Origin of the sequence: Falsiroseomonas oryzae, assembly GCF_027856955.1 — a bacterium.
In the GTDB taxonomy this organism is placed as follows: Bacteria; Pseudomonadota; Alphaproteobacteria; order Acetobacterales; family Acetobacteraceae; genus Falsiroseomonas; species Falsiroseomonas oryzae.
The window spans coordinates 1-47,006 of the sequence record NZ_JAPSMD010000009.1 but is presented as its reverse complement, the minus strand read 5'-3'; the positions used below and the strand labels follow the sequence as shown (position 1 = coordinate 47,006).

Sequence of the window (47,006 nt, the reverse complement as noted above, 5' to 3'; positions counted from 1 at the left end):
CCCCTGGTCGAGGCCGCGCTGCGCCGCAGCCCGCGCGACCCCGCGCGACCCCGCGCGCGGTGAGATGCTCTGCGGCGCTCGCCGCGGCGCGGCTGGCGGGGCGCTGGCTTTCCACCAACCCCGACTACCAGGTCCGCGCGCACACCTTCCTGCGCGTTGCCGCGGGGTTGGCGCGGCCCGAGGCCGCTGACGCGCTGCGGTAGGGCGCGATTTAGTTTCCTTTAGCGCGTCGTGTTCCGCCGAGGCCCGGATAGGGGGGAGGCTTGCTCCAAGGGGGCTGAGCCGGCGATGCAGACATCCGAGACGAACGGACGGCTTTGGGGCGCGCGGGCGCGCAACTGGGCGGAGGAGCAGGAAGGGCAGTGCGCCGCTGCCTTCCGCACCGCGCTGGACCATGCCGGCGTTGGGCCCGGCACGCGGCATCTCGATGTCGGCTGCGGCGCGGGCATGGCGGCGGCGCTATCGGCCGCTCGCGGCGCCGTCGTCAGCGGCATCGATGCCGCCGAGGCGCTGCTGGCGATCGCGCGCGAGCGCACGCCGGCCGGCGACTTCCGCCAGGGCGACATCGAGGCGCTGCCCTTCCCCGATGACAGCTTCAATCTCGTCACCGGATTCAATGCGTTCCAGTACGCCGGCGATGCCGCGCAGGCGCTGCGCGAGGCGGGGCGCGTCGCCAAGCCGGGCGGCATGATCGTCATCATGACCTGGGGCGAGCCGGCGGGCATGGAGGCGTCCGCACTCGTCGGCGCGCTCAAGCCGCTGCTGCCGGCACCGCCGCCGGGTGCGCCCGGCCCCTTCGCGCTCTCCGACGAAGCCGCGCTGCGCGGCTTCGTCGCGGCCGGCGGGCTGATCCCCGGGGTGGTCTTCGACGTGCAGACACATTGGGCCTATCCGGACGAGGCGACGGCGCTGCGCGGGCTTGGCTCGGCCGGCGTCGCCGTCCGCGCCATCGAACATTCGGGCGAGGCAGCCTTCGTCACCGCACACTGCGCAGCGCTGGCGCCGTTCCGCCAGCCCGATGGGAGTTTTCGGGTCGCCGCGCGCTTCCGCTGCCTGGTGGCTGCGCCTTGACCGGCATCTGTGTGCTCCACCTGACCGAGGACGCCGAGGGCGTCTCGCGCTTCTCCGACGCGCCGGTGCCGCTCGGGCCTGGCGCCTTCGCGCCGCCCGCGCCGTCCATGCCGATCTCCACCACCGAAGCAGCGACCGGGCTGCTCTACCTGATCCTCCCGGTGGGCTGGGGCGGTGCGCAGCATCCCTCGCCCCGGCGGCAGGTGGCGTTCTGCCTCTCCGGCCGGCTGCGCGTGCAGGCCGGCGACGACGAAGTGCGCGAATTCGGCGCCGGCTCGATCTGGCGGATGGAGGATGTCGCGGGCTCCGGCCACACCACGACGGTACTGGGCGAGGAGGATGTGCGGCTTGCGATCGTGCAACTGCCGCCGCGGCCCGGCGATGCGACACACGCATGACCGCGCCCCGCAACCGTCAGGTGATCCTGGTGAGCCGCCCCGAGGGCATCCCGCAGGCGGCGAACTTCGCGCTGCGCGAGGCGCCGCTGCCGGCGCTGCAGGACGGCGAGATCCTGGTCCACAACCACCTGCTCTCGGTGGATCCGGCGATGCGCGGCTGGGTTTCGGCTGTGGCCAATTACGCGAAGCCGGTGGGCATCGGCGAGGTGATGCGCAGCTTCGCCCCCGGCGAGGTGCTGGAATCGCGCCATCCCGACTTCGCCGCCGGTGAGCGGGTGAGCGGCCTGTTCGGCTGGCAGGACTACGCCGCCGTCGCGCCCAGCGCGGTGACGCGCAAGGTAGTCGAGCAGAACTTGCCGCTCTCGGCCTCGCTCGGCGTGCTCGGGCTGAACGGTACCACCGCCTATTTCGCGCTGCTCGAAATCGGCCAGCCGAAGCCCGGCGAGACGGTGGTGGTCTCGACGGCCGCGGGCGCGGTGGGCTTCATCGTCGGGCAGATCGCGAAGCTGAAGGGCTGCCGCACTATCGGCATCACGGGCGGGCTGGAGAAGCGGCGCCAATGCCTGGAGGAATTCGGCTACGACGCGGCGCTCGACTATAAGGCGGGCCCGATCGATGCCGTACTGGCCGAGGCTGCGCCGGACGGCGTGGACATCTACTTCGACAATACCGCCGGCCCGATCAGCGATGCCGTGCTACGCCAGCTCGCCGTGCGCGCGCGGGTGGTGATCTGCGGCACCGCATCCCTCTCCAGCTGGGATCCCTGGCCGCAGGGACCGCGGGTGGAGCGGCACCTGCTGGTGAAGCGCACGCGGATGCAGGGCTTCCTTATCTTCGACCATGCCGAGCGCACGGAAGGAGCGGTGGCGCAGCTCGCGGATTGGGTCCGCGCCGGCAGCCTCGCTTACCGCGAGGACATCCTGGACGGCATAGCTGAGGCGCCCGGCGCGATCGCCCGTCTCTATCGTGGCGAGAACAGCGGGAAGCTGCTGATCCGCCTGCTGCACCAGGAGACACTCGCATGACCGCCATGACCCTGAAAGCCCGGCTGCGCGAGACGCGCGACGCGCTAACCATGCAGCTCTGCACAATCCCCTCGGCCGTGGTGACGCAGGCGCTGGCGGCGGCGGGATCGGACTGCGTCGTCGTGGACCTCGAGCACGGCGCGGTTGATCACGCCAGCGCGCATGCGATGATCGCGGCGACGGCCGGAACATCCTGCGCGCCGATGGCGCGCGTCACCGCGAACGACGCGACGATGGTAAAGCGCGCGCTCGACCTCGGCGCCGAAGGCATCATGTTTCCGCTGATCGAAAGTGCGCGGGATGCGCGCGATGCGGTCGCCTCGCTGCGTTATCCGCCCGATGGCACGCGCGGCTTCGGCCCCTTCATCGCGCAGTCGCGCTGGCGCGCGCAGATGTCGACCTACCGCAAGGCGGTAGAGGAGCACCTGGTCTGCTGCCTGCTGATCGAGACGCGCGGCGCGGTGGAGGATATCGAGGCGATCTGCGCCGTGCCGGGCGTGGACATCATCGTGCCCGCGCAGTTCGATCTTTCGACCGCGCTCGGCGTGTCGGGGCAGTTCGACCATCCCGATTTCGTCGCGGCGGTGGCACGGGTCGAGCGGGCGGCGACTGCGGCCGGCCTGCCGCTCTGCGGCGTGGCATTCTCGCGCGCGCAGGCCGAGGCGCTGTTCGCGCGCGGCTATCGCATGATCGCGGGCTTCGACGTGCTCTGGCTGCGCGCGCAGGCGGCCGAGATGCGGAGCTGGCTCGCCCGATGACCGTCACCGCCACCGTCCTCGGCGCCGGTTCGGTCGGCCTCGGCATCGCCGCTTCGCTGGCCATCGCAGGCCAGCGCGTAACCCTGCTGGCGCGCGCCGGGTCGGTCGCCGCGCTACGCGCCAGCGCGATCACCGTCAGCGGCCTGCATGGCGAGCACGCGCTTGCCGCCGGTGCCATCGCCATTGAGGAGGCTGCGGCGCCCTCCGCCACGGCGCGCAGCTGCGACATGCTGGTCGTGACCACCAAGGCGCATGACATCGCCGCCGCGCTCGCGCCCTTTGCGGGCGCAGAACCGGCACCGCGCGCGGTGCTCTCGCTGCACAACGGCATCGGCGCTTCGGAGGCGATCCGCGCTGCGTTAGGACCCGGAATCCCGATCTATGCCTCGGCGATGATGATCGGGCTGGAGCGGCAGGGCATCGCGCATGTCGTCAGCAAGGCGGCGTCGAGCCCGATCAATGCCGGCCCGCTGCTGGGCGATGCGACCGCGCCGCTGGAACGCTTCGTCGCCGCGGCGCAGGGCGGCTTTCTGCCGATGCGCGTCGATCCGACGATCCGCGAGACCGTGCTGTTCAAGCTGCTGTTCAATACATGCATGAACCCGACCGGAGCGCTCACCGGTCTGACCTATGGCGAATTGGTGACCCACCCCTCGACGCGCGGGCTGATCGAGCGCCTGGCCGAGGAGACGCTCGCGGTGCTCGCCGCCGCGCATGGCTATCGCCCAGCGGCGTCCGGCGAGGCGTATGCGCGGGACACGCTGACCCCGATCGTGATCCCACGCAGCGCCGGCCACCGGTCCTCGATGCTGCAGGACGTCGCCGCGGGGCGGCGGACCGAGATGGCGAGCCTCAACGGCGCCGTCGCGCGGCTCGGCAGGCTGCACGGCATCGCCACGCCAACGCACGACGCGCTGATCGACCTGATCGGCGCCCGGAGTCCCGGCGACCCGACGAAGGAGGTCCGATGAGCATTCCCGCAGCCGCACGTCGCCTGCTGTCGGCGGCGCTGCTCCTGGGGTTTGGCGCCGTCGGCGCCGTGGCACAGCCGGTCACGCTCGCGGCGAACCATCCCAACCTCGTGTCGCTCTGGCACGACGTCGCCACCCGCACGGTGCTCGCGCCCGCCACCGAAAGCAGGACGCCGGAAGAAGCGCGCCCGTCATTCGCGCATGATCCGGCGACGCTGCATCTGGCGATCTACGACGCCGTCGTCGCCATCGAGGGCCGCTACCGGCCCTTCGCGGTGCGGCCCACCGCGCCGGCCGCCGGCGCCTCCACCGACGCGGCCGTCAGCGCTGCCGCGCATGGCGTGCTGCGCGCGCTGTTTCCGGGCCGCGCCGCGATCTGGCAGCCGGCCTATGACCAGCGCCTCGCCGCCATACCCGACGGGTCAGCCAAGACGCTCGGTGTGGCGTTGGGCAGCGAGGTCGCCGCCGGCATCGTCCGGCTGCGCGCGAATGACGGGCGCAATATGGCGCTGCAGCCCTATGTCTCCGGTACCGCGCCGGGCGCGTTCCGGAGCGCCAGCCCTAACCCGATCTTCCGCCACTTCCCCGCGATGCGGCCCTTCGCGCTGAACAGCCTCGACCAGTTCCGGCCAGCGGCGCCGCCCGCACTGAACAGCGCCGCCTATGCCGCGGCGTTCGAGGAGGTGCGCGCGCTCGGCGGCACCGCCAGCAGCCTGCGCACGGCGGAGCAGCTGGAAGTCGCGCGCTTCCACACCGAGCCGCCGCCGCCCTTCGTGTCGCGCAACTTCGGCCGTCTCGCCGCCAGCACGCCGGATGTGGTGGACGCGGCGCGGATCATGGCGATGCTCTATGTCTCCTTCGCGGACGCCATCGGCGCCTGCTTCGAGGCGAAGTACCACTACGCCACCTGGCGCCCGTTCAGCGCCATCGCCATGGCCGACGATGACGGCAATGACGCGACGCGGGCCGATGCGGCCTGGATGCCGGCGCTGCCGACACCGAACCACCCCGAGTATCCCGCCGCACATTCCTGCACCTCCGGCGCGCTCGGCGAGGCGTTGCGTCACATCCACGGCACGCCGGACGTCACCTTCAGCCTGGACAGCGCGGTGACCCGCACCACGCGCACCTACGTCGGCGCCGAAGCCTTCAACCAGGAGAACCGGATCGCCCGCATCGCCGGCGGCATGCATTTCGGCTTCGCGACTGTGGCCGGCGAGGAGCTCGGCAAGCGCGTCGCCGAATGGGTTGCGACGCGGCATTTCCAGCGTCAGTGACAACCGACAAGGAGAGGCGAGTCCGATGAATAGGTTTCAACTGGAATCCACCGCCGGCGCGCGCAGGGGCACCCGAACCGCCATCATCTGCCTGAGCCTGCTCTTGCCGATCGCGGCGGCCGCGCAGTCGGGTCCGTCTGATTGTGCACGCGAAAGAGAATGGGTCGCCACCGAGGCCGGCACGCCGGGTATCCTCCTGCGCATGGCTCAGGAGGCGCTGGCCGCCTGCTTGGCACGGCTGGCGGCCGCGGGTGAGGGCGGGCAGAGGGTGCGGCGCTGAGCGCACAGCGGCCGTTTGACGTCCGCGGTATGCTTCGCTACGCCTCGCGATAGGCGAAGGCGGTTCACGCCCTGCTTGGCCCACATCGCGGGAACGCAGCCCATCAGTCCCGGCAGGCTATTCGATTCAGCTGTCGCCCATCGAGGATCGCATCCACGATGTCCGGCGCGAGCAGCGTCAGCCGCAGCACGCGCGAGACTTAGGACGAGTTGATCTTCTCCGCCGCTGCCAGGTCATTGATCGTGGCGAATTGGCCGGACTCCAGCATCCGCCGCCACCGGAAGGCACGCGCGACAGCCTTCATGAGCGTGATGTCCCGCCGGTGCTCCAGCGCTAGCACGCCGTGTGTCGCCATCGCCTTCCTCCCGCCACGCGGCTTCACCCGGAGCGGGATGACCACCGTGAGGGTCTGCGCAGCGTCGCTCATGCCGCAGCTTTCCCGGCCTCGACGGCTCGGGCGGCGAGGTCACGGACCAGGCTGCCGAGCCCGTCCAGCCGCGGACGCACCGCGGCGCCCTCAGCCTGGACGTCGACCCGATCCACCAGCAACCGCACGATGCGCGCCCGCTCGGCGGGGAAGAGCTCCTCCCACAGCGGCTCGATCCGCTCCAGTGCCAGCAGCACCTCCCGCTCGGTGACGTCCGGCGCTGTCGCCCGCGCCGCCCGCCAGGTGCCGACGACCATCTCGGGCTGCAGCAGCAGCGCGCGGACCTGCGCGATGACCGCCGCCTCGATCTCGCCGGCCGGCAGACGCGCGATGGCCGGCCGCTCCGTCGCGCCGCCCTTCAGCACCGCCTGGCTGACATAGTAGCGGTACATCTGCCCACCCCTGCCGCGGCTGTGGCTGGGCGACATGGCGCGGCCGTCGCTGTCGAAGATCAGCCCGAGCAGCAGGGGCGCGGTCGTGTTCTGCGTCCGGTTGACCCGCACCCGCGGGCTGACCTGCAGGATCGCGTGCACCGCGTCCCACTGCGCCTGGGTGACGATGGCGTCGTGCTCGCCGGTGACCTTCCCCCCTGAACGGGATCCGTCGGGGATGAGAGAGTTGGCCTCCTTGGAAGGAGGCAGGGCTACTGAAGAAGCGTAAGACGGCGGAGCAGATCATCGGGCTGTTGCGGCAGGCCGAGGTGGAGTTGGCGCAAGGTCGGACGGTGGGAGAGATCTGCCGCTGGCTTGGAGTTTCGGAGGCGAGCTCTTATCGATGGCGATCTGAATACGGTGGCCTGAAGGTGGACCAGGCGCGTCGGCTGAAAGCCCTCGAGCGCGAGAACGCGCGGCTGAAGAGCGCGGTGGCGGAACTGACGCTCGACAAGCAGATCCTGAAAGAAGCTGATGAGCGAAACTTCTAGGCCCTGAGCGCTGCCGGGCCGGGGTCCGGCATGTGCAGGCGGTGCTCGGGGTGTCCGAGCGCCGGGCATGCCGCTCGCTGGGCCAGTCGCGATCGACGCAGCGCAGGGTGCGGTCGGTGCGGTCCGACGAGACTGACCTGACCGATGCGGTGGTGTCGCTGGCAGCGGAGTATGGCCGCTACGGCTACCGCCGGATCACCGCGCTGCTGCGGGCCGAGGGCTGGCGGGTGAACGCCAAGCGTATGGAGCGCATCTGGCGGCGCGAGGGGCTGAAGGTGCCGCGGCGGCAGCCGAAGCGGGGGCGGCTGTGGCTGAACGACGGCTCCTGTGTTCGGCTGCGGCCGTGCTGGCCTGCTCGACGGCGCGCAACAAGGGCCCGACGGCCTGCACCAACCGGCTGACGGTGCGGCAGGACGTGCTTGAGCAGACCACGCTCGGTGCGTTGCGCGAGCGGCTGATGGATCCGGAGCTGTTCCGGGCGTTCGTCGCTGAGTTCACCGCGACCTGGAACCGGCTGCAGTCCGAGGCCTCGGCCGGGCAGAGCGCCAAGCGGACCGAGCTGGGAGCGGGTCCGCGGCCAGATCGAGCGGCTGGTGGACGCGATCGCGGATGGCACGCCGGCAGCGGCGCTGCGGGAGCGGATGGCAACGCTGGAGACGCGCCGTCTTGCCCTCGAGGCCGAGCTGGCAACCGCCGAGGCGCCTGCCCCGCTTCTGCACCCGAACCTGGCCGAGCTCTACCGGCAGCGCGTTGCCGAGCTCTCGCGCGTGCTCGATTCTGACGACGCGGCGGAGGCGCGGGAGGTCGTGTGTGGCCTGGTCGAGGCGATCCGGCTGGTGCCGGAGGGCGGCCAGTTGCGGATTGAGGTACGAGGCGAGTTGGGAGCGATCCTGCGCCTGGCGGAGGGGGCTCGGAAGCAGAAACGCCCCGGCGATCTTGCTGGGGCGTTCGTGGAGCAAATCAAGATGGATGCGGGGACACGCAACCGACGATGCCAGTACATCACGGTCCGCATCTGACCAGCATTCCAGGGCTCGGCCATCAACGAACGGCGTACTCCCAATTCGAATCCGTCTTGCTCCGCCAGTTCCCTAGCGCGTCCCGCTCTCCGACAGGCTAACCGCCGCGATGAGTGGCAGGTTTCCTGGGCGTTTGGCGGCTGACCTGTTGACCGGCCGGACGCGGAGACGGGCGAAAATCGCTCTCCGGAGGCCCTTTCTCTCCGCACCTCCTGACTTGGGCGATTTGGTACGGAACCAAAAAATCTAGGTAAAAGGCCGGATTCAGCGCGGTCGAGTCTTGCCGTGGTTCGAACCCCACTTGCCCGAAATCCGTACTTCGAGAGCGAACACTTCGGTACGGAACCCTCGGCGAGGCGGAGACCTGGCTTGTAGTGGTTCGACGGTCCACCCGATGAAACGCGCGATAATCTAGCCGAGATGGGAACCTCCTAAGATATCAAAGCCGGGGCGCGGCTTCGTGGCCTGGACGCCGCCGGCGTGGCCGAGATCGTCCAGGTCACCCGGTTCGGACCGGATGCGCTCAACCCCGTCTTCCGCGTGTCCGCTGTTGGTGCATGAGCAAATACTGCTTGGCGAGGGCCGAGATCGGCAGCTTTGCGCCCACCCCGGCCGTCAGCCGCGCACACCGGCTTTGCCGAAAGTGGCCGCGGCGTCTCCAGCCGCAACGACCGAGGGGTGCGGAAGGCGGTTTGCATGCCGAGCGCCCATCGGCTCAGACGACGCGTGCCTGCCAGTGGCGGCAAATCACAAGCCGACTGTAAAGTGCGTTCCTCCTGGCGGATGGGTCTGGGAAGGAGGAGCCTTCCGCGGTGCCGCAGGAACCTCCCATGCAAGACCCCGCTGTCAGCCTTGACCGCTTTCTGTCCGCACTTACCGCCACCCTCCCGAGCTACCCCTCGGATGGACGGCTCTACTTCCCGAACGATGCCGACGGATCCGCGCAGGTGTGGGAACGTCTGCCGCACGGGAGGGTGCGGCCGCGCACGGCGCATCGTGACGCCGTCTCCTTCGTCGCCGGCAGTCCAGTGGATGGCGGGGCTGTCTTCGGCCGGGATGCGGCTGGAGACGAGCGGGCCCACCACGCCGCCGAATACGGCGATCCCGCGCGGGACGCGGAACTGCTTGAGACCCTCTCCCCCTGCACAAAGCCGATGCCATTGCCTGCCCGCTCCTCATGGCGCAGGGGCTGACGGACCCCCGCGTGCCGCCGCACGAGAGCGAGCAGATCGTCCCGGCCCTGTTGCGGCGGGATATCCCCGTGGAGTATCTGACCTTCCGCAACAAAGGTCATGGTTTCCTCAAGCGCGACAACCGGCGGACGGCCCATCGCGCAGTCATGGCCTTCCTCGCGCGACACCTGCTGGAGCAGGCTTGAGCCAAGATACGAAGCATGCGCCGCCGGACCCTGATTGCCGCCACCGCCGCCCTGTCGGCCCTGGCTCGCCCCACCCTCGCGCAGAACCCGACCCGCGTGCTGCGCTTCGTGCCCGAGGGCAATCTCCACAACCCCGACCCGGTCTGGACGACGACGACCGTCGCCCGGAACCACGGGCTGATGATCTGGGACATGCTCTTCGCACTGGATGAGAGCTTCACGCCCAGGCCGCAGATGGTCGAAGCGCATGAGGTTTCGGAGGACCGCCTGACCTGGCGCTTCCGGCTGCGCGAGGGGCAGGTCTTCCATGACGGCGTGCCGGTGCGCGGCGCCGACTGCATCGCCAGTGTTCAGCGCTGGGGCCGCCGGCGTCCCATGGGCCAGACGCTGCTCGAGCGCACGGAGGAGATGAGCGCGCCCGACGACAGGAGCTTCGTCATCCGCCTCAAGCAGCCCTTCGGTCTGATGCTCGAGGCCTTCAGCGACTTCTGCTTCATGATGCCGGAGCGGGTGGCGAGGACCGACGCCTTCACGCAGATCAATGAATCGTCGGCTCCGGCCCCTACCGGTTTGTGCGGGACCAGTGGATCTCCGGGTCCCAGGCCATCTACCTTCGGAATGAGAATTACCGACCCCGCCCTGAGCCGCCAAGCTTCATTGCCGGCGGCAAGGTGGCGAATTTCGACCGCGTGGAATGGCGGATCATGCCGGACTCCGCGACGGCCGTCTCAGCCCTCGGCAACAATGAGGTGGATTGGGTGCAGCAGCCCCAGGTCGACCTGCTGCCGTTGATGCGCCGCAACCGCGGGATCCGCGTTGCTGTCAACGACCGGATCGGTGTGACCGGCATGATCGCGCTGAACCATACGCAGCCGCCCTTCAACAACCAAAAGCTCCGCCAGGCCCTCCTGCCTGCCCTGAGCCAAAAGGATTTCGTCACCGTGGCGCTGGGCAGCGAGCCCGATCTCTTCCGCGTGCCCGTCGGCACCTTCACCCCCGGGATGCACATGGCGAATGACGAGGCGATGGAGGTGCTAACCGGCCCGCGCGATCTGGCCCGAGCGCGCCAGATGGTCGCGGAGAGCGGCTACAATAACGAGCGCGTCGTACTGATGGCGCCGACGGATTATCCCGCGACCATGGCGCTCGCCCAGGTCGCGAACGCCCTTTTCAGGCGCCTCGGCCTGAACACCGAATTTGCCGCCATGGATTGGGGCACGCTGGTGCAGCGACGCACGAGCAAGGAGCCGGTGGACCGCGGCGGCTGGAGCGCCTTCTGCACGACCTTTGAAGGCCTGACCGTTGCCGATCCCTCCACCCACCTCCCGCTGCGCGGGAACGGGCCTGCGGGCTGGTTCGGCTGGCCTGTATCGCCGCGCCTCGAAGCGCTACGGAACGAGTGGCTGGACGCCCCGGACCTCAACGCCCGCAAGTCCATTGCACGTCAGATGCAACGGATCGCACTCGAGGAGGTGCCCTACATCCCGACGGGCCAGCACTTCAACCCGACGGCCCATCGCACCAGCGTGCAAGGCATCGTGCCGGCGTCTTTCCCGATCTTCTGGGGAGCGCGGAAGGTCTAGGCCGGTGCAGGTAGCTTACGGGCCGGGCACCTCAGCCGGATGAGCGCCGATAAGGCCGAAAACGACCGCGCGGCCGCCATCGCAACGTGATTGGGGCTGCCGTGTGTGCGGTAGCTCCGAGAGTACTACTTCCGTTCGCACGCGGCGCAGCAGCGAGACGTCCTGCGTCCATGCCCCTTCGAGAGTGAGTGGCGTCCCATCACCGGCGTTGCCGGTCAGCAAGACGGCCGGCATGGCATGCTCAATGGCCCGAACGCCACGGAAACCAGGGTGGATCACACACCACGCGCTCTGCCTGCTGCTATCTTGGCGCGAGCGCTGACAGAGCCCTCATTGCTATGGGCAGTCTCCGATGGTGCCTCGCCGAAGCGGCGGCGATACGCGGTGGCGAAGCGTGCTAGGTTGGTGAAGCCGTGGCGGCGCGCGACGGCCGCCGCGGATGTGCCGCTCCTACCGGTCCGCAACTCCTCGCTTACCGCGTCCAGCCGGATCGCGTGCAGCGCGGCGAGCGGCGTCATGCCGCGGAAACGCCGGAACACGCCGTGCAGATTGCGCACGCTGCACCCTGCTGCAACGGCGACATCAGCGATACGGATCGGATTGGTGCTGTTAGCGCGCATGAACTCCTCGGCGCGCCGCACATAGGCCGGCACCGCGCATGGTGCCCCGATGTCCAACTGGGCGGTGTAGTTGTGCGGCACGGCGCGCAGCAGCAGGGTCACCAGGAGGTCGGTCATGGCGGCGAGCGCGACGGGATTGTCGGCCACTCCGTCAAGACTCTGGAACTCGCCGAACACGGCATCTAACTGGCGCTTGAAGCTCACGGCCAAGCCGCAGGTCCAGTCCAGCCCCGGGGCGAACTCTAGCGGCCGGCGCAAGTCGCGGTCGAGTGCGTGTTGCAGCGCCGCTTCAACCTCCGCCACTTTGAAACAGAGATTGGCACGGGCGCCGGCGTCACTGAACACCACCCGGGCGCGCGGGCTCGGACGCATGACGAGACCACGGCCTTCGCTGGCGGTCGTCGCGGCGCCGTCCTGCAGTAGCGTCAGGGAGCCCTTGCAGGGCATTACGACGACAAAGTTGTTGCTTTCCCCGCCGCTGAGCGTGACCTCGGTACTGAAGCGATTTTCAGCGAAGCACGCGTCGATCGTGCCAGCACGGCGATCTGCCATGGCAAAGATCGACTCGTTGAAGCGCATGCGCCACAGCGCACGGTCCCGCAGCTGATAGGCGTAGTTGCAGCTCACCCCCGGAAGCCGGGTGCTGATGCGCGAACTGGCAGTGAACTCCGCCGGATCGACGCTGCTTGTGGTCTTGAACTTCGCGGCCACCGGAGGATCGAGGGAGCGTGCGCCCAAGAACATCGTTTTCACTCCCGTCATCGGGAGCCATGCGAAAGATATGATGGCCGACGGCTGATCGCGCAGCGGTCTGTGCTGGCCAGGCGCGTATCGGTCCCGAGACGGTGGGCGAGGCGGCCGGACAAGGCTGCGGTCGTCGGGTTGCCGCGCTGAACCAGCGTCATATGGCCCCGCAGAGGCATCGAAAAGCCGAAGACATCGCTCTCGTCGCTGCTCACCGAAACGTCGGTCGCCAAGCGGCTCTCGTCGTGACTTGCCAGTATGGGCCCTGCGCTGCAGATCGCGACGCTGAAAACCCGGCTGCCGAAGCGCATGCGCGATAGCGCGCGATCATGCAGACGGTCACGGTCCTCGCGGCTCGATCCCGGAAGGCGGTCGCTCACGCGCGAAGGTGCATCGAGCTCCGCGGTGTCGCTTGCGCGGCCGACCTTGAACGTCGTCCGCGCTGTGCTGTCGGTCGGAAGCGCAGGAATTCGCATGGCAACACCCCATCCTCAGCCGAGGCGCCCTGGCGCGCGAACTCCGGCCGCGAGGGCACGATAGACAAATCACGCAGCGTTTGGACAGATTTGGCAACGAACGACGCGCCCCGGCTCCTTCTGGCCTGGACCCTACGCCGAGGCGTGGAAGGGTGGGAGGAGGCTGGAGCCCCTCCCTAGATGCGAACAACCTTCCAGGATCCACTGTCGCGCCGGAGCGCGAAGTTGCCTCGCCGTTCGCGCCCGAACCCGCGGCGCCGCGCGGAACTGGCCGAGGTCGCGCGGTCGCGCCTGCGCGCGGCGGCGCTGCATGGCGATCCCTTGGCCGCGGAAGCAGCAAGCCGCGCCTACGCCGTAGCGGTCAACCTCGCGCTTCTCGACGAACTGGCGCGGGCGATCACCGCCCCGCCGGCCTCGCAGGGCGCCCTCGCGCCAACGGCAGGAGGCAAGCACCGCGCCCGCCCCGACGCCCTTGCGCTCCGTCACCGCCGTCAAGCTAGGCAGGGCACCAACACGCGCGGGCTAGGCGCATGAGCCCGTTCCGCACCGCGGCGGCGCCGCGCCCGACGTGGCGGCTCGCGCGTGCCGAGCACGCCCCCGCTGCGGCCGAGGCGGTGCGTCGCACGGCCGGTGGCAACCCGCAGGAGGTGGAGTCCGCGGTGCGCAGGCTGATCTTCGCCTGGCATCTCGACTGGGCGCGATTCGTGCTCCGCCGGCTCGGCCTGCTGTGCGGGGTGCTGTTCGTCGGCTCCTACGCCACAGCCGCGTCGTCGCTCGAGACGCGCCTGCTTCATGATGCTGAGGGCGCGGTAGGCCTGCTGACGATGCGGCAGTTTGCGGCGCCGGTGCCTGCCGTCATCCTCGTGTACGACAGCCCAGGCACGGACCGGCGCGCGGAACTGACCGTAAGGCAGCTTCTCGATGCTGGCATCGCCGCGCTTGAGGTAGAACTCTACCACGTCTCTGCGGACGGCGCAGACGGCCCCGTGTCCTTCAATCCGCAAGCGGAAGCTGATGTTCTTGATCGCGCCTGGCAGGTGCTCGCCGCGCAGCCGGGCATAGACGCGACGCGCCTCGCGGCACTGGGCTTCGGCCGGGGCGCCCATGCCGTCGCGGTGTGGCCCGGCGGAAAGGAGCGGGACTGGACGGCGCGCGTCCTTCTCTATCCTGACTGCGCCTCCCTCGCCGGCGCGCTGCCAGGGAGTTCGGGCGTCTCCCGCGCGCCGGTGCTAGTGCTGCATGGCGATACCGGCGCGGGCCTCCCGCCGCGCGACTGCCTCCACCTGGCCTCACACTTCGAGGATGCGGGCGTTCCCGTGCGCATCCTCCACTATCGAGGGGCGACGCATGGCTGGGATCTCCCGCCAGTCGGCGAGCATGTGGTCTCGTTCCAACCGGCGCCCGTCGGTCGAGGCATGCTCCGCACGGTCGCGTGGCCGGAATTGGCCGAGATGTCCGCCACCCAGGCGGTCGGCTTTCTCGCTGCGGCCATGCTTGAGCGGTGACACGCCAAGATGCTGACGGCTGCGTCCCGGAGGAGCGCACCGGAAGCATGAGTTGCGCCGTTCTCCGCCTCCGCGTCGGCAGCTTGCCGCGGCGCGGCCGGGATTGGGTGGTAGCGCCACCTGAGCACTTCGTCTCCCTGGAGGGGTGGGGCGCATGCTGACCGAGGCGCTTCCAGCCAGACTACAGGCGCGCCGCACCGCGCCGGATCTGCTGCCTCGCTCGCGGTCGTTGCACCACCGTCCACCACCGCGGTTCCGCGGATGGGCGGTGGTGGCCGGCGCCTTCCTCGTCACCATGGTGGGCTACGGCGCAATCTACTCTTACGCTGCCTTTGCGGAGGATATCGCCGCGACGTTCGGCTCTTCGCGCGCCTCGGTCTCGATCGTGTATGCGCTGAGCGGGGGCAGTTGCTTCTTCGTCAGCGCGCTGACCGGGCCGCTTGCCGATCGCATGGGCGCGCGTGTGCTGGCCGTCATGGGAATGCTGCTGGTCGCGCTCGGCTTCCTGATAGCCGCTGCCGCCTCAAGCCTGATTGAGGTTTATGTCGGCTACGGCTTGCTGATCGGCCTGGGCTGCGGCTTCGCCTATGTCCCGGCCATCGCCGCCGTGCAGCGCTGGTTCGACATCCATCGCGGCCTTGCCTCCGGCATTGCGGTGAGCGGTATCGGCATCGGCACGGCCCTCGTGCCACCAGGAGCCGACGCATTTTCCGCGCTTGGCGACTGGCGCGCGGCTTTCGTCGCATGTGGGTTGCTGGCCGCACTTATCGGCGTCGCGGGCGCGCTGCTCCTGGCGCCTGCCCCGCAAGAGCAGGAAGCGCCGGCGACGGCGCCGCGCCTGACGCCGCCGGCTGCCGTTCTGAGCCGTGATTCCGCCCTGCTCTATGCCGGTACACTGCTCGTCTCGCTGCCCTCCGTGCTGCCGCATGCGCTGCTTGTTGGCACTGCGCGCGACATGGGGCTAGCCCGGCATGACGCGGTCGCGCTGCTCGGGTTGATCGGAATCGGCACGATCATCGGGCGCTTCCTATTGGCGGCCCTCGGGGACGCAGTGGGTCGGCGCAAGGTATTCCTCGTCTGCTGCGCCGCCATGGCGGCCTCCATGCTGCTCTGGGCGGCAGCAGAGAACGAGCCCACGCTGCAGGTCTTCGCACTCGGCTTCGGCGCGCTGCAGGGCGGCTTCGTCGCGCTGTTGCCGGCCTTTGTCGCCGACAACTTCGGATCACGTTCGGTCGGCGGGGTGCTCGGCGTGCTCTACACCAGCCGCGGCATCGCGCTGCTCGCTGCACCGCCGATGCTGGCCTTCGGCATCGGGGCGATGGCGGGGCACATGATCCCGGTGATCGGAATGGCGGTGGCGGGCGCCGTGGGTAGCGCCTTGCTCGCCCGGGTCACGCGCCCCGCACAGCCTCCACACTCGTCGGCCGGCCCCGTCGCCCGACCAGCCTGCGTCTCGAACAGATCATGAGGCGACTACCAAGCGGACGCCAAGGCCGAGGGCCGGGCAGGACGATGGAGAGCGCCGTGGGCCGTGACAGAAGGGTCTCGATGATGCCGTCTCGTATTGGCGCAGCGGTGCTTGCCGCCAGCCTTGCCGTGCCGCCCGCCCTCGCCCGCGAGCAGACGACCTACCACTATCTCGAGACCGAACGGGACGCCTTGCAGCCGTGCCGCGCCGGCGTACTGCTCAACATGCCGGCAACCTGGCAGTCGGGAGACGGCGGCGTCGTTTTGTTGACGATGGAGCGTCGGCATGACGCGGCGCATGACGCGCTGGTCTCAGCGCTTCTGTTCGAGGAGCATGCAGCAGTGCTCGAGCTCGCGCCCACGCGCTGCGAGGAGGGGTCGGACGAACAGGACGGTGTTGTCGCGGGCGCGCTCGACGCACTCGATGTCATGACGCGCAGGATGGGCAGCGGTATGGCGGTAGCCATTGGCTACGGGCCAGGCTCCAGGGCGATCCTTGGCGTCGTCCACGCATCGGCGGCGCGCCTGCGTGACACCGGCGGGCCGGGCTTCGCCGCCGCAGTGGCGATTGGCGACGGGGCGCCTGCCTTCGCGCTCGGGGCGCCGCTTCCGGCCCAGGAAGGCGCACCCTTACGCTTGGCGGCGTTGTGCCGCGCGCTTGCCGCTGTGGTGGGTGGCATAAGTGCGGGGCTGGAAAGCGCGGCGCACGCCTCAGCTGCCGAAGCCTGCACGACGGCCATGGGCGCGGACGCCCTGCCTGTGGCGGCGCCGGTTCGTGCCACGGCCCACCGGTAGCCTTCCAGGCGGACCGGTACGTCAACTGATCCGCCGCGTGCCCCGGCGGCACCCTGCTCAGCTAACAGCGAATGCCTTTCGCTGCCGCTCCCACTCCACCGGGAGCGGCTCCATCAGTGACGGCAGCGTGGTCCCCTGCGGCTGCCGCCCGTCCAGGATCGCTTCCACGATGTCCGGAGCTAGCAGCGTCAGCCGCAGCACGCGCGAGACGTAGGACGAGTTGATCTTCTCGGCCGCGGCCAGCTCGTTGATTGTGCCGAACCGCCCGGTTTCCAGCATCCGCCGCCACCGGAACGCCCGCGCCACCGCCTTGATGAGCGTGATGTCCTGCCGGCGCTCCAGCGCCAGCACGCCGGGCATGACCATCGCCTTCCGCCCGCCGCGCGGCTTCATCCGGAGCGGGATGACCACCGTGAGGGTCTGCGCCGCCTCGCTCATGCCGCAGATCTCCCGGCCTCGGGCGCCTGGGCGGCGAGGTCGCGGACCAGGCTGCCGAGCCCGTCCAGCCGCAGCCGCACCGCGGCGCCCTCCGCCCGGACGTCGACCCGGTCCACCAGCAGCCGGACGATGCGCGCCCGCTCGGCGGGGAAGAGCTCGTCCCACAGCGGCTCGATCCGCTCCAGCGCCAGCAGAACCCCCTGCTCGGTCACGTCGGGCGCTGTCGTCCGCGCCGCCCGCCATGTGCCGACCACCATCTCGGGCTGGCGTAGCAGGGCGCGGACCTGGGCGACCACCGCCGCTTCGATCTCGCCGGCCGGGAGGCGTTCGATCGCTGGCCGCTCCGTCGCGCCGCCCTTCAGCACGGCTTGGCTGACATGGTAGTGGTACATTTGCCCTCCCCAGCCGCGGCTGTGGCTCGGCGAGTTAGTCCGTGTGCAAATCCCGTGCACTCGAGTGCACTAATCCTCCGGCCAAGGTCTCTCGCAGCAATCCATACAGCCCGCGCAGGCCAACTAGCCTCGAAGGCGATCCAGGCAGGCCCTGATCACCTCAAGCCAACCATTGGCATGATCAAGTAGATCGGCAACGCGCGGATATCGCCCATCCTTCAAGATCCTCTGGTTGGTCAGCGCGCCGTTGGCAGTGCCACCAGGGGCAATTTCGCCGCCGGCCAGTCTGGCTATGCCATCGAGGTAGAACTGCACAGCCTCCGGCCCGCCAGGGAGTGCAAGCACGGACGGCGTTGCCGGGTAGATCTGGACCTCACCGGCCGTGGAGATCGAGCAAAGGCTCAGAGACGCCTGGTCGCTGATTTCCCCTCGCAGCGTCAGGGTTCGAACGACGTCGGCGCGAACTCCGAGCGGCAGAAGGCGCTCGACGAACTTCCGAAGCCGTTCGCCCGCCCCTGCCTCTCGCGCCTCAAGCATCGCGTAGAACTCCGCCTCGAGCAGCGGAACCGGCCGGCGCTTCAGGGTCTGAGACGCCGATACCGGATCGACCTCACCACCGTCGACCACCCGAAAGACCGGCCGGTCGATGGCCCGGAGCACATGAACCAGCCGGGTCGTCACGAGAACGTCGGCTGGCCGGTCCGGGTCGGCGTGACAGGCCGCTTCGAGCAGCCCGATCTCGAACGGCAGACCGGGCATGTTGCGCAGGTCCTCCACGAAACCGCGCAGTCCGGCGCCTGCGCGATCGAGCGCGAGGAGCAGCAGGAGTCGCCCGCGCCGGAGGTTCTCTTCCACTGCGGACGAGGAACTTGCCGACCCAGAGCCCGCCCGTGTAGCGCGGCGCGCCCAGCGTCGGCAGCGTGTGGTTCGTGCCGATGACCTTGTCGCCATAGCTCACATTGGTGCGCGGGCCAAGGAACAGCGCGCCGTAGTTGGTCATGTTCTTCAGGAAGAAATCGTCGTCGGAGGTCATGACCTGCACATGCTCGCTGGCAATGCGGTCGGCCTCCCTCAGCATCTCCGCCTTGTCGACGCAGAGGATCACCTCGCCGTAATCCGCCCAGGCCTTCGCGGCGATCGCGGCGGTTGGCAGGACGGTGAGCAGCCGCTCGACTTCCCTCATCGTCTCGCGGGCGAGCTTCTCAGAATCGGTCAGCCGGATCGCGGGGCTGGTGGGACCGTGCTCGGCCTGGCCGGGCAGGTTGGTCGCGCAGATCTCGCCGTCCACAGTCTCGTCGGCAATCACCAGCGTCTCGGTCGGCCCTGCGAAGAGATCAATCCCGACACGCCCGAAGAGCTGGCGCTTGGCCTTGGCGACATAGGCGTTGCCGGGCCCGACCAGCATGTCCACTGGCGCGATCGTCTCGGTGCCGAGCGCCATCGCGCCCACCGCCTGCACGCCGCCGAGCACGCGGATCTCGTCGGCGCCGGCCAGGTGCCGGGCGGCGACGATCGCGGGCGCCGGCCGGCCCTGGTAGGGCGGCGCACAGGTGATGATGCGCGGCACGCCCGCGACCTTCGCCGTCACGACCGACATGTGGGCAGAAGCCAGCAGCGGGTACTTGCCGCCCGGCACGTAGCAGCCGACCGAGTTCACCGGGATGTTGCGGTGGCCGAGGATCACGCCGGGCAGCGTCTCGACCTCGATGTCCTTCATCGACTCGTGCTGCGCCTGCGCGAAGTTCAGCACCTGCTCCTGCGCGAAGCGGATCTCGTCCAGTGCGCGGGCTGGCAGCTCGGACAGGCAGGCGCGGATCTCGGCATCGGCCAGCCGGAAATCGGCGCGGTCCCAGCCGTCGAACTGCGCCGACATCTCGCGCACGGCGGCATCGCCGCGCCGGGTGATGTCGGCAAGCAGCGCCTCCACCGTGGTCCGCACAGTGTCCTAGGCGGCCGCCTTCACGGCAGCCGCAATCGAGCGCTTCAGCCACAGCGCCATGAGATCATCCTACTCCCTCCGCCGGTGGAGCACGGCCGGCACGCCGCGCTTGCGAAGCCGCGGCGGATGGCCACATAATTATCAAAAGATAATTACAGGCGCCAGGATCACGGCGCGCCGCATATGGTGGAGGGATGTCATGGATCAGGTCACCGCGGCGGCGGATGCCGCGCGCTTCGGCATTGGCCAGCCCGTCCGGCGCCGGGAGGACGACAGGCTGCTGCGCGGCCAGGGCCGCTTCACGGCCGACGTCTCGCTCCCCGGGCAAGTCTTCGCCCATCTGCTCCGCTCGCCGCATCCGCATGCGCGGATAGTCGCAATGGACACCGCCGCAGCCCGCGCCGCACCCGGCGTTCACGCCGTGCTGACCGGGGAGGACGCCACTGCCGATGGGCTGGGATGCCCGCCTGGGCTCTCTGGCGCGGCGGCACCGGCCTATCCGAAGAACCGGGACGGCAGCGAGTTCATCGAGGTGCCCTACCTGCCGCTCGCCCGCGGGCGGGCGATGTATGTCGGGCACGAGGTCGCGCTGGTGGTCGCCGACACGCTCCAGCAGGCGCGCGATGCGGCGGAGCTCGTCGCCATCCAGTGGGAAATCCTGCCGCATGTGAGCGAGGCCGCGGACGCGCTCGCCCCCAGTGCGCCGCAGCTGCAGGAGCACGTCCCCGGCAATCGCGTGCTCGACTGGAGCTTCGGGGATCCCGCCGCCGTCCAGGCCGCGTTCGACCAGGCCGCCCATGTCGCCAGCCTGACGGTGGAGCAGACCCGCATCACCCAAGGCTTCATGGAGCCGCGCGCGGCGGTCGCCGACTACGACACCGCGACAGGGCGCTGGACCCTGCACACCTGCACCCAGGCGGCGAACCGCGCGAAGGACTACCTCGCCGACCACGTCTTCAAGGTGGCCCGCGAGCGGTTCCGCGTGGTCTCAGCCGATGTCGGCGGCGGCTTCGGCGGCAAGATCCACCTCTACAACGAGTACGCGCTGGCCTGCTGGGCGGCACAGCGGATCGGCCGGCCGGTGAAGTGGGTCGCCGACCGCACCGAGGGCTTCCTCTCGGACTGGATGACGCGCGACCAGCGCTGCCACGGCGAGCTGGCGCTGGATGCCGAAGGACGGATCCTGGCGCTCCGTATCCGCCAGATCGCGAACACCGGCGCCTTTGTCACGCCGCTCGCGGTGATCCCGCCGACCTGGAACTTCCTGCGCTCCACGCAGGTTCTGTACCGGACACCGCTCTGCCACGCGGAGGTGCAGGTCGCGATCACCAACACCTGCCCCGTCAACATCTACCGCGGCGCTGGGAGGCCTGAAGGCACCTACATCGTCGAGCGGCTTCTCGACCTTGCCGCGGCCGACATGGGGCTGGACCGCGCGGAGATCCGCCGGCGCAACCTCATCCCCGACGACGCCTTCCCTTTCAAGACGTTCATCGGCCTGAACTACGACAGCGGCCGCTTCGCCGACAGCCAGGCCATGGCGCTGCAGCTTGCGGATTGGGACGGCTTCCCGGCGCGCCGTGCGGCGGATGCGGCGCGCGGACGGCTGCGCGGCATCGGCATCTCCAACTACGTCGAGGTCGCCGGCGGCATGCCGCGCGAATTCGCCGAGGTGCGGGTGCTGGGCTCGACCGGCCGGGTCGAGGTGATGGCGGGCTCAGGCCCGATGGGCCAGGGCTGCGAGACGGCCTATGCGCAGCTCGCCGTGGAGCTGCTCGGCGTGCATCCTGCCCTCGTGGACGTGGTGATGGGCGACACGGACCGCGTGAAATGGGGCGACGGATCCTACGCCACGCGATCCATGCGCGTCGCGGGCACGGCCATCCACCTGGCGGGGACGAAGGTGATCGAGATGGGCCGCGCCGCCGCCGCACATATGCTGGAGGCCGCGCCTGGCGACATCGTGCTGGAAGGCGGGCGCTTCCTGGTCGGCGGGACCGATCGCGGCGTGTCGATCTTCGAGGTCGCGCGCGCGATGGAGAGCGGCGCGCTGGCGGCCGAGCTCGGCAACGCGCTGGCGGCGGAGATGGACCACACGGCCGACGGTCCCTCCTTCCCCAATGGCTGCCATGTCTGCGAGGTCTCCGTCTGCCGCGAGACCGGCGCGGTGACCGTCGAGAACTATGTCGCGGTGGACGATGTAGGACGCGTGATCAACCCGATGATCGTGCACGGCCAGATCCAGGGCGGCATCGCGCAGGGAATCGGCCAGACCCTGCTGGAGCGCATCGTGCACGATGCGGCCAGCGGCCAGCTGCTGACGGCGAGCTTCATGGACTACACGATGCCGCGCGCCGACGACCTGCCGAACCTGGTCACCGCGATGAACGAGGTGCCGAGCCCGAAGAACCCGCTCGGCGTGAAGGGCGCGGGAGAGGGCGGCATCACCGGCGCGCTGGCCGCGGTAGTGGGCGCGGTGTCCGACGCCCTGTCGGTGCATGGCGTGCGCCATATCGACATGCCGGCGACGCCGGAGAAGGTGCTGCGCGCGATCGGGCGCCTCTGAACGCGCCCCCGCTGACGCGAACGGCCCGGGCGGCGAACCGCCCGGGCCGTCCTGGTCACGCCCGCCTCAGGCCGTCGGGTAGGCGATCGGCAGCCGGAAGTCGTTGGCCGTGAGCCGCTCCATGTAGGTCCGCAGGATCTGCGAGCCGGGCATGCCGCGACGATCGGCTTCCCGCGCCTGCTCGAGCGGCAGGCCAGCGAGCGCCTGCGCCCAGGCGAGGCGCGTCTCCTCGCTCATGTAGCTGACGGTCGTGTTGGGGAAGGTGCGCCACTGGTCCACGGCAGTGGCGTAGAGACGGTCGTTCTCCTCCGCCGTCTTGAACTGCCACTCGGTCGCCACTTCCTGGATCGTCTCCTGCACGGGGCGCGGCAGGCTCCGCCACCGGTCGGAGTTGACCGTGATGTGCGCGGAGCCGGAAGCGCCGAAGCGCGTGACGTGCAGGTGCGGGTTCACCTCGTAGAGGCGGATCGCAATCTTGCCGGCGGTCACGGTCATCACCCCGTCCACCACGCCCGACTGGGCCGAGGTGAAGAAGTCCGCGAGGCTGCCCTGCACGCCGACGATGCCGGCGGGCCGGAGGAAGTTCAGCAGCGCCCCCGCGCCCGCGATGCGCCGCCCGCGCAGGTCCTCGAGCCGGTTCCACGGCGTGCGCGTCGCGAGGTCCACGCTCGGCGCGCCGGAGACGGCGATCATGCGCTGACCGAAGCGCTGCTCGAACACGTTCCGCAGATAGGGCACGCGCTCATAGACCTCGTGCGTGACCTTGACCTGCAGCGCGTTGCTGTCGGGCGAGAACGGCACCCAGGGGTGCCAGTTATGGGAGAACAGGCGCGCCGCCTCGAACGTGGCGAGGAACAGGCCGACATCCACGACGCCGTTCTGGACGGCTTCCACCGTCTCGTTCACGCGCGTCACCGCGCCGCCCCAGGAGACGGTGAAGGTCACCGGATGCCCGCGCTCGCGCGAGCGGCGCACCACCTCGGGGATGAAGAAGCTGTCGGCCACGCCGACATAGGCGAGCGCCGAGGTGGTGTGGCCCGACGCGATGCGCAGGTTGATGGCGCGTGCCTGGGCGCTGGCTTTCGTGCCGATCAGCGCGACGGAAAGCCCCGCCGCGCCGCACGCCAGCGCGCCGCGCCGGCTGATGGAAGTCCTCGACATCTGCTCATTCCTCCCTTGGTGGCGTGTGGCAGTCGCCCGGCTCACATCAGGTTGCGCGGGATCCAGGTGGCGATCGGCGGGAAGGTCCACACCAGCGCCGCGGTCAGCAGGATCAGCCCGACATAGGGCAGGCTTCCCCTGACGATCATGGCGATGCTGACGCCTTGTCCCGGCAGGGCGCTCTTCACGGAGAACAGCAGCATCCCGAATGGCGGGGTCAGCAGGCCGCACTCGATCACCAGGATGCCGACGATGGCGAAGGCGATCGGGTCGAAGCCCAGCATGTTCGCCACCGGCCAGAAGATCGGCACGGTCAGCAGCATGATCGAGACGCTGTCGATGATCATGCCGAGCAGCAGCCAGATCACGACCATGATCAGCATGACCTCGAGCGGACCGAGATCGAGGCCCGTGACCAGGCCCTGAACCGCCGCCGTCATCCCGCCCATGGAGAGCATGCGCGAATACATCTGCGCCGCGATCAGCAGCAGCAGCAGCGGCGCGGTGATCTTCGCGGTGTCGTAGAACACGCCGAAGACCTGGCGCACGGTCATCCCCTTGAGGAAGGCGAGCGTCAGCGCACCCAGCGCGCCGATCGCCGCGGCCTCGGTCGGGGTGAAGAGGCCGCCCCAGATTCCTCCGAGCACCAGCAGCATCAGCGCGCCGATTCCGCCGGCGCCCAGCCATTCGTGCGGCGTCATCGGCAGTTGCGCATTCTCCTTCGCGCGCTCGACGAAGGCGGGCGGCGTGGCGGCGGCCGAAAGGCTGCGCGCTGCGGGGGGGCCGGAGGGCAGGCCGGTCGCGACAGGCGCGACATCCGGCGCCAGCGACGGATCCCGCTTCACGGAGACGATGATGTAGACGCAGAGCAGGGCCGTCAGCAGCAGGCCCGGCCCGATGCCGGCCAGGAAGAGCTGGCCGATGGATTGCTCCGCCAGGATCCCCCAGACGATCATCAGCACGCTCGGCGGGATCAGCATGCCGAGCACGGCACTGCCGGCGATGGCGCCGACGGCGAATTGCTGCTGGTAGCCGGCCTTGCGCATCGCCGGATAGGCGAAGCGGCTGAAGGCCGCCGCCGCAGCGACGGAGACGCCCGTGACGGTTGCGAAGATCGCGTTGCCGATCACGGTCGCCACGGCCAGCCGGCCCGGGATGCGCCGCAGGCCCCGGTTCACCGCCTTGAACATGTCCTCCGCCGCGCCGCAACGGCCGACCAGATCGCCCATGAGGATGAAGAGCGGGATCACGGCGAAGACGTAGTCGCGCAGGAACTGGAAGGCAGTGGATTGCAGCATGCGCACCGGCACCATCGGGTTGCCGGTGATCAGCATCACGCCCGTCATGCTCGCCGCGATCAGGCAGAGCGCGATGTGGACGCCGCAGGCCACCAGGATGATCAGCAGGCCGACCATCAGCGTGGCGATCTCGATCCCCGTCATGCCGGTTCCCCCCTTGCCGCCCGCTGCCCCGTCACTCGACCGCCGCCGAGCTGTCCTTCGGCGCGCCATGCCGCCATGCATTGATGAGCATGGCGAAGTAGGCGAGCGCGGCCAGCGCCGACATGGTCACCAGGATGATGCGGACGGGCCAGACCGGCACGCGCAACGCGCCCTCGCCCTCGTAGGCACCGATCTCGATGGCCTCCAGCATCGGACCCCACCCGCCATAGGCGATGGCGCCGCAGATCCCGATGCCGAGCAGGCAGGTGACCGTCTCGATCGCCAGCCGCCCGCGATCGTTCGCCGCGTCGTACACGACGGTGGCGCGGATCATGCCGTTGCTCAGCACGGCGAAAGGCAGTTGCAGGAAGACCAGGCCGACCAGGGTGTTCGCCACCATCTCCGCCGTGCCCGGCACCGGCTGGTTGAACAGCCCGCGCGACAGCACGTCGGCACAAACCAGCAGCGCAATGGCGAGCAAGCCGAAGACCGAGACGATGTGGAACAGGCGGGTGAAGCTCTCGAGTCCGCGGTGCGCGGCGTCCACCGCGCCGCCGGATGCCGCGATGTCGCCGGACATGGACCTCTCCTCCCGCTCAGGACTTGCCGAGGGCGCGCAGGATGCGCTCCGGCGTGAAGGGCATCTCCGTCAGCTCCGCACCGAAGGGCGACAGCGCGTCGTTCAGCGCGTTCATGATGGCGGCGGGCGCGCCCGCGGTGCCGGCCTCGCCCGCGCCCTTCGCACCGATCGCGGACTCGCGCGTCGGCGTTTCGATATGCGCGACCTCCATGTCGGGCATCTCGGCGGCCATCGGCACCAGGTAGTCCACCATGCTGCCGTTCAGCATCTGGCCGCGCTCGTCGTAGAGACACTCCTCCAGCAGCGTCGGCCCGATGCCCTGCACGATGGCGCCGCGCATCTGTTCCTCGACCAGCAGCGGGTTGAGGACCTTGCCGCAATCCTCCACGGCCCAGAACTTCAGCAGCTTCATGAAGCCGGTGTCGGGGTCCACCTCGAGGTGGCAGGCCAGGATGCCGTTGGTGAAGGCGAAGGCGTATTGCGTCGGCAGGTAGTGCCGCGTGACCGAAAGCTCCGGCCGCACGCCGCCCAGCGTGTCGGGGCGGAAATAGGCGACACGCCCAACCTCCGCCAAGTCGGTCACCTGCTCGCCGGTCGCCGCATCCACCACGATGCCGCCGCGGATGTCGAGCTGCGCGGCGTCGCGCTGATGGATGGTGGCGGCGAGGTCGAGGATGGACTTGCGCAGCGCGCGGCCCGCCTGCCAGGCGGCCTCCCCGCCGACGCCCGCACCACGGCTCGCCCAGGTGCCGCCGCCATAGGGCGTGGCGTCGGTGTCGCCGGTCACCAGCCGCACGCGGCCCATCGGCACGCCGACCGCGTCCGCGACGACCTGTGCGAAGATCGTCTCCGTGCCCTGCCCCTGCTCGCCGCAGCCATGCAGCACCATGATGCCGCCCTGCGGCTCCAGCCGCACCGTGCAGCCATCCTGGGCCGAGATGCGCGCCCCGCCCACGCCGTAGAACATGGCGGAGGGGTTCGTGATCTCGATCATCGAGGCGAGGCCGATGCCGCGATAGACCCCGCGCCTGCGCGCCTCCGCCTGGTCGGCGCGGAGGCTGTCATAGTCCATCATGCGCAGCACGGTATCGAGGCAGCGGTGGTGCGACATGCCCTCGAACTTCATGCCCGAGGGTGTCTGCAGCGGGAAATCCTCGTCGCGCAGCAGGTTCCTGCGGCGGATCTCGGCCGGGTCCATGCCGATCTGCCGCGCCGCCGCGTCCACCAGGCCCTCGGTCACGCCGACCGCAACGGGATGGCCGACGGCGCGGTAGTTCGAATAGGGAGCGAGGTTGGTGAACAGAGCGCGCACCTTCGCGCGGTAGCCCTGCAGCCGGTACCACTGGCCGCAGATATTGGCGATCTGGTTCCCCTCCACCACGCTGGTGCGCGGATAGACGGAATAGGGGCCGATCGCCTGCGTCCCCTCGTAGCCGAGGGCGAGGATGGTGCCGTCCCGCTTCACCGCCAGCTTCGCAGTCACGGCGTGGTCGCGGTTGTGGATGTCGGAAAGGAAGCTCTCCAGCCGGTCCGCGACGAACTTCACCGGCCGGCCGATCCGCATGGACAGCGCGCAGGTCGCGAGCTCGTCGCCATAGACATGCGTCTTGATGCCGTAGCTGCCGCCGACATCGGGGCAGACCACGCGCACGTCGGATTCCGAGAGACCGAGCAGGCGCGCGTAGCAGTCCTGGATCATGTGCGGCGCCTGGTGGGAGATGTGGACGGTCAGCCGTCGGTCGGCCGGGTTCCAGTCGCCGATGACGGAGCGACCTTCCGGGCAGACGCCGGTGTGGCGCGGGAAGCGGAAGCTGCGCTCCACCACCAGGTCGGCCTGCGCCATGGCGCGGTCCCAGTCTCCGCCCTCCACCTCGCGCGTGAAGCAGACATTGTCGCCGAGCTCCGGCTGGGCGATCATGCCGCCCGGCTCTGCCGCCGCGGCGAGCGAGCCGACGGCCGGCAGCGGCTCGTACTCCACCTCGATCCGCGCGGCGGCGTCCTCGGCCTGCCGCCGCGTCTCCGCGACCACAGCGGCCACCGGCTCGCCCTGCCAGGCAGCGCGGTCCACGGCGATGCAGCGCTGCTGGGCGGACTTCATGCCCTTGAAGTGTACCAGCAGCCCGGCGAAAGGCTGCACGGTCTCGGCCAGATCCTGGCCCGTCACCACGTCCAGGACGCCCGGCATGCCGCGCGCCGTCTCGGCGCGGATGGCCAGGATGCGCGCATGGGCGTGAGGGCTGCGCAGGAAGGCCACATGCGCCATGCGCGGCAGGGCGATGTCGTCCACGTAGCGGCCGCGGCCTTCCAGCAGGCGGCGGCCGTTGGGCCGCGGCACGGCGGCGCCGATCGCCGGTGTATCGGCGGCCTCGCGCAGTATCCGATTCATGCCGCGCTCCTTCCAGCTGCGCGGGCCTGCCGCGTGGCCTCCACCGCATCCACGATCGCCTGGTAGCCGGTGCAGCGGCAGTAGTTGCCCGAGAGATGCTCGCGGATCGCCTGGCGATCCATCGGGGCCGGCGCGTCCAGGATCTCCGCCGCCGTGATCAGCATCCCGGCCGTGCACCAGCCGCACTGCATCGCGTTGCGGGCGTGGAACTCGTTCTGCAGATCCGCAATTTCCCCGGTCGCGGTCAGGCCCTCGATGGTCCAGACATCGGTCCCTTCCAGCTGGGGGGCGAGCAGCAGGCAGCCGCGTGCGAGCTGGCCATCCACGCGCAGCGTGCAGGCGCCGCAGATGCCGTGCTCACACGCGACGCGCGGGCCGGAGAGGCCGAAGACCTCGCGCAACAGGTCCACCGCGTGCAGCCGCACGGGCACGCGTCGGCGCACCGCCTTGCCGTTGAGCGTGAAGGCGAGTTCGATCTCCTCGTCCATGACGCCTTCCCTTCAGGCCGCGCCGCGCAGCCGATCCACGGCGCGCCGCAGCAGCACACCGGCCAGGTGCCGCTTCGTCGCGGCGGAGTGGTAGAGATCCGCTGGCGGGTCGACCTGCCGCGCCAGCGCCTCGGCCGCGGCGCTCACCCCCTCGACGGCCAGCGCGCGCTCCACCTCGGCGAAGCGCATCGGGCGGTCGGCGACGCCGAAGAAGGCGATGCGCGCATCCTTGAGCTCGCGGTCGGAAGCGGTGGCCGCGACACCGACGATGGCGAAGTCACCGTGCCGGCGGGCGAGCTCCAGCGCTGCGTTGCGTGTGCCGGCCGGCTGGCAGGGAATCTCGACGCGCAGGAGCAGATCGTCCGGACCGAGCGCCGTGGCGTAGAGGCCGCGGAAGAACTCCGTCGCCGGCACCCGGCGCTCGCCCTCGGCGTGCGGCCCGGTCAGGACCATGGTGGCGTCGAGCGCGAGGCAGCAGGCCGGCCACTCCGCGGCGGGGTCGGCGAGCGCGATGCTGCCGCCGAAGGTGCCGCGGTTCCGGATTGCGGCATGGGCCACGTAGGGCAGCGCCTCGAGCAGCAGCGGCGCATGCGCGGCAACCAGCGGATCGCCGGTGAGCGCCGCGTGGCGCGTCAGCGCGCCAATCACGAGACGCCCACGCTCCACGCGAATGCCCGTCAACTCGGGCAGGCCGGCGATGTCGATCAGCGCGCGAGGTTCGAGAAGCCGGAGATTGAGCGCGGGGACTAGGCTCTGCCCCCCCGCGATGAAGCGCGCATCCTCGCCGTGCTCGGCCTTGAGAGCCAGAGCCTCCGCGACACAGCGAGCGCGCAGGAATCGGAATCCTGCCGCCTTCATGAACGTCTCTCCCAAGGACCGCGTCTCTAACGGACACAGCCTTAATTATCGCTTGATTAGTTGATGGACACGCTCACGTCAAGCCGAATGCAGCGGCTCAGCTGGCGGGCTGCGGCTGCCGTCGGGCGGCGGAAGCGGCCCGCGCTTGGGGCGGCCCGAGGAGCCGCGCGAGCACGAGAGCGCTGCCGGCGAGAAGATCGTCCATCATCATCTCGATGACCTCCTCGGCAGCGGCGCGATCGGGCAGGCCGTACACGTGGCGACGCAGGTTCCAGTAGAAGAGCCGCCCGTGCAGCTGCCAGACATACTCGAGTTCCGCGGGCGACACCGTCTCCGGCGCGACTTCCGGATAGCCGGCGGCGAGACGGAGCTCGACGCAGACGCGGCGGAAGATGCGCGCCTCCAGCCGCTCGAGCGTGCGGCGATTGTAGTCTACGCCGTCGAGGCCGGCGTAGACGAACATCCGGACCCATTCGCGGGAAAAGATCGTCTCCTGGAACTCCGCATAGAACCGCGTCATGCGCACGCGCAGCGGCAGGCTGCGGTCGGCGACCAGCACTTCCCATTCCGGCCGCCAGCGCGTCAGGAACAGCTCCTGGTAGACCCGCTCGATGAGGGCCTGCTTCGAGGGAAAGTAGAGATAGAGAAGGGGCTGCGTTACGCCGAGCTGCCGGGCGAGCTCGCGGGTCTGGCCGCCGAAGCCGTGCTCGGAGAAGAAGCGGATGGCGCCGTCGAGAATCTGACGCTCACGATCCTCGCGCTTCAGGCGCGCCATCCTGGCTCCCTCGACTTGTCTTCCGGCCAGGGCGCCCATACAGGGCACCTGCGCCGGCGGGCAAGTCCCGTCAGCGGTGGTCGTGCGCGGCCGCCCGGAGGCCGCGCGACACCGAGAGCGGCCCTGGCAGCGAAAAGCCGCCGGCAGGACCGTCACCCAGTGGCGGCGCCCGAGCGAGGCGAGGCGCGGGCGATCCGCGCCGGCCGGTCCGTATCCGGAACCGGAAGGCGCTGGCTGACCAACCGGGATGCCCGCCCGGAGTGACTTGCCCCTGCATTTTGGACCGGCCCCAACACCAACGACGCCGAAGGCCAGCATGCACCAAAATCGCATTTGCAGGCTGCGGCGGCCTCGGTCGAACCTTGCCGCAGCCCCGTCGCGCTCGGCATGCGGCCGGGCGGGGCGCATACCGTTGCGAACGGCGAGCACCCTTCCCCGGTTCCAAACGCTGGGATCGTTAGATGCGGGGTGTGGGCAACGCCCCGAGATAATGTGACCTGCCCCTGATTGGGGAACCACGGGCTATGAGAGACTTGACCCATTTTCTGGCGTGGCCGTCTGGCCCTGCCGGAGCGGAGGGTAGGCGGGGCCAGACGGCCAGGGCAACGCCGCTTCTGGCGCCGGCGGCCGATAGCTCAGCGCGCTGTGCGGCCTGATCGTGTTGTAGTGCCGCCGCCAGCGCTCGATCAGCACCTCAGCTTCCCGCAGCGAATAGAAAGATCTGCCGGTCCAGCAGTTCATCCCGCAGCTTGCCGTTGAACGATTCACTGTAGCCGTTCTCCCAAGGGCTGCCGAGCTCGATGAACAGGCTCGTCACCGCGAGCCGGCAGAGCCAGCCGCGCACCACCTTCGCCACGAACTCCGGCCCGTTCTCGGAGCGAAGGTGCCCCGGTGGTCCGCGTTCGACGAACAGATGCGTCAGCACCTGCAGCACGTCGTCGGAGGTCAGCCGCCGCGCCACCACAATGGCCAGGCACTCCCGCGTGTACACCCGCAGTTGCCTACGCTGTATCGCCGCAAGGTCGAGGCGCTGGAGGAGGCGCTGAAGGACCCAGCGACGATGCTGGCTGCGACCGAGGCGCTGCGCGGGCTGATCGACGCGATCCTGATCCATCCAGGCGAGCGCCGCGGCGAGGTGTCGCTGAGCCTGCGGGGCGACCTGGCGGCGTTCCTGCAGATGCCGGCCGCTGATCGGGCATGCGATGCCCCGAACAGCAAAACGGCCGTTGCCCTGGGAGGGAACGGCCGTTCTGGATCTGGTCGAGAAGTATTGGTATCGTTGGATGCGGGGACACGCAACCGACGATGCCAGTACATCACGGTCCGCATCTGACCCGCATTCCAAGGCCTGGCCACCAACGAACGGCGTACCCCCGATTCGAATCCGTCTCGCTCCGCCAGTTCCCATACGAGCCGTGCTCTCCGCCTGACCGACCGCCGCGCTGAGTGGCAGGTTTGCTGGGGCGTTCTGGGCCGACCTATTGACCGCCCCTAACCGGCGAGAGCCGAAAATCGCTCTCCAAAGGCCAATTCTCTCCGGACCTGCTGACTTGGACGATCTGGTACGTCCAGAAAAATCCAAAAAAAACTATGAGTTTGCGGGCTGTCCAACGGCGCGTGGTTCGAACTGCTTGATCGAAGCAAGCGCGACATGCCCCGAAAATCATCGCGAAATCCACAGCCTACATAACCGCCTCAGACGCCGGCGGCCCTCCGGGCCCTGGCTCGCCGCCGACGCGGCGGGCCGCATTCGCGGCCTCGGCCGACTCCGTCGGCCACAGGTCAGCCCGTCTTCCGCCGGGTATCGATCTCTCGTGCGGGGCCGCGACGCTTGCGGACGATCCAGCCGTCAGGCAGCCATTCGGACCGATTCTCGATCGCGCGCCCCGGTTGGGCGGCCAGCGCGGCGCCAAGATTCTGCGCCGCGGAAGCGGCGTGGCCGCCCCATCCAGGGTGCCGGCGGCCGGACGACGGAGCGCACGCGGGCGGGCGCACGGCATCGGGTGCACGAGGGCGAGGAGAGAGGAGGTGAGCAGCCAGGATAGAGCCGGCCTCCTCGCGGGCCTGTAGCGGCGCGGCGCCGTGCTGGGCCTGCCGGCGACGCGCGAGCATGTCCTGCAGGAGCGCGGCTGCGAGGTGGTCGCCGCACTGTTCGGCACCCCGGATGCGGAGCCGGAGAAGCGGCCCGACGCGGCGCTCGCCCTGCTGATGGACAGCATCATCCTGGACTTCGTCGCGCGGAACCCGCCCAGGCGCTTGACCGGTGCGCGCGCCGCTCTACCGTGATGCGGCATAAGCTGGGCTGCGCCACGTGGCGGCCGCCCGGCAGGCGGTCCGGACGGCGTCCCTCCTGCCCCGGGCATGCAGCCAACAAGGAGGGGAGGAAAACGCCCGCATGACCATCACTCGACGCCAGACCCTGGCGGCCGCCGGTGCGGCAGGCATCCTGCCGCTGCTTTCCCGCCCCGCCCGCGCCGCGACGCTGCGCTACGCACATGTCGGCAGCCCCGGCGACGTGCAGACCCGCTTCGCCGACGAGCTCGCCGCGCTTGCGCGGCAGAAGAGCAACGGCCGCACCGACATCCGCGTCTTCGGTAACAGCCAGCTCGGCGGCGTGTCGGAGATGGTGGACGGCGTGCAGAGCGGCGCGATCCACATGGCGCACCACGAATTCGCCTCGCTGACCAAGTTCATCCCCGAGCTCGGTGTCTTCAACGCGCCCTATGTCTATCGCGACGGCCGCCACGCGCTCGCCGCGACCGACCCGGAACGCTCCCCGGTCGTGCAGGAGATGAACGAGCGCCTGGTGCGCACCGCCGGCGTGCGGATCGTCGGGCGGATGTATCGCGGGCCGCGCCACATCACCGCGCGCTTCCCGGTCCGCCGGCCCGAGGACCTGCGCGGCCGCCCCTTCCGCGCCGTGCCGCTCGACCTCTGGGTCTCGATGGTGCGCGGCTTCAGCGCGGTGCCGACGCCGGTCGAGGTCTCCGAGCTGCCGACGGCGCTGATGACCGGCGTCGTGGTCGGGCAGGAGAACCCGCTCACCATGATTAACGCCAACAAGCTCTTCGAGGTGCAATCGCACGTCTCCCTCACCGGCCACATGCTCTCGGTGCTCGCGGTTTTCGCGCATGACCGCACCTGGCAGCGCCTGGCGGCCGACGAGCGCCAGGCGGTCTCCGCCGCGCTGCAGGAGAAGGCGAACGAATCCCTCGCCTGGGCCGAGGCGGCGGACGCGCAGTTGGTCGAGGAGCTGAAGCGGCGCGGCATGACGGTGATCACCCCGGCCGAGGGGCTCGACAACGAGGCCTTCCGCACCGCGGTGCTGGCGCAGATCCGCCGCGACTACCCGTCCTGGACGCCGCTGATCGAGCGCATCGGCCAGGTCCAGGCCGGCGCCTGAGGCCACGGCTCTTGGCTCTCCTCGCCCGCCTGTTCATCGGCGCGACCAATGCCGTGGCGGTGACGCTGCTGCTCGGCCTGGTCGCGATCCTGGCGCTGCAGATCGTGCTGCGCGACGTCTTCGCCGCCCCGATCGTGGGGCTGGAGGAGGTGACGCGCATGCTGATGATCCTGATGGTCTGGATCGCCTATCCGCTGGTGGTCGCGGCGGGCGAGAACATCGTGATGGCGGAGCTGAAGGCGGCCATGCCCGGCCGGCTCCGCCACGGCATGGACCTGCTGATCGGGCTGGCCTGCACGACCGCCGCGGGGCTGATGGTCTGGGCGACCTGGGAGGCGCTGGCCGCCAACCCGCGCAACATGACGCCGACCCTCAGGATCCCGTTCTGGATCTACCTCGCCGCCGCCGCCTTCGGCTTCGCCGCCGCCGGCATCCTCCACCTTCGCCGTCTGCGCCAGGGGCAGGACGGCGGCTCCGTGGCGCTGTAGGTCGGGGATACGCGGATGGGCCTGGCCGTCATCGCCGCCTTCGTCGTGCTCTTCATCTGGGGCGTGCCGGTCGTCTATGCCGTGCTGATCCCCTCCATCGCCTATGTGCTGATCGAGGGCCTGCCGCCGACGCTGCTGGCCAGCCGCGTCGTCTATGCGCTGGACAGCTTCCCCCTCGTCGCGGTGCCGATCTTCATCTTCGTCGGCAACCTGATGAACCTCAGCGGCATCACCGACCGCATCTTCCACTTCGCCAGCACCCTGGCCGCGCGGCTGCATGGCGGGCTGGCGCAGGTGAACATCCTCGCCAGCCTGATCTTCTCCGGCATCTCCGGCGCGGCGCTGGCCGATGTCGGCGGGCTCGGGCGGGTGGAGATCAAGGCGATGCGCGAACGCGGCTTCGACGCGCCATTCTCGGCGGCCGTCACCGCCTCCTCCGCCATCATCGGGCCGATCTTCCCGCCCTCGATCCCGCTGATCGTCTACGGCTCCGTCACCTCCGTCTCAATCATCCAGCTGCTGATGGCGGGCATCCTGCCGGCGCTGGTCTGCACCGCCGCGCTGATGGTGACCGCCGCGGTGGTGTCGCTGCGCGCGGGCTATCCGCGGGCGGAACGCTGGCCGACGCCGCGCGAGGTCGGCCGCGCCCTCGGCCCGGCGCTACCGGCGCTGCTGGCGCCGGTCTTCCTGATCGGCGGCATGCTGGCCGGCGTCTTCACCCCCACCGAGGCCGCCGCCGCGGCGGCGCTCTACGTGCTGGTGATCGGCTTCGCGGTGTACCGCGAGATGACCGTCTCGCATGTGCTGCAGGCGGCGCTGCTGACGGCCCGCAACACCTCCGCCATCCTGGTCATCGTGGCGGCGGCGGCGATGTTCGGCTGGATCCTGGCGATCGAGGAGATCCCGCAGGCCTTCGGCGCCGCCATCGCCGGCCTGTCGGACGACAGGCTGGTGCTGCTGCTGCTGGTCAACATCATCTTCTTCGTCGCCGGCATGTTCCTCGACAGCACCACAGCGACGCTGCTGATCGTGCCGATCATCGCCCCGCCCGTGGTCGCGGCGGGGGTGGACCCGGTGCATCTCGGCCTGCTGATCGTGTTCAACCTGATGATCGGGCTGCTGACGCCGCCCATGGGGCTCGCGCTCTTCCTGATCTGCGACATCGCGCAGATCAGCATGCGGTCACTGCTGCGGGCGATGGTGCCCTTCTACGTGCCTCTGCTGCTCACCCTCGCCACCATCACGCTGTGGGAGGACATGGTGCTCGCCCTCCCGCGGCTGATCCGTTGATGAAGGATCCACGCGGATGCGCATCGCGCTCGGTTGCGACCATGCGGGCTTCCCGATGAAGGCGCAGGTGCTGGAGGTGATCCGGGCCCTCGACCACGAGGTGGAGGACCTCGGCTCCCACACGCCCGATCCCGTCGACTTCCCTGACATCGCACGCGCCGTCTGCGACCGCGTCGCCTCCGGCGCGGCGGAACGTGGCATGCTGGTCTGCGGCACCGGCGTCGGCGCCTCCATCGCGGCCAACAAGCGGCGCGGCATCCGCGCGGCGGTCTGCCACGACGTCCACTCCGCCCACCAATCCGTCGAGCATGACGACGTGAACGTCATGTGCATCGGCGCGCAGATCGTCGGCCCCTGGCTCGCGCGCGACCTGGTGAAGGCCTTCCTCGAGGCGCGCTTCGACGCGACCGAGGACCATCGCCGCCGCGTCGCCAAGCTCGCCGAGTTCGAGCGCGAGTAGCGCCAGGAGGCTGCGCCATGACCCGAATCGGCTTCATCGGCATCGGCATCATGGGCGAGGCGATGGTCCGCCGCCTGCTCGAGCGGGGCCATCGCCAGGTCACCGTCTGGAACCTCGAGCCCGAGCGCCTGCAGACCGTTGTGCCGCACGGCGCCGTGGCGGCGGAGAGCCCTGCCGCGGTCGCCGCCGCTAGCGACGTCGTTATGCTCTGCGTGCTCCATACCGACGCCGTGCGCAGCGTCGTCTTCGGCGAGCGCGGCGTCGCCTCCGCCCCCGGCCTCGCGGGGCGTCTGCTGGTCGATCTCTCCACCGCCGATCCCGCTACGACGCGGGAGATGGCGGCAAGGCTCCGCGACCAGGCCGCCATGGGCTGGGTGGATGCACCGGTCTCGGGCGGCCCGCATGCGGCGCGCGCCGGCGCGCTGACCGTCATGGCCGGCGGTGCGGAGGAGGAGGTGGTGCGCGCCGCGGCGCTCCTCGGCGACCTCGCGGCCAACATCACGCGGATGGGCCCGGTCGGCGCGGGGCAGACCACCAAGATTATCAACCAGGCGATCGTCGGCACCGGCTTCGTGCTGATGGCCGAGGCGCTCGCGCTGGCCGAGGCGGCGGGCATCGACGCCGCGGCCCTGCCTGGCTGCCTCAAGGGCGGCTTCGCCGATAGCGAGCTGCTGCGCCGCATCTACACCCAGATGCAGGAACGCCGCTTCGACCCGCCGGCGAGCTACGCGCGGCAGCTGCTGAAGGATATGAAGGCGGTGAAGGCCTTCGCACACGACCTCGGCGCCGACCTGCCCCTGGTCGAGGCCGCCGCGCACCGCTTCGACGAATTCGTGGCGCAAGGCAACGAGATGACCGACAGCGCCGCCATCCTCCGGCTCTACCGGCCGGATCCGTGAGCGCGGCGATGTACTCTTCGGCCGCGCGCTACCTCGCGACCGGCGAGGGCGCCGCCCTGCCGGATGGACGCGCACCACCACATCTGGGACCTGCGGACCAACTACCATCCCACGTCCGAGCCGAGGCAGCCCTTGGCTAAGTGGGCGGGCCGGCCTTCCGGATAGTCGAGCACCGGAGCCGTTTCTCCGTCTCGACTCGATCGGCAAGGCCAATCCAAATTCTTGATCAGCCGTCCCTATCCAGAACTTGGAGAAGCATCCCTCGCGCAGGCTCCATTACGCGGTCCAGCTTCACGTGCCGCAGCAGCGCGTCCCGGGCGATGTCGAACGGCGCCTCGGCGGCGGCTTCAAGGTTCCGGGCCGCCCCCCACCAGTTCTCGCCGTGCTCCCGTCGCACGCGGAATGCGACATGCTGCGCGACCAGGCCGACATCGAGTTTCAACTCATCGGCCACAGTGGCGGTGACCCGCTTCAGTCGCGCAGGCTGACCCCTCGCTCGCCTCCATACCTCCGTGAAGATGTGGTCGACGTGGCTACCGAGCAGAACCTTCGCTGCAAAGTCGTGCGCACGCGCCTCGGCATCAGCGTCCTGCTCGTCGGACGGCTCCTCCGGCTCGATAACCCTGAGCGTGGGATCGTCGTCCTCGACCAAGTGGCCAAGCTCGTGTGTGAGATCGAAGAGCCACCGGGCCGGGGACTGCAAGGACTGCTTCAGCGCGATCGCTGGACGGCCCGAGAAGCGATAGCACGCCCCGTGAAACCCGCCTTTATTCGAGAGCGGAAGAACGGGGATGCCCAGCTTCCACACGCTGTCGAGGGCCTTGCCGAAGGATGGCGGCTGGTTGCCAAACAGTAGGCGCCGCATCCCGGCCGGGTCGGCCGGAAGCACTGGTTGTTTGGCTTTCGCCGTCAAGTCGCAGAGCGCCATCAGCAGGCAAGCCGAGAACCCCTCCTGCGCCGTGACGGCCTTCGGGTCTGCATTGGCGGGACGCTTGAAGCGGGCGTTGGCCACGGCCTTCCACTGCAGCGTCTCGTTCGAGTTCGCCGCCAGCATGTCCTCAATGCCGAAGCCCCAGATGGCCTTCAGGCGCACACCGACAGTCTCTGCTGCAGCAGCGGGATCGTCCGCAGCGTTCCGCGGCACGAGCCACCTGTCCACAAAATCGGCATCCATGCCCGCGCGCTTCACGCAACCCTTTATGGCTTCGAGGTTCGGCCGCGTTGGTTGGGCGAGCTTCGCCTTACCGGTCAACGAGAGGCCCAGCACGTCTGCGACCTCGAGAACCCGCCAGAACTCGGCGTGCTCGTAGTCCTCGTCCTCCCACCGCTGGATCTGCTGCTTCTTGAGTCCGAGTCGCTCCGCCAGTTCCTGCTGAGTCAGTCCCTGGGCGATGCGGGCGCGCATGAGCGCCTTAGGGAGGTCGTCCCAGTTAACGACGTCGATTTCCTGAACACCGCCCGCGCGCAGGCGTTCCCACTCGGCCATCTCTGACCGGAGGTCTCCCAACTGCGCGTCAACGGAGGACAACGCCGCTCGGCGGCCCACGTCCTCGCCAGCGGCGGCGGCCAGCGCCTCCCTGCTGGAGGCGAACTCTCCAGCCGCCTTCTTCGTGATGGCGTACTCGCGTTCGCTCTTGATCATGTCACCGTCTCCAGGTCGAGGACGAGGATGCCCTTCGGCTTTCCCGTCCGTTCCTGCTGGAAGAAGTCGCGGAATGGCTTTCCGGTCTCGCGGTTGATGGTCTCCGCCGCGAACACGTCGCACCTGAAGTCCGCCTTCAGAGAGGCTCGGTTCGCCTGAATGTCCCTGAGCCGAGGATCGACAGCTTGCCAATCGATCTCGCCGCTCAGGAAGCACCCATCCCAATCGCTGGGCCGCTCACGGCCCGAAGCGAAGCTCCCATCGACGAACAGCCACTTTCCTCCCGCCGCACGAAGCATCAGCGCGAACCGACGCAGACCTTCCGTGGCCAGCTTTCTCTTTATGGATCCCTGCCCGAAGGCGGCGACCAGGTCCGGCCATGACACCGGATGCTCCCCGGGAGGGAGCTTGCCACCCGCTAAGGGCGGGACCGGTAGACAACTTATACGTTGTCCGGAAAAATTCAATCGCACAGACACGTGCGCGGCCGGGGTGGCCGAACCGGCCGAGCCTGTGGCAGGGCCACCACGCGGGTTTCGTGTCATTCGCGACAGGGATCCTGGGTGCCGAATCGAGGAAAACGTTCTCGATGCGACTTGAATACGAGCGAGCCAGCGCTTTGTCACTTCGCTCTGGGGCAGCGAAAACATCTGACCTCTGCCGGACCGCAGCGTCGCCCCATGAGACGTGACTAGCTCGGATACACTCCAAAATCGGCGAAGATTACGGTCGTGCCGTGACACTAAGCGACTGCCCGGCATTGAACTTATGCGAAACTCTATGTCCGCATCTTTTGCTGGCACTTTCCCGTTCTTCGGGAAGGCGATAGCCCGCCGACCGGTTCAGCTGCTTGCGGTTGCTAAGTGCTGGCAGACCCACTCCACCGGAAACGGCTCCATCAGCCCCGGCAGAGTCATCCCCTGCGCCTGCCGCCCTTCCAGGATCGCCCCGACGATGTCCGGCGCCAGCAGCGTCAGCCGCAGCACGCGCGAGACGTAGGACGAGTTGATCTTCTCGGCCGCGGCCAGTTCGTTGATGGTCCCGAAGCGGCCGGACTCCAGCATCCGCCGCCACCGGAAGGCCCGCGCCACCGCCTTGATGAGCGTGATGTCCTGCCGGCGCTCGAGCGGCGAGCCTAGCATAAACATGTTCACCGCTAGACCTTTGGAATCGGGCCGCCCAAACTTGGCGGTACAATCTAGGTGCGCAGGGAGGAGCAGGTGTCTGCAACAGCGATGGGGCATGCCGTCGTGACCGGAGCAAGCTCAGGCATCGGTGCAGCCATAGTCACGCGCCTGCTCCGCGAAGGCTGGCGCGTCACCGGCCTCAGTCGCAGCGATCCAGCGCGATCCGAACCGGGCTTCATGCATCTCCCTGTTGACCTGCTAGACGACGACGCATTGGTGCGTACGGTGACCGGCGTCGATGCCAATGCGCTCGTCCATGCCGCCGGCCTGACGCGCGTGGGACCGCTCGGCTCATTGGACCCGGCGGCCGGCCATCTGCTGTGGCGCCTTCACGTCGATGTGGCGATCCGATTGGCCGACATCCTAGTGCCTAGGATGCCGGACGGGGGGCGCATCGTCCTGATCGGAAGCCGCGCCTCTGCCGGGGTGCCCGGCCGCAGCCAGTATGGCGCCTCGAAGGCTGCACTGGTCCCGATGGCCCGGGCCTGGGCCCAGGAACTCCTTCATCGGCGTATCACCGTGAATGTTGTCGCCCCGGGGACGACGGACACGCCGATGCTGCGCGACCCCGCTCGAAGCGCCAATCCTCCGAAGGTGCCGCCCATGGGCCGCTACATCCGACCCGCAGAGGTAGCCGCCCTAACCGCCTTTCTGCTGGGACCGGAGGCAGACGCTATCACTGGGCAGCAGATCATGATTTGCGGCGGCTCCTCTCTATAGCGCTGCCTTACGCCGTCGCCGCCCGGCCGGCGTAACGTCACCGACTTGATGCCCCGGTGCGGGTGCTGCACGACTGGAATGACGAGGACTGCGTGATCATCCTACACGCGTGCCTGAGGGCGATGAAGCCTCAGGCGCTGCTGCTGATTGGCGAGCAGATCCTCGACCCTGACCCTGCAAGTCGCCAGCCTGTCGGTTATCTATCCGACGTGCATATGATGGCGATGTTTGGCTCAGCGCGCGAGCGGACCGAGGACGATTTCCGCGCGCTACTCGCCGCAGCCGACTTGAAGCTCCGACGCGTCATCCCGACACGCTCAACTGTCTCGGTCATTGAGGCTGCACTGCGGTGAAGCATGCGCAGCACTGCCGAACATGGTCCGCTGCCTCTCCCACTCCACCGGGGACGGCTGCATCAGCGCCGGCAGCGTCACCCCCTCGCGCTGCCGCCCATCCAGGATCGCCTCGACGATGTCCGGCGCCAGCAGGGTCAGCCGCAGCACGCGCGAGACGTAGGACGAGTTGATCTTCTCGGCTGCGGCCAACTCGTTGATGGTGGCAAAGCGGCCGGACTCCAGCATCCGCCGCCACCGGAAGGCCCGCGCGACTGATCCTGACCCGGAGAACTGGCCCGGGTGGAGCGCAATTTTTTCGGGCACTCTGACCCCTGGAGGAGGGTGCCATGAAGCGGAAACGCTACACGGACGAACAGATTGCCTTCGCCTTGCGGCAAGCCGAGACCGGCACCTCGGTGGAGGAGATCTGCCGCAAGCTCGGCGTCTCCGAGCCGACGTTCTACCGGTGGAAGAAGCAGTTTGCCGGGATGGGCGTGGTCGAGATCCGGCGGCTGAAGCAGCTCGAGGAGGAGAATGCCAAGCTGAAGCGCCTGGTCGCCGACCTGACGCTCGACAAAACCATGCTGCAGGATGTGCTGCGCCGAAAGTGGTGAGGCCCGCCGTTCGCCGCGAAGTGGTGCGCCATCTGCAGGGCGCCTACGGCGTAGGCGAGCGGCGGGCCTGCAGCACAACAGGGTTCCGGCGGTCGTCACAGCGATACCGCTCGCGACGGGATCCGCAGACGGAGCTGCGGATGCGGCTGCGTGACCTGGCTGCGAGCCGGGTCAGGTATGGCTATCGCCGACTGCACATCCTGCTGCGGAGAGAGGGCTGGCCCGTGAACGCGAAACGCGTCTACCGCCTCTATGCCGAGGAGGGGCTCACGATCCGCAGCAAGGTGCCGCGGCGGAAGCGGGCTTGGCGCTATCGGGTGGGTCGGCCAAGGGCGGTGGCGCCGAACGAGGTCTGGAGCATGGACTTCGTCTCCGACCAACTCTTCGACGGGCGGCCGATCCGGATCCTGGCCGTGATCGACCCCCATACGCGAGAGGCGCTCTCGATCGTGCCGAGAGCCAATTTCCGGGCCTTCGATGTGGTGGCCGAACTCGACCGGTTGGCACGCGGGCGAGGACGGCCAAAGACGCTGAAGGTGGACAACGGCCCGGAGTTTGCCGGGCGAATGCTCGATCAATGGGCCCACCTGAACGGGGTGGAGATCGACTTCTCCCGACCCGGCAAACCCACGGACAATGCCCAAATCGAGGCGTTCAACAGCCGCCTCAGGGCGGAGTGCCTCAACGCGTCCTGGTTCCTGTCCCTGGCGGATGCACGGGACCGGCTCGAGGCGTGGAGGGGGGAGTACAACGAGGAACGGCCGCACGGCTCACTGGGAAACTTGACCCCGCGGGCGTTCGCCCAGCAGTCTCAAAAGGCCCGACGAGTTGCGTAGGCCCCGGACCAGTGTTGGGGGCAGTACCACGCTGCCGCCGGCCTACATTACCGGCGGACCGCTTCTACGGGGGCAGGTCAACCCTGCCATGTCATTTGCAGAGGCAGTTGGTTGTTTCCTCGGCTCCGAGCCATGCCGTAGCCTCCCCGCAAGCCGCCATGCTTTCGCGGACACCATGGGGAGGATGAAAAGATGACTTCGTCGTCTCTTCCCAGCATCGGTGACGCACTGCTGAACAACTTCGGACAGGCCGATGCCTACGATCAGGTGATGGGCCGATGGAGCCGACGACTGGCGACTCCTTTGATCGCCTTTGGAGGCCTGTCCGACGGCGAGCGGGTGCTCGACGTCGGATGCGGTACAGGAAGCTTGACGTTCGCGCTGCCCGCCTTGGCCAAGCTTGCCACAATCACCGGAATTGACACGACGGAAGCGTTTGTTGAAGCAGCGCGCGCCCGCAACAGCGATCCGCGCATCAGCTTCGATGTGGGCGATGCCAGAGCTTTGCCCTATGCGGACGCTGCCTTCGATCGCGCGTATTCCTGTCTCGTGCTCCACTTCGTGCCTGATGCCGCGAAGGTAGTGGCGGAGATGCGAAGGGTTGTTCGACCCGGTGGCTGGGTGGCCGCAGCTGTGTGGGACTCGTATGGCGGACAGACCTTCACCCGCATGCTGTGGGACGTCGCGAGCGTACTCGATCCAGCGGCACCTTTGCCGTTCTTCCCGCCGATGACCGGGCCCGACGAAATGGCAGAGGCGTTCCGACGCACCGGGCTCGTGGAAGTGGAGCAGACGAATCTCGTGATTCGGATGGACTTCGCCAGCTTCGACGACTTCTGGGCGCCGTTCGAAACTGGCGAAGGGCCGCATGGCAAGTACGTTGTCGGGCTCGCGCCTGATGCCCGTGAACGATTGCGCCAGCATGTGCGGCGTGTGTTTCTCGGCAATCGTCCCGATGGGGCGCGGTCGATGGCTGCTGTGGCCTGGGCCTGCCGTGGTGCGGTACCAAACGCATGACGAACACGCCGCCTGTCAGTCGGACACGCTCGATAGCGCTGTTACAATTCACCCCGTAGCGGCGCGCGAATCCGCGGGGATATGACCACGCTACGTCGAGATGATGCGACGCGGCGGTGGCGAACGAGCCACTGAGCCAGACAATCCGAATTAGTGGCTCGCGAGCCGCAGGGTCCTTCCTGGGCCTGCTGTATGCGGGGGGCGGAAGCGCGCAAGGTTTCTAGCGCCAAGCTAGTTTTCCAGGTTGCCAGCGTCGCGCAGTTGCCAGCCGCGCCGGCCACAATCCCAAGATCCCGCAGGTGCAGATGCCTCAGGCCCCCTGGGCTGCGAGCGCCGTCGAGGCGCGCGCAGTCGCCTCCCTGCTGCCCTATGCCGGCAACGCGCGCACGCATTCCGCCGAGCAGGTAGCGCAGATCGCGGCCAGCATCCTCGAGTTCGGCTTCGTCGCGCCGGTGCTGGTCGACGAGCGCGGCGAGATCATCGCCGGCCATTGCCGGCTGCTGGCGGCAAAGTCCCTCGGCCTCGAGACCGTGCCGACCATCGTCCGCGCCGGCCTCTCCGAGGTGCAGAAGGCCGCTTATCGCCTCGCCGACAACCGCATCGCGCTGAACGCCGGCTGGGACGAAGCGCTGCTCGCGGCCGAGGTCGCGAAGCTGCAGGAAATGGGCGGCATCGACCTGGCGCTGACTGGCTTCGACGGCGCGGAAATCGAGCGGCTGCTGGCAGGGCTGGAAACCGAGCCCGGCAACCTGCCGGCCCCGACAGTTGCCAGCGGTGCCGAGCCGGCTCCTGGCAACCAGCCGGACGCGGGCGGCGCGGAGCCGGCAGAAGATCCCGCGGATGCCGGACCGGAGCCGCCGCGCCAGGCCGTCGCGCGGGTCGGCGACATCTGGCTGCTGGGCGAGCACCGCCTCGCCTGCGGCGACAGCACGAACCGCAGCACCGTCGCGCGTGTCATGGCCGCGGATCGGGCGGCGCTGCTGTTCACCTCCCCGCCCTACGGGAACCAGTGCGACTACACCACCGGCGGCGTCTCGGATTGGGACGCGCTGATGCAGGGCGTATTCCAGCATCTCGACAGCGCGCTGCGGCGCGACGCGTAGGTGCTGGTGAACCTCGGGCTGATCCATCGTGAGGGCGAATGGCAGCCGTACTGGCAGGGCTGGCTCGACTGGATGCGCGGCCAGGGCTGGCGGCGCTTCGGGCTGTACGCCTGGGATCAGGGCCCCGGACTGCCGGGCGATTGGAACGGCCACCTTGCGCCGGCCTTCGAGCTGGTCTTCCACTTAAACCGCGAGGCGCGCCAAGCCAACAAGATCGTGCCCTGCAAGTGGGCCGGCACGCCGAACAAGGGCAGCGGGCTCCGCGCCGCCGACGGCGAGGTGAAGGCGTACACCCATATCGGCCTGCCTGTGCAGGAGATGCGCATCCCCGACAGCGTGCTCCGCATCACCCGCCACAAGGGCCGCGGCATCGAGACCGAGCACCCGGCGGTGTTCCCCGTCGCGCCGCCCGAGTTCCTGATGCGCGCCTACACGGACGAAGGCGACGCGGTGTTCGAGCCATTCGGCGGCTCCGGCACGACGATCCTGGCGGGCCAGCGCACCCGCCGCCGCGTCCGCGCCATCGAGCTCGCCCCGGCCTATGTCGACCTGGCGATTGCGCGCTGGCGCACGCTGCATCCCGACCTGCCGGTGACGCTGGCGGTCGACTGCCGCGACTACGACGCGGTCGCCGCGGCCCGCGCGGAGGCGATGGCCGATGCAGCCTGATCTCCGCGTCGAGATGATGCCGGTGGCCTCGCTCGCGCCCTACGCGGCGAACGCCCGCCTGCATCCGACCGAGCAGGTGGCGCAGCTGGCCGCCTCGATTGGTGAGTTCGGCTTCAATGTTCCGGTGCTGGTGGACGACGCCGGCGTGCTGATCGCCGGCCACGGCCGCGTGCTTGCCGCGAAGGCGCTCGGTCTGGAGGAAGTCCCCGCCATCCGGCTCGGGCATCTCACGGAGGCGCAGGCGCGGGCCTTTCGGCTGGCCGACAACCAGCTGGCGCTCAACTCCACCTGGGACGAGGGCCTTCTCGCCGCCGAGCTGCGGGCGCTGCGCACCGACGAATTCGACCTCGGGCTGATCGGCTTCGACGGCGCGACGCTCGACCGGCTGCTGGGCGATGCAGGGCCGGGAGTAGCCAATGTTCTCTCCGGCCAGGATCCTGATGCGCCGGCGCCGGAGCCGCTGGAGGCCCCCGTCACCCGGCCCGGCGATCTCTGGCTGCTAGGCCCGCACCGGCTGCTGTGCGGCGACGCCACCAGCGCGGCGGACGTCGCGCGGTTGCTCGATGGCACGCGGCCACACCTGATGACCACCGATCCGCCTTATGGGGTGAACTACGATCCCGAGTGGCGGAACGAGGCCGGCGTCTCGGCGACGATGCGAACCGGCAAGGTGGCGAACGACGATCGCGCCGACTGGCGCGAGGCCTGGGCGCTGTTCCCCGGCGACGTCGCCTATGTCTGGCACGCCGGTGTACACGCGCGCACCGTCATCGAGAGTCTGGAGGCGTCGGGGTTCGCGATCCGCAGCCAGATCGTCTGGGCGAAGTCGCGCTTTGTGCTGGGGCGCGGTGATTATCACTGGCAGCACGAGCCGTGCCTCTACGCGGTGCGCAAGGGCGCAACGGGTCACTGGCAGGGCGCGCGGGACCAGGCGACGCTCTGGCCGATCAGCACCGGCGGCGACGAGGACGCCGCCACCGTCCACGGCACGCAGAAGCCGGTCGAGTGCATGCGCCGGCCGATGCTGAACAACAGCGCGGCGGGGGACGCCGTCTACGAGCCCTTCTGCGGCAGCGGCAGCACGATCATCGCAGCGGAGACCACCGGGCGCGTCTGCTACGCGATGGACATCGACCCGCGCTACGTCGATGTCGCCGTGCGGCGCTGGCAGGCCTTCACCGGGCGGGCGGCCGTGCTGGCCGGCGAGGATCGTGTGTTCGACGATGTGGCGGCTGCGCGCGGCCGGGCTATCGCGGCGTGACAGCCCGGAACGTCGCCGCGCGGCGTCAGGCGCGCGTGCTTCGCCGCCTGCGCCCGGCGAGCAGCCCGAACAGCCCGGCGCCGAACAGCGCCAGCGCAGCCGGCTCCGGCACGGTCGCGGGCACGTCAAAACTCGCCTTGAAGAAGGTATCCCGGTCGGTGTTCGGGAAAGCGAGGCTTTGCCAGTCGGTGGTGGTCAGCGCCTCGAAGGTCCCGACCTGGCTGAAGACATAGCGTTCGAATGTGTAGATGTCGCTCGGGCCGTAGGGGATCTCGAAGGCCCGAAGCGCGGTCTGCGGCAGCTCGGTGATGCTCAAGAAGGCCACGTAGAGCTCGGCCGGCGACAGGATCAGGTTCGGCGTGAAGGCGAACTCGGTCAGGTCGTCGGTGTCCGGCTTCGTCCGTGTCTCGCTGGTGTAGAGGATGGTTCCCGCGCCGTTGCCGACCCAGGTGGCGACATAGCCGCGCAGGTCGAGCGGCCCGACATTGGGGATGCCGACATTGGTGTCGGCCCGGTAGTCCAGGAACAGGGAGAAGCTGGTCAGGATCGGCCGGGCGGGATCGGGCGCGAAGATCTGCCCGAAGGTCGGAAGCCTGCCGGCGCCGAACAGCGCGATGGCGCCGGTTCGACCGCCCGTGGTCGTGTCGATATCGGCGGCTTGCGCGGAGCCGGGTGCGAGAAGGCAGAGGGCGGCGAATGCCGCGATCAGCCGATACATGCATGCCTCCTGCCGCGACGTGCGGTGCCGCGAGCCGATGTCCGACCCGCGCCACAACCAACTTGACCCAGATGGCCGGCTAATCCGACCACCTGGCGGAGAGCGTATCGGTGATCCGGCGGTCCGTTCAAGGGCGCCGCCGCCCGGACGAACTGCTCGCCCGACAAGCAGGTGCGCAAGCTCAAGCCGCTGCGGCGCCCCGCAGGGCCTCGGTAGAAGTACGAAGGCCCGCCGCAGCGCGGCGGGCCCTGATCGCGACGCCGGTGTGTCAGTCGGCGACGCGGTAGATGCTGTAGGATCCCTTCGCACCCTCCTTGTTCGGGCCGACCTGGCGGATGCGCTCCAGCACCTTCACCTCGATGCCCTGGCGCTTCTTCAGTCCGGCGAAGAACCCGCGGACCGTGTGCTGCTGCCAGCCGGTGGCTTCGCAGATCTGTGCGATGGTGGCGCCCTCCTGGCGGCGGAGCATCGCCAGCACCTGACCCTGCTTGGTGCCCTCGCGCGGCTTGCGCGGCGCGCCGGGCTCGCGCGTGGCGCGGGGCGGCTTGCCGGCCAGGGCGGCGCGGAGGGCCTCGATGGCGCGGCTGATCGCGTTGTCCGTCGCGTCCTGCGCCGGGCTGGCA

General features: G+C 69.3%; 49 protein-coding genes and 3 pseudogenes. 30 read left to right on the top strand and 22 right to left on the bottom strand.

Features of this window, described 5'->3' with window-relative positions:
* From OZN99_RS02685 to OZN99_RS02655, 7 genes are all read left to right on the top strand, one after another.
* Nucleotides 1-203 (top strand): hypothetical protein (locus OZN99_RS02685; RefSeq protein WP_270933621.1); only part of this gene is annotated, 203 nt, incomplete at its 5' end.
* Between the two features lie 85 nt (nucleotides 204-288).
* Nucleotides 289-1,071: a class I SAM-dependent methyltransferase gene (locus OZN99_RS02680; protein WP_270933620.1), complete on the top strand. Its 783-nt coding sequence runs from the start codon at nucleotides 289-291 to the stop codon at nucleotides 1,069-1,071.
* Nucleotides 1,068-1,469, top strand: a complete 402-nt coding sequence (locus OZN99_RS02675) for a cupin domain-containing protein (protein ID WP_270933619.1) — start codon at nucleotides 1,068-1,070, stop codon at nucleotides 1,467-1,469. The genes OZN99_RS02680 and OZN99_RS02675 overlap by 4 nt, the downstream gene beginning before the upstream one ends.
* Nucleotides 1,466-2,494 (top strand): NADP-dependent oxidoreductase, encoded by a 1,029-nt coding sequence (locus tag OZN99_RS02670; protein WP_270933618.1) that lies wholly within the window; start codon nucleotides 1,466-1,468, stop codon nucleotides 2,492-2,494. The genes OZN99_RS02675 and OZN99_RS02670 overlap by 4 nt, the downstream gene beginning before the upstream one ends.
* Nucleotides 2,491-3,252, top strand: a complete 762-nt coding sequence (locus OZN99_RS02665; protein ID WP_270933617.1) for an HpcH/HpaI aldolase family protein — start codon at nucleotides 2,491-2,493, stop codon at nucleotides 3,250-3,252. The genes OZN99_RS02670 and OZN99_RS02665 overlap by 4 nt, the downstream gene beginning before the upstream one ends.
* Complete coding sequence (locus OZN99_RS02660) at nucleotides 3,249-4,223, top strand: ketopantoate reductase family protein (protein ID WP_270933616.1); 975 nt, start codon at nucleotides 3,249-3,251, stop codon at nucleotides 4,221-4,223. The genes OZN99_RS02665 and OZN99_RS02660 overlap by 4 nt, the downstream gene beginning before the upstream one ends.
* Nucleotides 4,220-5,500 (top strand): vanadium-dependent haloperoxidase, encoded by a 1,281-nt coding sequence (locus OZN99_RS02655; RefSeq protein WP_270933615.1) that lies wholly within the window; start codon nucleotides 4,220-4,222, stop codon nucleotides 5,498-5,500. The genes OZN99_RS02660 and OZN99_RS02655 overlap by 4 nt, the downstream gene beginning before the upstream one ends.
* 479 nt (nucleotides 5,501-5,979) lie before the next feature.
* Here OZN99_RS02655 and OZN99_RS02650 read toward each other — a convergent pair whose 3' ends face one another.
* A complete protein-coding gene (locus OZN99_RS02650; RefSeq protein ID WP_270933614.1) occupies nucleotides 5,980-6,207 on the bottom strand; it encodes a hypothetical protein in 228 nt (75 codons plus the stop codon).
* Nucleotides 6,204-6,740 carry a hypothetical protein gene (locus OZN99_RS02645; protein WP_270933613.1) on the bottom strand — a complete coding sequence of 179 codons (537 nt, stop codon included), beginning with the start codon at nucleotides 6,738-6,740 and terminating at the stop codon, nucleotides 6,204-6,206. Before OZN99_RS02645 ends, OZN99_RS02650 begins: the two co-directional genes overlap by 4 nt.
* Nucleotides 6,741-6,853: 113 nt before the next feature.
* Here OZN99_RS02645 and OZN99_RS02640 point away from each other — a divergent pair.
* The 5 genes and pseudogenes from OZN99_RS02640 to OZN99_RS33485 all read left to right on the top strand — a co-directional run.
* Nucleotides 6,854-7,473 (top strand): annotated as a pseudogene (locus tag OZN99_RS02640) (transposase); the annotation flags it as partial.
* Nucleotides 7,474-7,722: 249 nt separating this feature from the next.
* On the top strand, nucleotides 7,723-8,148 hold the full coding sequence (locus tag OZN99_RS02635; RefSeq protein ID WP_270933612.1) for a hypothetical protein: 426 nt from the start codon (nucleotides 7,723-7,725) through the stop codon (nucleotides 8,146-8,148).
* An 830-nt stretch (nucleotides 8,149-8,978) separates the two neighbouring features.
* The gene (locus tag OZN99_RS02630; protein ID WP_270933622.1) at nucleotides 8,979-9,341 is read left to right on the top strand and encodes a hypothetical protein; all 363 of its coding nucleotides are present in this window, start codon (nucleotides 8,979-8,981) and stop codon (nucleotides 9,339-9,341) included.
* Nucleotides 9,326-9,526 carry a prolyl oligopeptidase family serine peptidase gene (locus OZN99_RS02625; protein WP_270933611.1) on the top strand — a complete coding sequence of 67 codons (201 nt, stop codon included), beginning with the start codon at nucleotides 9,326-9,328 and terminating at the stop codon, nucleotides 9,524-9,526. Before OZN99_RS02630 ends, OZN99_RS02625 begins: the two co-directional genes overlap by 16 nt.
* Before the next feature lie 15 nt (nucleotides 9,527-9,541).
* Nucleotides 9,542-11,109, top strand: a pseudogene (locus OZN99_RS33485) (ABC transporter substrate-binding protein).
* A 275-nt stretch (nucleotides 11,110-11,384) separates the two neighbouring features.
* Here the strand turns inward: OZN99_RS33485 and OZN99_RS02615 are convergent.
* Both OZN99_RS02615 and OZN99_RS02610 read right to left on the bottom strand, forming a co-directional pair.
* The gene (locus tag OZN99_RS02615) at nucleotides 11,385-12,440 is read right to left on the bottom strand and encodes an AraC family transcriptional regulator (protein WP_270933610.1); all 1,056 of its coding nucleotides are present in this window, start codon (nucleotides 12,438-12,440) and stop codon (nucleotides 11,385-11,387) included.
* 47 nt (nucleotides 12,441-12,487) lie between these two features.
* A complete protein-coding gene (locus OZN99_RS02610; protein ID WP_270933609.1) occupies nucleotides 12,488-12,949 on the bottom strand; it encodes a hypothetical protein in 462 nt (153 codons plus the stop codon).
* 530 nt (nucleotides 12,950-13,479) lie between these two features.
* On the opposite strand from OZN99_RS02610, the gene OZN99_RS02605 reads away from it, so the two are divergent.
* The 3 genes from OZN99_RS02605 to OZN99_RS02595 all read left to right on the top strand — a co-directional run bounded on the left by OZN99_RS02605 (nucleotide 13,480) and on the right by OZN99_RS02595 (nucleotide 16,716).
* Complete coding sequence (locus OZN99_RS02605; RefSeq protein ID WP_270933608.1) at nucleotides 13,480-14,454, top strand: dienelactone hydrolase family protein; 975 nt, start codon at nucleotides 13,480-13,482, stop codon at nucleotides 14,452-14,454.
* A 154-nt stretch (nucleotides 14,455-14,608) separates the two neighbouring features.
* Complete coding sequence (locus OZN99_RS02600) at nucleotides 14,609-15,922, top strand: MFS transporter (RefSeq protein ID WP_270933607.1); 1,314 nt, start codon at nucleotides 14,609-14,611, stop codon at nucleotides 15,920-15,922.
* A 44-nt stretch (nucleotides 15,923-15,966) separates the two neighbouring features.
* Complete coding sequence (locus tag OZN99_RS02595) at nucleotides 15,967-16,716, top strand: hypothetical protein (protein ID WP_270933606.1); 750 nt, start codon at nucleotides 15,967-15,969, stop codon at nucleotides 16,714-16,716.
* Between the two features lie 57 nt (nucleotides 16,717-16,773).
* Here the strand turns inward: OZN99_RS02595 and OZN99_RS02590 are convergent, their stop codons facing one another.
* The 4 genes from OZN99_RS02590 to hisD form a co-directional block, all read right to left on the bottom strand.
* Entirely contained in the window at nucleotides 16,774-17,154 is a 381-nt protein-coding gene (locus tag OZN99_RS02590; protein WP_270933605.1) for a hypothetical protein, read from the bottom strand.
* On the bottom strand, nucleotides 17,151-17,546 hold the full coding sequence (locus OZN99_RS02585; RefSeq protein WP_270933604.1) for a hypothetical protein: 396 nt from the start codon (nucleotides 17,544-17,546) through the stop codon (nucleotides 17,151-17,153). Before OZN99_RS02585 ends, OZN99_RS02590 begins: the two co-directional genes overlap by 4 nt.
* A gap of 123 nt (nucleotides 17,547-17,669) precedes the next feature.
* Entirely contained in the window at nucleotides 17,670-18,227 is a 558-nt protein-coding gene (locus OZN99_RS02580; RefSeq protein WP_270933603.1) for a hypothetical protein, read from the bottom strand.
* Nucleotides 18,157-19,485, bottom strand: coding sequence for a histidinol dehydrogenase (gene hisD / locus OZN99_RS02575; protein ID WP_270933602.1), 1,329 nt, complete (start codon nucleotides 19,483-19,485; stop codon nucleotides 18,157-18,159). The genes OZN99_RS02580 and hisD overlap by 71 nt, the downstream gene beginning before the upstream one ends.
* Before the next feature lie 199 nt (nucleotides 19,486-19,684).
* Here hisD and OZN99_RS02570 point away from each other — a divergent pair, with 199 nt between their 5' ends.
* Nucleotides 19,685-22,051, top strand: coding sequence for a xanthine dehydrogenase family protein molybdopterin-binding subunit (locus OZN99_RS02570; RefSeq protein ID WP_270933601.1), 2,367 nt, complete (start codon nucleotides 19,685-19,687; stop codon nucleotides 22,049-22,051).
* Nucleotides 22,052-22,117: 66 nt separating this feature from the next.
* On the opposite strand, the gene dctP is transcribed toward OZN99_RS02570, so the two are convergent.
* The 8 genes and pseudogenes from dctP to OZN99_RS02530 form a co-directional block, all read right to left on the bottom strand.
* Nucleotides 22,118-23,212, bottom strand: coding sequence for a TRAP transporter substrate-binding protein DctP (gene dctP, locus OZN99_RS02565; protein WP_270933600.1), 1,095 nt, complete (start codon nucleotides 23,210-23,212; stop codon nucleotides 22,118-22,120).
* Between the two features lie 41 nt (nucleotides 23,213-23,253).
* Nucleotides 23,254-24,654, bottom strand: a complete 1,401-nt coding sequence (locus OZN99_RS02560; protein WP_270933599.1) for a TRAP transporter large permease — start codon at nucleotides 24,652-24,654, stop codon at nucleotides 23,254-23,256.
* Nucleotides 24,655-24,685: 31 nt separating this feature from the next.
* Nucleotides 24,686-25,234 carry a TRAP transporter small permease gene (locus OZN99_RS02555; RefSeq protein WP_270933598.1) on the bottom strand — a complete coding sequence of 183 codons (549 nt, stop codon included), beginning with the start codon at nucleotides 25,232-25,234 and terminating at the stop codon, nucleotides 24,686-24,688.
* Between the two features lie 16 nt (nucleotides 25,235-25,250).
* Nucleotides 25,251-27,620: a xanthine dehydrogenase family protein molybdopterin-binding subunit gene (locus OZN99_RS02550; protein WP_270933597.1), complete on the bottom strand. Its 2,370-nt coding sequence runs from the start codon at nucleotides 27,618-27,620 to the stop codon at nucleotides 25,251-25,253.
* Nucleotides 27,617-28,108, bottom strand: coding sequence for a (2Fe-2S)-binding protein (locus OZN99_RS02545; RefSeq protein WP_270933596.1), 492 nt, complete (start codon nucleotides 28,106-28,108; stop codon nucleotides 27,617-27,619). Before OZN99_RS02545 ends, OZN99_RS02550 begins: the two co-directional genes overlap by 4 nt.
* Nucleotides 28,109-28,120: 12 nt before the next feature.
* Nucleotides 28,121-28,966, bottom strand: a complete 846-nt coding sequence (locus OZN99_RS02540) for an FAD binding domain-containing protein (protein ID WP_270933595.1) — start codon at nucleotides 28,964-28,966, stop codon at nucleotides 28,121-28,123.
* 97 nt (nucleotides 28,967-29,063) lie between these two features.
* Nucleotides 29,064-29,741, bottom strand: a complete 678-nt coding sequence (locus OZN99_RS02535) for a TetR/AcrR family transcriptional regulator (protein ID WP_270933594.1) — start codon at nucleotides 29,739-29,741, stop codon at nucleotides 29,064-29,066.
* 522 nt (nucleotides 29,742-30,263) lie between these two features.
* A pseudogene (locus OZN99_RS02530) lies at nucleotides 30,264-30,729 on the bottom strand (integrase core domain-containing protein); the annotation flags it as partial.
* A 9-nt stretch (nucleotides 30,730-30,738) separates the two neighbouring features.
* Between OZN99_RS02530 and OZN99_RS02525 the strand changes: the two are divergent.
* The 7 genes from OZN99_RS02525 to OZN99_RS02495 all read left to right on the top strand — a co-directional run bounded on the left by OZN99_RS02525 (nucleotide 30,739) and on the right by OZN99_RS02495 (nucleotide 36,281).
* A complete protein-coding gene (locus OZN99_RS02525) occupies nucleotides 30,739-31,074 on the top strand; it encodes a hypothetical protein (RefSeq protein ID WP_270933593.1) in 336 nt (111 codons plus the stop codon).
* A 749-nt stretch (nucleotides 31,075-31,823) separates the two neighbouring features.
* A complete protein-coding gene (locus tag OZN99_RS02520; RefSeq protein WP_270933592.1) occupies nucleotides 31,824-32,027 on the top strand; it encodes a hypothetical protein in 204 nt (67 codons plus the stop codon).
* Nucleotides 32,028-32,136: 109 nt separating this feature from the next.
* On the top strand, nucleotides 32,137-33,144 hold the full coding sequence (locus tag OZN99_RS02515; RefSeq protein ID WP_270933591.1) for a TRAP transporter substrate-binding protein: 1,008 nt from the start codon (nucleotides 32,137-32,139) through the stop codon (nucleotides 33,142-33,144).
* Between the two features lie 11 nt (nucleotides 33,145-33,155).
* Nucleotides 33,156-33,632, top strand: coding sequence for a TRAP transporter small permease (locus OZN99_RS02510; protein WP_270933590.1), 477 nt, complete (start codon nucleotides 33,156-33,158; stop codon nucleotides 33,630-33,632).
* A gap of 15 nt (nucleotides 33,633-33,647) precedes the next feature.
* Nucleotides 33,648-34,922, top strand: coding sequence for a TRAP transporter large permease (locus OZN99_RS02505; protein WP_270933589.1), 1,275 nt, complete (start codon nucleotides 33,648-33,650; stop codon nucleotides 34,920-34,922).
* A gap of 16 nt (nucleotides 34,923-34,938) precedes the next feature.
* Nucleotides 34,939-35,382 (top strand): ribose 5-phosphate isomerase B, encoded by a 444-nt coding sequence (rpiB, locus tag OZN99_RS02500; protein ID WP_270933588.1) that lies wholly within the window; start codon nucleotides 34,939-34,941, stop codon nucleotides 35,380-35,382.
* Between the two features lie 17 nt (nucleotides 35,383-35,399).
* On the top strand, nucleotides 35,400-36,281 hold the full coding sequence (locus tag OZN99_RS02495) for an NAD(P)-dependent oxidoreductase (protein ID WP_270933587.1): 882 nt from the start codon (nucleotides 35,400-35,402) through the stop codon (nucleotides 36,279-36,281).
* A gap of 226 nt (nucleotides 36,282-36,507) precedes the next feature.
* Here OZN99_RS02495 and OZN99_RS02490 read toward each other — a convergent pair whose 3' ends face one another.
* The 3 genes from OZN99_RS02490 to OZN99_RS02480 all read right to left on the bottom strand — a co-directional run bounded on the left by OZN99_RS02490 (nucleotide 36,508) and on the right by OZN99_RS02480 (nucleotide 39,065).
* Nucleotides 36,508-37,923, bottom strand: a complete 1,416-nt coding sequence (locus tag OZN99_RS02490) for an XRE family transcriptional regulator (protein WP_270933586.1) — start codon at nucleotides 37,921-37,923, stop codon at nucleotides 36,508-36,510.
* Nucleotides 37,920-38,468, bottom strand: a complete 549-nt coding sequence (locus OZN99_RS02485; RefSeq protein ID WP_408611803.1) for a DUF6932 family protein — start codon at nucleotides 38,466-38,468, stop codon at nucleotides 37,920-37,922. The genes OZN99_RS02490 and OZN99_RS02485 overlap by 4 nt, the downstream gene beginning before the upstream one ends.
* Nucleotides 38,469-38,765: 297 nt before the next feature.
* Nucleotides 38,766-39,065 (bottom strand): hypothetical protein, encoded by a 300-nt coding sequence (locus OZN99_RS02480; protein ID WP_333779713.1) that lies wholly within the window; start codon nucleotides 39,063-39,065, stop codon nucleotides 38,766-38,768.
* A gap of 78 nt (nucleotides 39,066-39,143) precedes the next feature.
* Between OZN99_RS02480 and OZN99_RS02475 the strand changes: the two genes are divergently transcribed.
* Together OZN99_RS02475 and OZN99_RS02470 are read left to right on the top strand one after the other, a co-directional pair.
* A complete protein-coding gene (locus OZN99_RS02475) occupies nucleotides 39,144-39,830 on the top strand; it encodes an SDR family NAD(P)-dependent oxidoreductase (protein ID WP_270933584.1) in 687 nt (228 codons plus the stop codon).
* Between the two features lie 56 nt (nucleotides 39,831-39,886).
* On the top strand, nucleotides 39,887-40,183 hold the full coding sequence (locus OZN99_RS02470; protein WP_270933583.1) for a methyltransferase: 297 nt from the start codon (nucleotides 39,887-39,889) through the stop codon (nucleotides 40,181-40,183).
* Here OZN99_RS02470 and OZN99_RS02465 read toward each other — a convergent pair.
* Nucleotides 40,148-40,411: a hypothetical protein gene (locus OZN99_RS02465; protein WP_333779712.1), complete on the bottom strand. Its 264-nt coding sequence runs from the start codon at nucleotides 40,409-40,411 to the stop codon at nucleotides 40,148-40,150. The two genes, OZN99_RS02470 and OZN99_RS02465, sit on opposite strands and share 36 nt — an antisense overlap.
* A gap of 101 nt (nucleotides 40,412-40,512) precedes the next feature.
* Between OZN99_RS02465 and OZN99_RS02460 the strand changes: the two genes are divergently transcribed.
* The 5 genes from OZN99_RS02460 to OZN99_RS02440 all read left to right on the top strand — a co-directional run bounded on the left by OZN99_RS02460 (nucleotide 40,513) and on the right by OZN99_RS02440 (nucleotide 45,665).
* A protein-coding gene (locus OZN99_RS02460; protein WP_270933581.1) for an IS3 family transposase occupies nucleotides 40,513-41,615 on the top strand; the annotation gives its coding sequence in 2 pieces (ribosomal slippage) (nucleotides 40,513-40,774 and nucleotides 40,774-41,615; 1,104 coding nt in all).
* Between the two features lie 192 nt (nucleotides 41,616-41,807).
* Nucleotides 41,808-42,632: a class I SAM-dependent methyltransferase gene (locus tag OZN99_RS02455; RefSeq protein ID WP_270933580.1), complete on the top strand. Its 825-nt coding sequence runs from the start codon at nucleotides 41,808-41,810 to the stop codon at nucleotides 42,630-42,632.
* Nucleotides 42,633-42,937: 305 nt separating this feature from the next.
* On the top strand, nucleotides 42,938-43,735 hold the full coding sequence (locus OZN99_RS02450) for a ParB/Srx family N-terminal domain-containing protein (RefSeq protein WP_270933579.1): 798 nt from the start codon (nucleotides 42,938-42,940) through the stop codon (nucleotides 43,733-43,735).
* Nucleotides 43,736-44,404, top strand: a complete 669-nt coding sequence (locus OZN99_RS02445; RefSeq protein ID WP_270933578.1) for a DNA-methyltransferase — start codon at nucleotides 43,736-43,738, stop codon at nucleotides 44,402-44,404.
* Nucleotides 44,394-45,665 (top strand): site-specific DNA-methyltransferase, encoded by a 1,272-nt coding sequence (locus OZN99_RS02440; RefSeq protein WP_270933577.1) that lies wholly within the window; start codon nucleotides 44,394-44,396, stop codon nucleotides 45,663-45,665. Before OZN99_RS02445 ends, OZN99_RS02440 begins: the two co-directional genes overlap by 11 nt.
* 25 nt (nucleotides 45,666-45,690) lie before the next feature.
* Here OZN99_RS02440 and OZN99_RS02435 read toward each other — a convergent pair whose 3' ends face one another.
* Together OZN99_RS02435 and OZN99_RS02430 are read right to left on the bottom strand one after the other, a co-directional pair.
* Complete coding sequence (locus OZN99_RS02435) at nucleotides 45,691-46,383, bottom strand: PEP-CTERM sorting domain-containing protein (protein ID WP_270933576.1); 693 nt, start codon at nucleotides 46,381-46,383, stop codon at nucleotides 45,691-45,693.
* Between the two features lie 268 nt (nucleotides 46,384-46,651).
* On the bottom strand, nucleotides 46,652-47,006 hold a 355-nt coding region (locus OZN99_RS02430), incomplete at its 5' end, for a DUF3489 domain-containing protein (RefSeq protein ID WP_270933575.1).

Coding starts and splice junctions, on each gene's coding strand:
- OZN99_RS02680 (WP_270933620.1), top strand. CDS start 289: ATGCAGACATCCGAGACGAACGGACGGCTTTGGGGCGCGCGGGCGCGC.
- OZN99_RS02670 (WP_270933618.1), top strand. CDS start 1,466: ATGACCGCGCCCCGCAACCGTCAGGTGATCCTGGTGAGCCGCCCCGAG.
- OZN99_RS02665 (WP_270933617.1), top strand. CDS start 2,491: ATGACCGCCATGACCCTGAAAGCCCGGCTGCGCGAGACGCGCGACGCG.
- OZN99_RS02660 (WP_270933616.1), top strand. CDS start 3,249: ATGACCGTCACCGCCACCGTCCTCGGCGCCGGTTCGGTCGGCCTCGGC.
- OZN99_RS02655 (WP_270933615.1), top strand. CDS start 4,220: ATGAGCATTCCCGCAGCCGCACGTCGCCTGCTGTCGGCGGCGCTGCTC.
- OZN99_RS02650 (WP_270933614.1), bottom strand. CDS start 6,207: ATGAGCGACGCTGCGCAGACCCTCACGGTGGTCATCCCGCTCCGGGTG.
- OZN99_RS02630 (WP_270933622.1), top strand. CDS start 8,979: ATGCAAGACCCCGCTGTCAGCCTTGACCGCTTTCTGTCCGCACTTACC.
- OZN99_RS02625 (WP_270933611.1), top strand. CDS start 9,326: ATGGCGCAGGGGCTGACGGACCCCCGCGTGCCGCCGCACGAGAGCGAG.
- OZN99_RS02610 (WP_270933609.1), bottom strand. CDS start 12,949: ATGCGAATTCCTGCGCTTCCGACCGACAGCACAGCGCGGACGACGTTC.
- OZN99_RS02605 (WP_270933608.1), top strand. CDS start 13,480: ATGAGCCCGTTCCGCACCGCGGCGGCGCCGCGCCCGACGTGGCGGCTC.
- OZN99_RS02600 (WP_270933607.1), top strand. CDS start 14,609: ATGCTGACCGAGGCGCTTCCAGCCAGACTACAGGCGCGCCGCACCGCG.
- OZN99_RS02595 (WP_270933606.1), top strand. CDS start 15,967: ATGGAGAGCGCCGTGGGCCGTGACAGAAGGGTCTCGATGATGCCGTCT.
- OZN99_RS02590 (WP_270933605.1), bottom strand. CDS start 17,154: ATGAGCGAGGCGGCGCAGACCCTCACGGTGGTCATCCCGCTCCGGATG.
- OZN99_RS02585 (WP_270933604.1), bottom strand. CDS start 17,546: ATGTACCACTACCATGTCAGCCAAGCCGTGCTGAAGGGCGGCGCGACG.
- OZN99_RS02570 (WP_270933601.1), top strand. CDS start 19,685: ATGGATCAGGTCACCGCGGCGGCGGATGCCGCGCGCTTCGGCATTGGC.
- dctP (WP_270933600.1), bottom strand. CDS start 23,212: ATGTCGAGGACTTCCATCAGCCGGCGCGGCGCGCTGGCGTGCGGCGCG.
- OZN99_RS02560 (WP_270933599.1), bottom strand. CDS start 24,654: ATGACGGGGATCGAGATCGCCACGCTGATGGTCGGCCTGCTGATCATC.
- OZN99_RS02555 (WP_270933598.1), bottom strand. CDS start 25,234: ATGTCCGGCGACATCGCGGCATCCGGCGGCGCGGTGGACGCCGCGCAC.
- OZN99_RS02550 (WP_270933597.1), bottom strand. CDS start 27,620: ATGAATCGGATACTGCGCGAGGCCGCCGATACACCGGCGATCGGCGCC.
- OZN99_RS02545 (WP_270933596.1), bottom strand. CDS start 28,108: ATGGACGAGGAGATCGAACTCGCCTTCACGCTCAACGGCAAGGCGGTG.
- OZN99_RS02540 (WP_270933595.1), bottom strand. CDS start 28,966: ATGAAGGCGGCAGGATTCCGATTCCTGCGCGCTCGCTGTGTCGCGGAG.
- OZN99_RS02535 (WP_270933594.1), bottom strand. CDS start 29,741: ATGGCGCGCCTGAAGCGCGAGGATCGTGAGCGTCAGATTCTCGACGGC.
- OZN99_RS02515 (WP_270933591.1), top strand. CDS start 32,137: ATGACCATCACTCGACGCCAGACCCTGGCGGCCGCCGGTGCGGCAGGC.
- OZN99_RS02505 (WP_270933589.1), top strand. CDS start 33,648: ATGGGCCTGGCCGTCATCGCCGCCTTCGTCGTGCTCTTCATCTGGGGC.
- rpiB (WP_270933588.1), top strand. CDS start 34,939: ATGCGCATCGCGCTCGGTTGCGACCATGCGGGCTTCCCGATGAAGGCG.
- OZN99_RS02495 (WP_270933587.1), top strand. CDS start 35,400: ATGACCCGAATCGGCTTCATCGGCATCGGCATCATGGGCGAGGCGATG.
- OZN99_RS02490 (WP_270933586.1), bottom strand. CDS start 37,923: ATGATCAAGAGCGAACGCGAGTACGCCATCACGAAGAAGGCGGCTGGA.
- OZN99_RS02485 (WP_408611803.1), bottom strand. CDS start 38,468: ATGACACGAAACCCGCGTGGTGGCCCTGCCACAGGCTCGGCCGGTTCG.
- OZN99_RS02480 (WP_333779713.1), bottom strand. CDS start 39,065: ATGCTAGGCTCGCCGCTCGAGCGCCGGCAGGACATCACGCTCATCAAG.
- OZN99_RS02465 (WP_333779712.1), bottom strand. CDS start 40,411: ATGCTGGAGTCCGGCCGCTTTGCCACCATCAACGAGTTGGCCGCAGCC.
- OZN99_RS02455 (WP_270933580.1), top strand. CDS start 41,808: ATGACTTCGTCGTCTCTTCCCAGCATCGGTGACGCACTGCTGAACAAC.
- OZN99_RS02450 (WP_270933579.1), top strand. CDS start 42,938: ATGCCTCAGGCCCCCTGGGCTGCGAGCGCCGTCGAGGCGCGCGCAGTC.
- OZN99_RS02440 (WP_270933577.1), top strand. CDS start 44,394: ATGCAGCCTGATCTCCGCGTCGAGATGATGCCGGTGGCCTCGCTCGCG.
- OZN99_RS02435 (WP_270933576.1), bottom strand. CDS start 46,383: ATGTATCGGCTGATCGCGGCATTCGCCGCCCTCTGCCTTCTCGCACCC.